Here is a 55400-nt window from a genome sequence, read left to right as displayed (position 1 = left end):
AAGGCTAGCGCCCGGAGGCGGCCTTAGCGAACGATAAACGAGTGTGATGCGATATACTGAGTGGAATCACCACGTCCAGAGCGCATGAGCAAAGCGACCGCCCCACAAATCGAGCTCGCCAGTGCCGATCCTGATATCGCGCGGGAGATGACGCGCTGGCTGTCGCATCTCGGTGCGGAGCGGCGGCTGTCGCCGAAGACGCTGGAAGCCTATGCCCGCGATTTGCGGCAGTGCCTGAATTTCCTCTGCGGCCATTGGGGCGAGCGGGTGACACTGAAGCGTTTCGCCGCGCTGGAGGCCACCGATATCAGGGCCTTCATGGCGATGCGCCGCGCCGACGACATTGCCGGCCGCTCGTTGATGCGCGCACTCGCGGGTCTGCGTTCGTTCGGCCGCTTCCTCGAGCGCGAAGGCAAGGGCAAGGTCGGGGCGCTCTCGGCGATCCGCGCGCCCAAAGTCGCAAAGAGCCTGCCAAAGCCGCTGCCGATGGCGTCGGCCAAACGTCTTGCGGACGCCGACGAGCGCGCCGGCGAGGACCGCGAGAGCTGGATTCTTGCGCGCGACGCCGCGGTGATGGCTCTCCTCTACGGCTCGGGCCTGCGCATCTCCGAAGCACTGGGGCTGACGCGCCGCGAGGTGCCGCGTCCCGGCGAAGGCGACGTGCTGATCGTAACAGGCAAAGGCAACAAGACCCGCATGGTGCCGGTGCTTCAGAACGTGCTCGCACTGGTGCAGGACTATGTCGCGATGTGCCCGTATCCGCTGCCGGCCGAGGGCCCGATCTTCGTCGGCGCACGCGGCGGGCCCTTGAGCCCGCGCATCATCCAGCTCGCGATGGAGCGGCTGCGCGGCGCGCTCGGTCTGCCCGACAGCGCCACGCCGCACGCACTCCGGCATTCCTTCGCCACGCATCTGTTGTCGCGCGGCGGCGATTTGCGCGCGATCCAGGAATTGCTCGGCCATGCCTCGCTCTCGACCACCCAGATCTATACCGGCATCGATGCCGAGCGGCTGCTGGAAGTCTATGCCAGCGCGCATCCGCGGCGGTGACGCTGACATGAAGTTGTCATAGCAAGCCCTCAGGCGCGCATGCCTCTTGCGCGGCGCCCGCGGTTCGGTCAATCGTTGCGGAACCGAGCCAGGAGGAATTTATGAGCGCACATGAAAGCATGGAGCATGCCGAGCACGCCGAACACGCGTCCGGCTCGAACAAGAAGATCGCGCTCCTCATCGCCGTCCTGGCGCTTTTCCTGGCGATCTCCGAGACGCTCGGCAAGGGCGCCCAGACCGAATCGATCAGCAAGAACGTCGAGGCTTCCAACCTCTGGGCCTTCTTCCAGGCCAAGAGCATCCGGCGCACCATGGTGCAGACCATGGCCGACCAGGGCAAGCTCATCCTCGGCGCGGCGAGCGACGAGGCCAACAAGGTGGCCGTGCAGAAGCAGATCGAGGACTGGCAGAAGACCGCGCAGCGCTACCGCTCCGAGCCCGAGACCGGCGAAGGCACCGAGCAGCTGGCCGAAAAGGCCAAGCACGCCGAGCATGAGCGCGACGAGGCGACTGCGAAGTATCATCACTTCGAGCTGGCGTCCGCCGCCTTCCAGATCGGCATCGTTCTGGCCTCAGCCACCATCATCACCGGCATGATGGCGCTTGCCTATGTCGCCGGCCTGCTGACGATCGGTGGGCTCATCATGACCGGGCTCGGTCTGTGGTTGCCGCATCTGGTGCATTTGCATTGAGGCGTTGACTGACGCTCCATCGCGCGACATGCGCGCTGTCATGCCCCGGCTTGACCGGGGCATCCAGTACGCCGCGGCTTCTCCGTATCCATTGCCGTCTCTGGAATACTGGATCGCCCGGCCAAGCCGGGCGATGACAGCGAGTGTGCGGTGAGGCTTCAGCGCGCTTCGTGCACGCTCTTGCGGAAACGCTGGATCAGGCGGAGCGTGCGGGAGGACCAGCCTTCGCCGTTGCCGGTGATCAGCTCGCGGATGCGTCGCTTGATCGGATCGACCAGCTCGGCGGCCTTGGCGCGCAGCTTCAGCACCAGATCATAGAGCCGCTCGAACCAGGCCATCTCCATCAGCTTGTCGCGCGTCACATCGAACACGAAGGCGGTGACGCCGACCCCGAGCAGCTTTGCGAACACGATGGTGAAGACCGCGCTGGTCCAGTATTCGTGCGTGAGCAGCCACAGGCCGACCAGCTTGAGCGGAAACAGCGGGATGATGGGCACGGCGAACACGATCAGCGTCATCGCCGGCGACAGCGCATCGACGCGGTCCGACAGCCATTGCTTGAACCGCGCGAGCGGGACAATAGCGACAACCCGCGCGACGATCGGTTCGAGATGATCCCACAGCCAGGCTTCGATCAGGAAGATGATCGCAAGCAGGACCCAGAGCGGTTGAAGCAGGCGGCGTAGCATGTGTTTCCCGCCCGATTCGGCGCTGGGCGCGACCTACATATGGATGGCCCGCTTCCCGACTGCAAGCGCGGCTTCCTTGACGGCCTCCGAGCGGGTCGGGTGCGCGTGACAGGTGCGCGCGAGATCCTCCGCGCTGCCGCCAAACTCCATGAGAACACAGGCTTCATGGATCATTTCGCCGGCTTCGCGGCCGATAATGTGCACGCCGAGCACGCGATCGGTCTTCGCATCTGCGAGAATCTTCACAAAGCCGTCGGTGGTCTGATTGACCTTGGAACGGCCGTTGGCGGTAAAGGGAAACTTTCCGACGGTATAAGCCACGCCCGCCTGCTTCAGCTCCTCCTCGGTCTTGCCGACGGAGGATACTTCCGGCGTGGTATACACGACGCCTGGGATAACATCGTAGTTCACGTGGCCGGCCTGCCCCGCAATGATCTCGGCAACTGCGACGCCTTCATCCTCGGCCTTGTGCGCGAGCATCGGGCCCGCGACGACGTCGCCGATGGCATAGACGCCCTTCACGCTGGTGGCGAAGTGCGGATCGATCTGCACGCGGCCGCGATTGTCGAGCGCAACGCCGGCTTCCTTCAGGCCCAGCCCCTCCGTGTACGGCACACGACCGATACAGACGAGAACGACATCGGCTTCCAGCGTCTCGGCAGCGCCGCCGGCGGCGGGCTCGATCGTGGCCTTCAGCGTCTTTCCGGAGGTGTCCACGCCCGTGACCTTGGCACCCAGCTTGAACGCAAAGCCCTGCTTCTCCAGGATGCGCTGGAATTGCTTGGCGATCTCGCCGTCCATGCCGGGCAGGATGCGGTCGAGGAATTCGACGACGACGACTTCGGCGCCGAGACGGTGCCAGACCGAGCCGAGCTCGAGACCGATCACGCCGGCGCCGACGATCAGCAGCTTGCCGGGGACCTTGTCCAGCGACAGCGCGCCGGTCGACGACACGATGCGCGTCTCGTCGATCTCGATGCCCTTGAGACGCGCGATGTCCGAGCCGGTGGCGATCACGATGCTCTTGGTTTCGATCACCTGCGACTTGCCGTCGGCGGAGACTTCGACCTTGCCGGTGCCGAGGATCTTGCCGGCGCCCTTTAGCACGTCGATCTTGTTCTTCTTCATCAGGAACTCGACGCCCTTGACGTTGCCGTCGATGCCCTGCTGCTTGAAGTTCATCATCGCAGGCAAATCCAGCTTCGGCGCGGAGACGCTGACGCCCATCTTGGCGAAGGAATGCCCGGCTTCCTCGAACATTTCGGAGGCGTGCAGCAGCGCCTTCGACGGCATGCAGCCGACATTGAGGCAGGTGCCGCCGAGCGTCGCGTTCTTTTCCACCACGGCCACTTTCATGCCGAGCTGCGCTGCACGCACCGCGCAGACATAACCGCCCGGACCGGTGCCGATGACGACGAGATCGTAGGTTGCCATGAGAGAAAGTCCCGTAAGTTTAGCGTTGAGTGATGTGTCAGCGTCCGCGCGGCGCGTCAGCGTCCGCCGGACACATCGAGAATGGCTGAGGTGACGTAGGAGGCATCGTCCGACATCAGCCAGACGATGGCATTGGCGACTTCATCGGCAGTACCGACGCGCTTCATCGGCACCATATGGGCCAGACGATGGGCGCGGTCGGGCTCACCGCCGGCAGCGTGGATTTCGGTGTCGATCAGGCCGGGGCGGATGCCCGCGACGCGAATGCCTTCGCCGGCAACCTCATAGCCGAGGCCGATGGTGAAGGAATCGATCGCGCCCTTGGACGCGGCATAGTCGACATAGGTGTTCGGCGCGCCGAGCTTGGCGGCAACCGACGACAGATTGACGATGACGCCGCCCTGGCCGCCGTGCTTGGTCGACATCCGCTTCACCGCTTCGCGCGCGCAGAGGATGGAGCCGGTGACGTTGACCGCCATCACGCGCTGGATGCGCTCGGCCGACATCTCGTCGACGCGCACGCCGCTGGTCCCGACAATACCGCCATTGTTGACGAGTGCGCCGAGCGTGCCGAACGCGTCCGCGGCCTTGAACAGCGCAAGAATGTCGCTTTCCTCGGCGACGTCGCATTTCACCGCGATGGCCTTGCCGTTGCTGGCCGCAATCTCCGCGACCACCTCGTCGGCAGCCGTCTTGTTGCTGGCATAGCCGACCACGACACGGAAGCCGCGCGCGGCCGCGGCAAGTGCAGTCGCGCGTCCAATGCCGCGGCTGCCGCCGGTGATGACAACGACTTTATCCGTCACGCGCGCCTCCATGGTTCGACACGCGCCGTCGCGAAAGGCGACGGCGCTCGCAGAGCATCAGGGATCAGAGATCGAGCACCAGGCGGGCCGGATCTTCCAGGCTCTCCTTGACGCGAACAAGGAAGGTCACGGCTTCCTTGCCGTCGATGACGCGGTGATCGTAGGACAGCGCCAGGTACATCATCGGGCGGACCTCGATCTTGCCGCCGACGACCATCGGCCGCTCCTGGATCTTGTGCATGCCCAAAATGCCGGACTGCGGCGCGTTCAGGATCGGGGTCGACATCAGCGAGCCGTAGATGCCGCCATTGGTGATGGTGAAGGTGCCGCCCTGCATCTCGTCGATCTTGAGCTGGCCGTCACGGGCGCGGCGACCGAAATCGGCGATGCCCTTCTCGATGTCGGCGATCGACTTGTTGTCGCAGTCGCGCACCACGGGCACCACGAGACCCTTGTCGGTGCCGACGGCGACGCCGATGTGATAGTAGTTCTTGTAGATCAGATCGGTGCCGTCGATCTCGGCGTTGACGGCCGGGATGTCCTTCAGGCCCTGCACGACGGCCTTGGTGAAGAAGCCCATGAAGCCGAGCTTGGAGCCGTGCTTCTTCTCGAACGCATCCTTGTAGTGCGCGCGCAACGCCATGACGTTGGTCATGTCGACCTCGTTGAAGGTCGTGAGCATCGCGGCGGTGTTCTGCACGTCCTTGAGGCGGCGCGCGATGGTCTGGCGCAGCCGGGTCATCTTGACGCGCTCTTCGCGGGCGGCGTCATCGGCCGGCGAGGGTGCGCGGACCTGAACTGCTGCGGCGGGCTGGTTGACCGGGGTCGGCGCGGACGCCGCACGCTCGATCGCGGCGAGCATGTCGCCCTTGGTGACACGGCCGTCCTTGCCGGAGCCGGGAACGGTCGAGGCGTCGACGCCGGTCTCGGCCGACAGCTTTCGCACGGAGGGGGCGAGCGGGGCGTCGGCCGGCGGCGCCTTCGCCGCGGCGGGAGCAGCCGCGGCGACGGCGGCAGGAGCGGCAGCCGCGGGCTTGGCGGGCGCAGCGGCCGGCTTGGCAGCGCCAGCGGCGCCTTCGGTAATCTGGCCGAGCAACGCACCGACTGCGACGGTGGCACCATCGGCGGCGATGATCTCGCTCAGCGTGCCGGCGGAGGGCGCCGGGACTTCGATGGTAACCTTGTCGGTCTCGAGCTCCACCAAGGGCTCGTCGACGGCGACGGGATCACCGGCCTTCTTGAACCAGCGGCCGATGGTGGCCTCGGTGACGGATTCGCCGAGAGTCGGCACACGAATTTCAGTCATGGTCTTTTCCTTAAGGAGATCGCCAATGCGGACATAAGTGCAGATGTCATCGCCCGCGGATGCGGGCGATCCAGTACGCCGTGACAGTCGCGATAAAGACGGACGGCGCGGAATACTGGATGCCCCGCCCCAGTGCGCAATTGCGCACAAGGCGGGGCATGACGAGGTGTAAAAACTTCTCAGCTCAATGCTTCGTCCAGGAACGCCTTCAACTGCGCCTGATGCTTCGACATCAGACCCGTGGCGGTCGCGGCGGAGGCGGCGCGGCCGACATAACGCGGACGCCGGCTCACACCGTTCACCTGGTTCAGCACCCATTCCAGATAGGGCTCGATGAAGTGCCAGGCACCCATGTTGCGTGGCTCTTCCTGGCACCACACCACTTCGGCCTTCTTGAAGCGCGACAGCTCGGCCACCAGCGCCTTCAGCGGCACCGGATAGAGCTGCTCGACGCGCATCAGGTAGATATCGTCCATGCCGCGCTTCTCGCGCTCCTCGTAGAGGTCGTAATAGACCTTGCCCGAGCAGAGCACGATGCGGCGGATCTTCTCGTCGGGAACGAGCTTGATCGGTTCGCTCGGCAGCATCTGGGCGTCATCATAGAGGATGCGGTGGAAGGTCGTTCCCTTCGCGAGCTCCTCGAGGCGCGACACCGCCCGCTTGTGACGCAGCAGCGACTTCGGCGTCATCACGATCAGCGGCTTGCGGATCTCGCGATGGAGCTGGCGGCGCAGCACGTGGAAATAGTTCGCCGGCGTGGTCGGGTAGACCACCTGCATGTTGTCTTCGGCGCACATCTGCAGGAAACGCTCCAGACGCGCCGAGGAGTGCTCCGGCCCCTGGCCCTCATAGCCATGCGGCAAGAGGCAGACGAGGCCGGACATGCGCAACCATTTGCGCTCGCCCGAGGAGATGAACTGGTCGAACACGACCTGCGCGCCGTTGGCGAAGTCGCCGAACTGGGCTTCCCACAATGTCAGCGTGTTCGGCTCGGCGAGCGAGTAGCCGTACTCGAAGCCGAGCACCGCTTCTTCCGACAGCAGCGAATTGATGACCTCGTAATGGCCCTGCTCGTGACCGAGATGGTTGTACGGCGTGTAGCGGCTCTCGTCCTCCTGGTCGATCAGGACGGAGTGGCGCTGCGAGAAGGTGCCGCGCTCGGAATCCTGGCCCGACAGGCGGACATGGTGGTTCTCGTTGAGCAGGGTGCAGAACGCCAATGCCTCGCCGGTCGCCCAATCGATGCCGGCGCCGGTGTCGATCGCCTTGGCGCGGTTGTCGAGGAAGCGCTGAATGGTGCGGTGGACGCGGAAACCATCCGGCACCTTGGTGATCTTGCGGCCGATATCCTTCAGTTCGGCGGTGTCGACGCCGGTGACGCCGCGCCGCGCATCTTCTTCCTGATCGGCGATCTTGAAGCCGGCCCATTTGCCGTCGAGCCAGTCGGCCTTGTTGGGCTTGTAGCCGGAGCCGGCTTCGAGCTCGGCATCGAGCCGCGCGCGCCAGTCCGCCTTGGCCTTCTCGACCTCGCCCTCTGTCAGTACGCCTTCGTTGATCAGGCGCCGGGCGTAGAGCTCGAGCGTCGACGGATGGGCCGCGATCTTCTTGTACATCACCGGCTGGGTGAAAGCCGGCTCGTCGCCCTCGTTATGGCCATGCCTGCGGTAGCAGAACATGTCGATGACGACGGGCTTGTGGAATTTCTGCCGGAACTCGGTCGCGACCTTGGCCGCGAACACGACGGCTTCCGGATCGTCGCCGTTGACGTGGAAGATCGGCGCGTCGATCATCTTCGCCACATCCGACGGATACGGTGAGGAACGGGAATAACGCGGATAGGTGGTGAAGCCGATCTGGTTGTTGACGATGAAGTGCACCGAGCCGCCGGTGCGGTAGCCCTTCAGGTCCGACAGGCCGAAGCATTCCGCGACCACGCCCTGGCCGGCAAACGCTGCGTCGCCATGCATCAGCAGCGGCATCACGGAGATGCGCTGGTCCGGCGGATCGCCGTGCTGATCCTGCTTGGCGCGGACTTTTCCGAGCACGACGGGATCGACGATCTCGAGATGCGAGGGGTTGGCGGTCAGCGACAGATGGATGCGGTTGCCGTCGAACTCGCGATCCGAGGACGCGCCGAGGTGATATTTGACGTCGCCCGAGCCTTCGACCGCATCAGGATTGGCCGAACCGCCCTTGAACTCGTGGAACAGCGCGCGATGCGGCTTGCCCATCACCTGGGTCAGCACGTTGAGGCGGCCGCGATGCGGCATGCCGAGCACGACCTCCTTCACGCCGAGATTGCCGCCGCGCTTGATGATCTGCTCGAGCGCGGGGATCAGCGATTCAGCACCGTCCAGGCCGAAGCGCTTGGTGCCGGTGAACTTGGTGTCGCAGAACTTCTCGAAGCCTTCGGCTTCGACCAGCTTCATCAGGATGGCGCGGCGGCCTTCGCGGGTGAACGAGATTTCCTTGTCCGGCCCCTCGATGCGCTCCTGGATCCACGCCTTCTGCGCCGCGTTGGTGATGTGCATGAACTCGACGCCGAGCGTCTGGCAGTAGGTGCGCTCACAGATCGCGGTGATTTCGCGCAAGCTGGCGTATTCGAGACCGAGCACATGGTCGAGGAAGATCTTGCGGTCGAAATCGGCTTCGCTGAAGCCGTAGGTACGGGGATCGAGCTCTTCGCGATTGCGCTGGGCTTCGATGCCGAGGGGATCGAGCTTGGCGTGGAAGTGGCCGCGCATGCGGTAGGAGCGGATCAGCATCAGGGCGCGGACCGAGTCGCGCGTGGCCTGGAGCAGGTCTGCGGAGGAGAGGCCGCCGCCCTTGTCGCCAGCCTTGTCGCCACCCTTGGCCTGCGCCTTGGCGGCGATCTTGGCACCGACCGTCTTCTCGACTTCCGCCCAATTGCCGTCGAGCGCGGAGGTCAGATCGTCCTGCGGGGTCAGCGGCCAGTTGGCACGCTCCCAGGAGGGGCCTTGGGCGTTCTTGCTCATGTCACCCGGCTGGTCGTTGAGGCTCTTGAAGAATTCCTGCCACTCGGCATCGACCGAGGACGGGTCCTTCTCGTAGCGGGCGTAGATTTCGTCGATGTAGGTGGCGTTGGTGCCCTGCAAAAAGGAGGAGAGGGCAAAGGCTGCGTTCGCGTCTTGGCGAGACATACTTGAGTTCCTGGCGATTTCGGTTCGCGCATAACAAACGGCGCTGGCGCTGGGCTCCCCGGCAGAGGACCAGCGCGACAGGCACCATTTACCCTATTTGCTGCGAAACTTCGCCCGGAAAATTACGAAGGTGTGAATCAGGCTTTCAATTTTTCGGCAAGCGTGTGGCCCAGGCGAGCGGGAGACGGGGACACTGTAATTCCAGCCGATTTCATCGCGTCGGTCTTGGAACCGGCGTCGCCCTTGCCGCCCGAAATGATCGCGCCGGCGTGGCCCATGCGGCGGCCGGGAGGGGCCGTGACACCGGCGATGAAACCGACCATCGGCTTCTTGCGGCCGCGCTTGGCCTCGTCCTTGAGGAACTGGGCGGCATCCTCCTCGGCGGAACCGCCGATCTCGCCGATCATGATGATCGACTCGGTCTTGGGGTCGCCGAGCAACATTTCCAGCACGTCAATGAACTCGGTTCCCTTGACCGGATCGCCGCCGATGCCGACCGCCGTGGTCTGGCCGAGGCCTTCCTGGGTAGTCTGGAACACGGCTTCGTAGGTCAGGGTGCCGGAGCGGGAAACGATGCCGACGCTGCCGGTCTTGAAGATGTTGGCCGGCATGATGCCGATCTTGCACTCGCCGGCGGTCATGACGCCCGGGCAGTTCGGTCCGATCAGGCGCGACTTGGAGCCGGCCAGCGAACGCTTCACCCGGACCATGTCGATGACCGGGATACCTTCCGTGATGCAGACGATCAGCGGGATCTCGGCGTCGATGGCTTCGCAGATCGCATCGGCCGCGCCCGGCGGCGGCACGTAGATCACCGATGCATCGGCGCCGGTCTTCTCACGCGCCTCGCGCACGGTGTCGAACACCGGCAGGCCCAGATGCGTCGCGCCGCCTTTGCCCGGCGAAGTGCCGCCGACCATCTTGGTGCCATAGGCAATCGCGGCCTCCGAATGGAACGTGCCGTTCTTGCCGGTAAAGCCCTGGCAGATGACCTTGGTGTTCTTGTCGATCAGGATGGACATGAGGTCTGCTTTCGCGAAACTAACGAGTGAGAGGTCAGTGGATGCGGCGGTAGACGCCGGTGAGCACGTCGGCCCAGCCTTCCGCGTCCGGCGAGAACTGGATCTTCAACGAATAGGAATCGTCGTCGATGATTTCGTAGACGTGGCGCGCATTGCCGCGGAGCGAGCCGCGCACCAGCGTCAGGGTTTTGCCGACCCACCCGCCGGAGGCGGGCGAGGGCGGCGTGTAGCCGAGCGAATCGTACCAGAACAATTTGTAGGTCCGGTCTTCGCGGTCGAAGGTGAAGATGCCGTGGGTGGCGAAGCTCTGCTTGCCGTCGCGGGTCTGGACCGAGTCCTGGATCAGATAGAAGCCGTTGAGATCCATGTGGGCCACGACGTGAGAGGTCGCCGTCCCGCCCTCCGTCCAGCGCGACGGAAAGACCACCTCTTCGCCATTCCATTCACCGGCGAACGCGGCAAGACGCGCGTGCTCCGGCAGCGGGGACGATGCAGCGAGATGGTCCTGGGTCATGGCCTCAGCCTCCCTTGACGGCCTTCACGATCTTCTGCGCGGCGTCGTCGAGATTGTCGGCCGGCACCACGTTCAGGCCGGATTCACGGATGATCTTCTTGCCCAGCTCGACATTGGTGCCTTCGAGGCGAACCACCAGCGGCACGCTGAGGCCGACTTCACGCACGGCGGCCGTGACGCCCTCGGCGATCACGTCGCACTTCATGATGCCGCCGAAGATGTTGACCAGGATGCCCTTCACGTTCGGGTCCGCGGTGATGATCTTGAAGGCGGCCGCGACCTTTTCCTTGCTGGCGCTGCCGCCGACGTCGAGGAAGTTCGCCGGCGCCATGCCGTAGAGCTTGATGATGTCCATCGTCGCCATCGCGAGACCGGCGCCGTTGACCATGCAGCCGATATTGCCGTCGAGGGTGACGTAGTTGAGGTCGTATTTCGACGCCTCGATTTCCTTGGCGTCTTCCTCGGTCTCGTCGCGCAGCGCGAGCACCTCGGGGTGACGGAACAGGGCGTTGTCGTCGAACGACACCTTGGCGTCGAGCACGCGGAGCTGACCCTGCTTGGTCACGACCAGCGGGTTGATCTCCAGCATCGACATGTCCTTGGCGACGAAGGCCGCATAGAGCTGCGCGGTGAGCTTCTCGGCCTGCTTGGCGAGATCGCCGGAGAGTTTTAGCGCGTTCGCGACGGTGCGGCCGTGATGGCCCATGATGCCGGTCGCGGGATCGATCGAGAAGGTCACGATCTTCTCAGGCGTGTTGTGCGCGACGTCCTCGATGTTGACGCCGCCCTCGGTCGACACCACGAAGGAGACGCGGGAGGTCTCGCGGTCGACCAGGATCGACAGGTAGAATTCCTTGTCGATGTCGGAGCCATCTTCGATGTAGAGGCGGTTGACCTGCTTGCCGGCGGGGCCGGTCTGGACGGTGACGAGCGTGGCGCCGAGCATCTGCTTGGCGAATTCGGAAACCTCCGCGGCCGACTTGGCGATGCGCACACCGCCCTTGTCGCCGGCCGAGGCCTCCTTGAACTTGCCCTTGCCGCGGCCGCCGGCGTGGATCTGGCTCTTCACGACCCAGACCGGGCCCGGGAGGGCCTTTGCCGCCGCATCCGCATCGGCCGCCTTCAGGACCGGAACGCCCTTGGAGATCGCGACGCCGAACTCGTTCAGCAGCGCTTTGGCCTGATATTCATGGATATTCATATGGTCGCTCCCTGAACCCGCGGGCGGTGACCTCGTAGGCCCACCTCAGTCTTGTGGCTGGCATACCATATACCACAGGAACTGCAACCCGGATTCTCTGACATCGATCTCTGGACTGCCGATCCGAGCCCGCCAAGCCTGCAACAAGAGCTGCAGCCGGGGCTCGGAAGTGAAACCGCCGAAGACCGGGTTTTCGATCTTCGGCGGGAATTGTTGGGTTTAGCGGCCCAGAAGATCGGGTGCGATCTTCTTGCAGGCGTCGACCAGACCCTGCACTGCGCCGACCGATTTGTCGAAGGCTTCGCGGTCCTTGCCGACGAGCTCGATCTCGACGACGCGCTCGACACCCTTGGAGCCGATCACGACGGGCACGCCGACATACATGTCCTTCACGCCGTATTCGCCGTTCAGGTAGGCGGCCGAGGCCAGCACGCGCTTCTTGTCACGCAGATAGCTCTCGGCCATCGCGATCGCGGAGGCCGCCGGCGCGTAGAAGGCCGAGCCGGTCTTGAGCAGATTGACGATCTCGGCACCGCCGTTGCGGGTGCGGTCGACGATCTCGTCGAGGCGCGCCTGCGAGGTCCAGCCCATCTTGACGAGATCGGGTAGCGGGATGCCGGCGACGGTGGAGTATTTTACCAGCGGCACCATGGTGTCGCCATGGCCGCCCAGCACGAAGGCGGTGACGTCTTCGACCGAAACGTTGAACTCGTCGGCCAGGAAGTAGCGAAAGCGCGACGAATCCAGCACGCCGGCCATGCCGACGACCTTCTTGTGCGGGAGGCCGCTAGCCTTCTGCAGCGCCCAGACCATCGCGTCGAGCGGGTTGGTGATGCAGATGACGAAGGCGTCGGGCGCATACTTCTTGATGCCGGCGCCGACCTGCTCCATGACCTTGAGGTTGATGGAGAGGAGGTCGTCGCGGCTCATGCCGGGCTTGCGCGGCACGCCTGCGGTGACGATGCAGACCTTTGCGTTGTCGAGCGCCTCGTAGGAGTTCGCGCCGGTGTAGTGCGCGTCAAAGCCGTCGACCGGCGAGGACTGCGCGATGTCGAGCGCCTTGCCCTGCGGCACGCCCTCGGCGATGTCGAACATCACCACATCGCCCAGCTCTTTCAGGCCGATGAGATGAGCCAGCGTTCCGCCGATCTGACCGGAGCCAATCAAAGCAATCTTGTCGCGCGCCATGTGAGCCTGTCCTTTAGACACGTAAGGAGGGGAAAACTGAGACGGGTGGTTATCCCTTTCGCCTCCCCCGTTCAAGTCGCGGGTTGCCCAATTGTCGGGCTTGCCGCGTATTCGGGCGCAACCTCGTCATTCCCGGGGCGTCGCGAGGCGCGAGCCCGGAATGACCGCGCTGGCAAATAGGACTTAAGTCTCGACCAAGCCCTTTAAGTCTCCACCAACCCCTTGGTCGAGCCGCTGGCGGTGGAATCCTTGCGGCCGTGGGGCAGCGCCAGATAGGATTCCGAACTCATTTCGATCAGGCGCGAGGCGGTGCGCTTGAACTCGTTGGCCTCGCTGCCTTCGTTGGCAAGATAGAGCGAGATCGGGTTGGCATCGGCCGAGGCCATCAGCTTCACGGCATTGTCATAGAGCGTGTCGATCAGCGTGATGAAACGCTTGGCGGCGTTGCGCTGAGAGATGTCCATCACTGGAATATGGTCGACCAGAATGGTGTGATAGTCGTGCGCCAGTCTGAGATAGTCGGATGCGCCGAGCGGCTGCTCGCAGAGATCGGCGAACGTGAAGCGCGCCACGCCGTGGGCCGAGCACGGCACGTGCAGGATGCGGCCCTTGATCGAAATATCGCGCGACTTGCATTTGGCGCCGCCCGACATCTTCGACCAGGCGCGATCGAGCGCGGTGTCCGCCTCGGTGTCTGCCGGCGTCAGCCACATCGGCACGCCCTGAAGTTTTTCCAGCCGGAAGTCGGTGCGCGCGTCGAGCCGCAGCACGTCCATGTGGTCGGTGATCTGCCGGATGAAGGGCAGGAACAGCGAACGGTTCAGACCGCCCTTGTAGAGGTCGTCAGGCGCGACGTTGGAGGTCGCGACCACCACGGTGCCGAGCTCCAGCAGCTTTGCGAACAGGCGGCCCAGGATCATCGCATCCGCGATGTCGGTGACGTGGAATTCGTCGAAACAGAGCAGCCAGCTCTCCTCGAAGATCGCATGCGCCGTCAGCGCGATGACGTCGCCGTCGCCAATCTCGCCGCGCGCGATGCCCTGGCGATAATCGTAGATGCGCTCGTGCACCTCGGCCATGAATTCGTGGAAATGCGCGCGCCGCTTGTGCTCGACGGTCGAGTGCTGGAAGAACAGATCCATCAGCATGGTCTTGCCGCGGCCGACCTCGCCATGGACGTAGAGCCCGTGCGGCGCCTCGTCCTTGTCGCTGCTGAACAGGCGGCTGAGCAGGCCCTGCTTGCGCTGCGGCTTGTAATCGGCGAGCCGCTGGTCGAGCGCCGCATAGGCGTCGGCGATTTCGGCCTGGGCGGCATCGGGCTCGATCGCGCCGGACGCGATCTGGGCCTGATAGGCGTCGCGGAATGAGGAACTGGGGGTCGAGAGCATGCTCTTTACCGCCAGAGATGAGCGGAAATTGCAACTCCGTATTGGCGCAAAGGCTTATGCGCTCGGCCCTTCGCGGACAGATCGCCTGCGTGCGTCGAAGCGCGAGGTATGGGCGCTAGGTCCGCCAAAAGGATCTATTCTTGCGTTCGGCCGGGCTAGAATATACCTATTGAGGAACCAAGGAACCTCAGTATGGCGCTTAGCATCAAGGACCCCGAAACGGAGCAATTGGCGCGGAGTCTGGCGCAATTGACCGGCGAAAACATCACGACAGCAACCAAGCGCGCCATTGAGGAGCGATTACGCCGGCTCGGCGGACAAGCTCACAAAGACGCGCTGCTTCAAGACATGGCCGAGATCAGGCGGCGCTGGAGCGAAATGCGCGTCTTGGATAACCGCACGCCTGAGGAAATTCTCGGATACGACGCGCATGGATTGCCGCGCTGATGGTGATCGACACATCGGCGATCGTGGCAATCGCGCTCAACGAAGTCGATGCGGCGGACATCGAGCGACTGATCGTGGACGATCCGATCCGCCTGATCTCCGCGGCAACGGTGCTCGAAGCAACGATGGTGATCGAGACACGGCTAGGTGACGGGGGCGGGCGCGAGTTCGATCTCTGGCTCGTCAAGATCGGCGCCGAGATCGTGCCGGTCGATGCCCGACAAGCCGATGCGGCACGGCGCGCCTGGCGTCGCTACGGCAAGGGACGTCACGCCGCGTCGCTGAACTATGGCGACTGCTTTTCCTACGCGCTAGCGACGACTCGCAGTGAGCCGCTGCTGTTCAAGGGCGAGGACTTCGCGAAGACCGACGTCGCCAGACCCGGCGTGGCCCCGCCGCGATAGCGCGACGCAACGAGCCCGACGAAGACTCACTCACATAGCTCGTACGCGTCCTCGACCACATAGGGGCCGCCGCCAGTGGAGGCGCGAGACGAGAACAGCACGAAACGTTCGGCCGTGAACGCCTTGCTGGGAAAATAGCCGCGCAGCGAGAGATAGTCGGCGACGTCACGGTCGGTGGCGTCGTGCAGCCGGGCCAGCGTGACATGCGGGATGAACTTGCGGCCCTCAGGGTCAAGGCCGATCCGCTGCATCAGGCGCTCGAGCTCGGCCTGCAATTCCATCAGTGGCTTGCTCGGCACGATGGTGGCGACCACCGCGCGCGGCTTGCGTCCGCCGAAGCTCTGCAAACCCTGCACCTTCACCTCGAACGGCTTGCGGTCGACGCGAAACAGCATTGAGGCGATTTCGTTGGCGGACATGCCGTCGATATTGCCGATGAAGCGCAGGGTGACGTGGTAATTTTCGGGATCGATCCAGCGGGCGCCGGGAAGGCCGCCCCGCAAATTGGAAAGCGACTGGCCAATCTCGGCCGGAATTTCCAGACCAGTGAACAAACGCGGCATCGTTTCGCACTCCCGATGCTTGGACATGACCTTTGGGAAAGACCATGTCCAAATTTTAGAGCCGGCGACGAATCACCGGTACCCTAATTCCTATCGCAGTTGTGTGACCCTGCGAAGCATCGCGCGCCTTACCCCGGTAAAACCCTGGGAATTACGGTTAGCGTTGCCTGCTTTTCAACGCCGCTGCTCAGCTATCGTGCCAAGGAATGCCTCAACCGTGGGCAAGATATTCCTGACGATGATGTCGACGCCGGGCGCCGTCGGATGAATGCCGTCGGCCTGGTTGAGCTTGGCGTCGGCCGCGACACCGTCGAGAAAAAACGGATAGAGCGGCACGCCGAATTTTTTCGCCAGGTCCGGATAAATCGAATTGAAGCGCGCGGCATAATCCGCGCCGTAATTCGGCGGCGCCAGCATGCCGCACAGCATCACCGCGATCTTGCGCACCTTGAGGCGCTGGACGATCTCGGTCAGCGCGGCGCGCGTCAAATCGGGATCGATGCCGCGCAGCGCATCGTTGGCGCCGAGTTCGATGATCACACCGTCGGTTCCGTCGGAGACGGACCAGTCGAGCCGGTCACGGCCACCCGAGGAGGTGTCGCCGGACACCCCGGCATTGGTCATGTCGACCTCTATGCCTTTGTCTTGTAAGGCTTTTTGGAGCCTTGTGGGGAACGCTTGCTGGGCCGGGAGGCCGAGGCCGGCGCTCAAGGAATCGCCGAGAACCACCAGCTTGATCGGTTTCGCCGCCTCGGCCCATGCCGGATTTGCGACCGTCATCAAGGCGAACATCAACACGGCTATGTGCATGAACAATCCGTAACGCCTCTCGACCGCGTGTGCGGAGTTGCCATATGACCGGACCATGGACACTCGTATCTCTTCCTCTTCGCTCGCCGACAGCTCGGCGGACACCATCGCCATCTCCAACGTCAATCTGTCATTGGGTACGGGCGCGGCACGCGTTCACATCCTCAAGGATATCAGCTTGCGCGTGGGCCGGAGCGAGACGATCGGCCTGATCGGCCCGTCAGGCTCGGGCAAATCCACGCTGCTGATGGTAATGGCGGGGCTGGAGCGTCCTGATAGCGGAGAGGTGGTGGTCAGCGGCACGCCTTTCAATGCCCTCGACGAGGACGCGCTGGCCCGCTTCCGCGGCCGCCAGGTCGGCATCGTCTTCCAGTCCTTCCATTTGATTCCGACCATGACCGCGCTGGAGAACGTCGCGGTGCCGCTCGAGCTCGCCGGCAATCCCGACGCCGCAAAGCGCGCGGCGCAGGAGCTGCAATCGGTCGGGCTCGGCGACCGTCTGCATCATTATCCGACGCAGCTCTCCGGCGGCGAGCAGCAGCGCGTCGCGCTGGCCCGCGCGCTGGCGCCCGATCCCGCGATCCTCGTTGCCGACGAGCCCACCGGAAATCTCGACGAAGCCACGGGACAACAGATCGTCGACCTCCTGTTCAGCAAGCATGCCGAGCGCGGCATGACGCTGGTGCTGGTCACGCATGATTCCTCGCTCGCGCATCGCTGCGATCGCGTGATCCGCCTGCGCTCCGGGCGCATCGACACGCAGTCGGCGCCCGCATGAGCGCTGTCGCCGAACCGTTCACGAGGCCCAACGGCGTCGCGCTGTCGCTGCGCTACGCGCTGCGCGAATTGCGCGGCGGCCTGCGCGGCTTCTACGTCTTCATTGCCTGCATCGCGCTCGGCGTGATGGCCATCGCCGGCGTCGGCTCGGTCTCCGCGAGCCTGAGCGACGGCCTCGCCCGCGAGGGCCGTACCCTGCTCGGCGGCGACGTATCGTTCGTCCTGTTTCAGCGCGAGGCGAAGCCGGAGGAAGTCGCCTTCCTGCGTTCGCGCGGCACCGTCTCGAGCGCCGCCACACTGCGCGGCATGGCGCGCTCGGCCGAGGGCAAGCTGGCGCTGGTCGAGATGAAGGCGGTCGACGACACCTATCCGATGCTGGGCCAGTTGACGCTGGCGCCACCGCTGCCGATGTCCGACCTGCTCGCGGAGCGCGACGGCGCGTTCGGCGCGGCCGCCGATCCGACCCTGCTGGCGCGTTTGTCGCTCAAGACCGGCGATCGCGTCACCGTCGGGGCCGCGACGTTCCAGATCCGCAGCGCCGTCGAAGCCGAGCCCGACAAGCTCGCCGGCGGCATCGGCTTCGGCCCGCGCTTCCTGATCAGCGAGGCGGGCCTGCGCGCCACAGGGCTGGTCCAGCCCGGCAGCCTGGTGCGCTGGGTCTACCGTGTGAAGCTGCCGGAGATCGCCAATAGCGAGCGCGCCACCGACGCCTTCATCGCGGACGCCCGCAACGCCGCGCCGCAGGCCGGCTGGGAGGTCCGCAGCCGCTCCAATGCCTCGCCGCAGCTCGAGCGCAACATCAACCGCTTCACGCAGTTTTTGACGCTGGTCGGCCTCGCCGCACTGCTGGTCGGCGGTGTCGGCGTCGCCAATGCCGTCAAGGCCCATATCGACCACAAGCTGGAGGTGATCGCGGCCTTCAAGGCTGTCGGCGCCACCGGGCGCGACGTGTTCGGCATCTATCTCGCCCAGGTTCTCCTGCTCGCCGCGATCGGCTCGGTGATCGGACTCGCGCTCGGCGCCGCCATGCCGTTCGCGATCGTCGGCCTGTTCGGCAAGCTGCTGCCGCTGCCGGTGGTGCCGGCGGTGCATGCCGACGAGCTCGCGCTGTCGTTCGTCTACGGGCTGCTCACGGCGCTTGCCTTCGGCCTGTGGCCGCTCGGGCGCGTGCACGACGTGCCGGTGGCCGCGCTGTTTCGCGACACCATCAGCTCCGAATGGCATCGGCCACGCTGGAGCTATCTCGTCTTCATGGCCGTCGTGATCGCGCTGCTCATCGCGGTGGTGATCGGCCTGTCCTTCGACAAGCGCATCGCCGCGGTGTTCGTGGCCTCCTCCGTGGTCGTGTTCGCGCTGCTGCGCGGCATTGCCGCCCTGCTGATGACGATCGCCCGGCGGCTGCCGCGCACGCGGTGGCCGATGCTGCGACTTGCGATTGCCAACATCCACCGGCCGGGCGCGCTGACGCCCTCGGTCGTGCTGTCGCTGGGCCTCGGGCTCGCCGTGCTCGTCACCATCACCCAGATCGACGGCAATCTGCGCCGGCAGTTCCTGGCGGCGCTGCCCGAGCACGCGCCATCGTTCTTCTTCATCGACATTCCGAGCACGCAGGCCGAGCAGTTCGACTCATATCTGCGCCAGATCGCCCCTGGCGCGACGGTCGACGACGTGCCGATGCTGCGCGGGCGGATCGTCGGAGCCCGTGGCGTCCGCGCCGAGGAGCTCAAGCCCAGCACCGATTCCGAGTGGGTTCTGCAGAGCGACCGTGGCCTGACCTATACCGCCGATCTGCCGAAGGGCTCCAAGGTGGTCGAGGGCGAGTGGTGGAGCGCCGATTATGCCGGCCCGCCACTCGTTTCGATGGAGAAGAAGATCGCGGACGGACTCGGCCTCAAGCTCGGCGACGAGGTCGTGGTCAACATCCTCGGCCGCGACATCCCCGCGAAGATCAGCAATCTGCGCACCATCGACTGGCAGGGCCTCGGCATCAATTTCGTCCTCGTGTTCTCCCCCAACGCATTCAAGGGCGCGCCGCACACCCACATCGCGACGCTGACGGAAGCCGGCGGCGATCCTGCCGGCGACGGCAAGATCATCAGGGAGGTCGCCGACGCCTATCCGATGGTGACGAGCGTGCGCGTGCGCGAGGTGATGGAGACGGTCGGCTCGGTCGTGACCAATCTGGCGCTGGCAATCCGCGGCGCCAGCGCTGTGACCCTGATCTCGGCAATCCTGGTGTTGGGCGGCGCGCTCGCCGCCGGCCATCGTCACAGGGTCTACGATGCGGTGATCCTCAAGACCCTGGGCGCGACCCGGCTGCGGCTGCTCGGCGCCTATGCGCTCGAATACCTCCTGATCGGACTTGCCACCGCCGTGTTCGGCGTTTTCGCCGGCAGCGTCGCGGCCTGGATGATCGTGACCCGGCTGATGACCCTCACTTTCGTCTGGCAGGGCGGCAGCGCAGCCGGCGTGGTCGCGGCTGCCTTGGTCGTCACGGTCGGGCTGGGGCTCGCGGGCACGCTCCTAGCGTTGAACAAAAAGCCCGCCACGGTGTTGCGGAATTTGTGACAAATGGTAGCGGGCGGCTGCGCGGGAGCCAAATCGCACGATTCCAGCGATTAACCACGTCTGCTCGCCAGGATTGCGCGCGAGGGCGACATTCAGCCGCGCGTGGAAGGTTGCAGCGGATGTGTTAGTTTCCCACATATCGAGTGGGTTCGGAGTCCCGATTGTTAGCCAAAATTTAGTCGGCAGACGTCGGTATCCGAGATAGAATTTGACGAACCGGCGGCATGGCGACCCTCATGCCGGACCGGACCAACCAACGGGAATTCGACCATGTCGGACCTAGACCGTAACTACGCTTCTCCTTTCGGCAGGGCCGCCGGGCGTGTTGACGCCGCGACGGTCGATGCCGGCCTGCGCGCCTATATGCTGCGCATCTACAACTACATGAGCATCGGCCTGGCCATCACCGGCTTGGCCGCGCTCGGCGTCTACATGGCCGCCGTGACGGATGTTCCGACCCCGGAAGCCGTCCGCGTCGGCAAGCTGTTCCTGACGCCCTTCGGCTACGCGATGTTCGTCAGCCCCCTGAAGTGGCTGTTCATGCTCGCGCCGCTCGCCATGGTGTTCGTGATCTCGGCAGGCATCAACCGTCTCGCTCCCTCGACCGCCCAGATCCTGTTCTGGGTGTTCGCGGCGCTGATGGGCATCTCGCTGTCCTCGATCTTCCTGGTGTTCACACACACCTCGATCGTGCGGGTGTTCTTCATCACCGCGGCGACCTTCGGCGCGCTCAGCCTCTACGGCTACACCACCAAGCGTGACATGAGCGGAATGGGCTCGTTCCTGTTCATGGGCCTGATCGGCATCGTGATCGCGAGCCTGGTGAACCTGTTCCTGGCGAGCTCGGTGCTGCAGTTCGTGGTGTCAGTGGTCGGCGTGCTGGTGTTCGCGGGCCTCACCGCCTGGGACACCCAGCGGCTGAAGAACGACTACATCTACGGCTACGCCTCGGCCGGCGGTGACATCGCAGAGCGTGCGGCCATCACCGGCGCGCTGTCGCTGTACCTGAACTTCATCAACCTGTTCACGCTGCTGCTGCAGCTCCTCGGCCAGCGCGACTAAGCGCCAGCCCAGAGTGGACGACACCAACCCCGGCCGAAAGGCCGGGGTTTTTGTTTGCGGCGGGGAGCACCGCTCCCGTAGCCCGGATGGAGCGAAGCGCAATCCGGGAACGTCGTATCGGCGGACGCGCCTGCCCCGGATTTCGCTGCGCTCCATCCGGGCTACAAGGGCTGCCTCGCTTCGGAGCTCTTGCGACGAAGCAATCCAGAGTCCCTCCACAGATGCATTTCTGGATTGCCTCGCTACGCTCGCAATGACGATGCGGAGGCTCTTCCGGGCGTCCCGGGAAGGCTCTAATCTGGCCCCATGTCAGCACCCGAAATCAGGCCCGCCACCGAGGCCGACCTTCCCGCCATCACCGCCATTTACCAGCAGGCCGTCCGCGAGGGCACCGCGACGTTCGAGCTGGCACCGCCCGACCTCGCCGAGATGATGCGGCGCTACCGCGCGCTGGTCGACGGCGGCTATCCCTATTTCGTCGCCATCCTCGACGGGCGCGTCGCCGGCTACGCCTATGCCGGCGCCTACCGGCCGCGGCCGGCCTACCGCTTCACGGTCGAGAACTCGATCTATCTCGATCCGTCCTTCCACCGCCGCGGCATCGGGGCGCTTCTGCTGGAGCGGCTGATCGTCGAATGCGAGGCGCGCGGCTTCCGCCAGATGATCGCCGTGATCGGCGATTCCGCCAATGCCGGCTCGATCGGCGTGCACACCAAGGCCGGTTTCAAGATGATCGGCACGCATCCCAGCGTCGGGTTGAAATTCGGCCGCTGGCTGGACACCGTGATGATGCAGCGGGAGCTTGGTGAGGGCGCGAGTACCGTGCCGGGGAAGTAGGGGCTACCGTCATTCCGGGACGCGCGCAGCGCGAACCCGGAATCCAGAAGTTGTGGGCGAACAATATCGAGATTCCGGGTTCGCGACTTCGTCGCGCCCCGGAATGACGGGGGTGCTCACACCACCGCCAGCTTGCGATCGATCACCAGGAGCACGCGCTCGAGCTCGTGGCCGCGGCGCAGGATCAAGCCCGTCGCCGAGATCACGCTGTACATGCCCTGTTTGCGCGCGAGGCGCGGATCCTTCTCGATGCGATAGATCGGCACTTCAGAGGCGCGGCGAAAGACCGAGAACACGGCGCGATCCCTGAGGAAGTCGATGGCATAGTCGCGCCACTCGCCGTCGGCGACCATCCGGCCGTAGAGATTGAGAATACGGTGCAGCTCGAGCCGGTTGAACGTCACGCGGCTCAGTTGCGCATTCGAAGCGGTGGGGCGCACCGCCGCGCGCTGTTCGCTCGGATCGGCATCCTCCGACAGACTCATAGAGCGCCTCCTGTCGCATCAGCATGACCGCGTCCGCGAAGACCGTCCCCGGAACCGCGGATCATGACAGTTGCATGATTGCGCCAACTGTTCCCCACTGCAAGGGCCCTTGAAAGGACTTTGGAATCCGGAGCAAACCGCCCACACGCAGCGGTGGAACTCTGTCGCGGCAAACCGTCACGGGATCGTTAGCAGGAATCATAGTGTCGCCGCTTTTCCGCCAAGCGACTGCCGCCCTGCATTGCGAAAAGACCTATGTGCGTTGACCCGGTCCTTTCGGTTCCGGATTCCTCAGCCCCCAGCCCCCCGGGGCCGTTAGGATCGGGTCTGTTCGCACGACAAGGAGGGCCAACGCGAGTTGGTCCTTTTTTGTTTGTGTCGGGATGTTGCTGTCTCGACCTCTTTTCCATCACCGCACACTCTCTCCCCTCATCCTGAGGAGCCGCGCTCTTCGCGCGGCGTCTCGAAGGATCGAGGCCGAGCTGCATCAGCGGGGCCTGCATGGTTCGAGACGGCGCTGACGCGCCTCCTCACCATGAGGATTGAGAGTGTGCTTGAGTCGGAAGATTCGAAGTGTGCGAATCAGTGCAGCGACGTGTACGCCGCGCCCAGCATCGGCCCCGGCTTTTCCCGGCTGCCGTCCTGGACATAGACCACGGCACCGTCGACGCCGTCGCGCGTGAGGTTCTCGATCGGCACCGTCCAGCTTTCCGGACGGCCGGTCCAGTCGCCGACCTTGAGCAGGTTGCGCACCACGTTGTGATAGATGACCTGCTGTCCGCGGTTTTCGCCACGGCTGATCGCGATCGGCACCGACTTCGCAATCGAGCAGATCCAGACTTCGCCGTGGGACGCCGTCGGCTCCTTGCTCGCGGCCACCGAGACGTTGATCTGCTTGCCCGCGAGCGACATCGTCACCGGCACGCTCATCACGCCCGTGCCCCTGTCGGTGCTGCCGATCGCGCTTTCGATTCCGGTGCGGTCGCTGCCGACGACATGCGTGGAGCCGTTGACCACGACCTGCGGCGTGTAGACCTCGCGGTCGCCGCGCATGCGCGAATAGGCACGCTGCCGTGCGGAGAAGCGCGAATCGGCCAATGTGTCCTTCCAGCCGAGATAGTCCCAATAATCGATCGGCATGCTCAGCGCGATGATCGAGGGATCGCGGGAGAGATCGCCGATGATCTTGTCGGCCGGCGGGCAGGAGGAGCAGCCCTGCGAGGTAAACAATTCGACAACGGCGCGGGGATCAGCCTCGGCAGGACGAATGACGGCGACGATCGCACAGAGACCAAGAGCTCCCGACCAGAGGGCACCGGACCAGCGTGAAACCAGATGAGAAGCCGTCATTGTTGTCATGTCGAACGCCGCACACCATTGCACGTGAGAGGGGAAATCTTACCGCCGGATGGTCACCGTAGTCTTACGGGCCTCACACTTTCGTCCGCCAAAGTAACCGTCCAACGCGAGAGGTTCTCCGCCGGGCGGGCCCATCTGAAGCCTGCCGCAAACGCGTGAAGGCGGCCTTGTGATAGGCCGCCTTCGTGTAACCTACTACTCACTTCGCAGTGAGCCACCGTTCACAAATCCGCGCTTACGCCGCGAGCTTGCGCAGCACGTAGTGCAGGATGCCGCCGTTGCGGTAGTATTCGAGCTCGTCCAGCGTATCGATGCGGCAGAGCAGCGAAACGCGCTGCAGCGAACCGTCGCCGGAGACGATCTCCGCGGTCAACTTCTGGCGCGGCTTGAGGTCGCCGACGAGGCCGCGCAGCGTGACCTTCTCGTCGCCCTTCAGACCGAGCGACGACCAGGAGGTGCCGTCCTCGAAGGTCAGCGGCAGCACTCCCATGCCGACCAGGTTGGAGCGGTGGATGCGCTCGAAGCTCTGGCAGATCACGGCGCGCACGCCGAGCAGACGCGTGCCCTTCGCGGCCCAGTCGCGTGAGGAGCCGTTGCCGTATTCGGCGCCGGCGAACACCACCAGCGGCACCTGCTCCTGCTGGTACTTCATCGCGGCGTCGTAGATCGACATCTGCTCGCCGTCGGGCCAGTGCTTGGTGAGACCGCCTTCCGGAATGTTGCCGTCGGCGCCCTTCAGCATGAAGTTCTTGATGCGGATATTGGCGAAAGTGCCGCGCATCATGACTTCGTGGTTGCCGCGCCGCGTGCCGTACTGGTTGAAGTCGGCCGGACGCACCTGGTGCTCGCTGAGATATTTGCCGGCGGGCGAGGTGAGCTTGATCGAACCGGCCGGCGAGATGTGGTCGGTGGTGATCTTGTCGCCGAACATGGCGAGGATGCGGGCCTCGACGATGTCAGTGACCGGCTCCGGCTCCTTCTTCATGCCTTCGAAATAGGGCGGGTTCTGCACATAGGTCGAGCTCATGTTCCAGCGATAGGTCTCGCTCTCGACCGTCTTGATCTTGCGCCAGTTGGTGTCGCCCTTGAACACGTCGGCATACTTCTTCTTGAAGATCGCCGCGGTCACGAACTTCTTCATGAAGGCGTTGATCTCCTTCGTCGTCGGCCAGATGTCCTTCAGGTAGACCGGCTTGCCGTCCTTGCCTACACCGAGCGGCTCGACGGCGAGATTCTTGGTGACGCTGCCCGCGAGCGCGTGGGCGACCACGAGCGGCGGCGAGGCCAGATAGTTCGCCTGCACGTCCGGCGAGACACGGCCTTCGAAGTTGCGGTTACCGGAGAGCACGGCAGCCGCGACGATGCCGTTGTCGTTGATCGACTTCGAGATCTCCTCGGGCAGCGGACCGGAATTACCGATGCAGGTGGTGCAGCCGAAGCCGACCAGGTTGAAGCCGACCTTGTCGAGATCGGCCTGGAGACCGGAATCGGCGAGATAGGCCGCCACCACCTGGCTGCCGGGGGCGAGCGAGGTCTTCACCCACGGCTTTGCCTTGAGGCCCTTTGCGGCGGCGTTACGCGCCAAAAGCCCGGCGCCGATCAGCACGCTCGGGTTCGAGGTGTTGGTGCAGGAGGTGATCGCGGCGATCACGACGTCGCCATGGCCGATGTCGAAGTTCTTGCCGTCGACGGCAAAGCGCTTCCCCGGCTCGTCGGCCTTCTTGTATTCGGTGGCGAGCGCAAGCGAGAAGCCCTCGGCCACGGACGGCAGCGCGATGCGGCCTTCGGGACGCTTCGGGCCGGCCATCGAGGGCACGACGTCGCCGAGGTCGAGCGTCAGCGTCTCCGTGAACACCGGATCGGGCGACTTGGCGGTGCGGAACAGTCCTTGCGCCTTCGCATAGGCCTGCACCAGCGCGACGCGCGCCGGGGCGCGGCCGGAGGTCTTGAGATAATCGAGCGCGGCGGCATCGACCGGGAAGAAGCCGCAGGTCGCGCCATATTCGGGCGCCATGTTGGCGATGGTCGCCTTGTCGGCGACCGAGAGATGGTCGAGGCCGGGGCCGAAGAATTCGACAAACTTGCCGACGACGCCGAGCTTGCGCAGCATCTGCGTGACTGTCAGCACGAGGTCGGTCGCGGTGACGCCTTCCTTCATCGCACCCTTCAGCTTGAAGCCGACGACGGTCGGCAGCAGCATCGACAGCGGCTGGCCGAGCATGCAGGCTTCCGCCTCGATGCCGCCGACGCCCCAACCGAGCACGGCGAGACCGTTGACCATGGTGGTGTGGGAATCGGTGCCGACCAGCGAGTCGGGATAGGCGACCTCGAAGGTGCCGGTCTTCTTGCCGACCGTCATCTTCTCCTTCTTGGTCCAGACCGTCTGGGAGAGATATTCGAGATTGACCTGATGGCAGATACCGGTGCCGGGCGGCACGACGGAGAAGTTCGAGAACGCCTTCTGGCCCCATTTCAGGAACTCGTAGCGCTCCTGGTTCTGCTTGTATTCCTCGGTGACGTTCTTGCCGAAGGCCTTGTTGTCACCGAAGAAGTTCACGATCACGGAGTGGTCGATGACGAGGTCGACCGGCACCAGCGGATTGATCTTCTCGGCATCGCCGCCAAGCTTCTGCATCGCGTTGCGCATCGCGGCGAGATCGACCACGGCGGGCACCCCGGTGAAATCCTGCATCAGCACGCGCGCCGGGCGGAATGCGATCTCATGCTCCAGCGACTTCTTGCGCAGCCATTTCGACACCGCGACGATGTCTTCCTTCTTGACCGTGCGGCCATCCTCGTTGCGGAGCAGGTTCTCGAGCAGAACCTTCATCGAATAGGGAAGCTTGGAAATTCCCTTCAGACCATTCTTCTCCGCCGTGGGCAGGCTGTAATAGACATAGGTCTTGGCGCCGACCTTGAGGGTCTTTTTGCATTTGAAGCTGTCGAGCGAGGTCATGTAGGAAAATCCCAATTGTTAGTTATACCCGGCAAGGGGTATTTTAACACCGTCAGCGGAGCAGGCTGGGCCGCTTGCAGGGGCAGGTTGAGTTGCTGCATCAAGTAGTTCCGGGCTTATAGAAGCTTTCTAACCGCGCCGCCACAGCCACAATCGCGCCGCGGCAATCCGCGAGCCAAAAATTCCCATACGCTACCCCAAGATTTCCTGAGGCCTGGCTTTGAGCGGATCGATACGAGGCAAGATGCAGCTTTCCGGACGCGGGGTCATTTGCGTGCGGGGCGGGCGCGAGGTGTTTTCCGGGCTCGATTTCGAGGCCGGCTCCGGCGAAGCCGTGGCGGTCGTGGGCCGCAACGGATCGGGCAAGACGTCGCTGCTGCGGCTGATCGCGGGCCTGCTCGTTCCGGCGGGCGGCACGATCGCGCTGGACGGAGGGGATGCCGAGCTGACGCTGCCGGAGCAATGCCACTATCTCGGTCATCGCGACGCCCTGAAGCCGGCCCTGAGCGTGATGGAGAATCTGACATTCTGGGCCGATTTTCTCGGCGGCGAGCGTTTTGACGCCGGCGAGAGCCTAGCCACCGTCGGGCTCGACCACGCCGCCGATCTGCCCGCCGCCTTCCTGTCCGCCGGCCAGCGCCGGCGGCTCTCGCTGGCCCGCCTGCTGACCGTCCGCCGACCGGTCTGGCTGCTGGACGAGCCGACCACGGCGCTGGATGTCGGCGGCCAGGACATGTTTTCCGGATTGATGCGCGAGCACCTCAGCCGCGGCGGCCTGATCATCGCCGCCACCCACGCCCCGCTCGGGATCGATTCGCGAGAGCTGCGGATCGGGGGTGCGGCATGATTTCGATCAACCCTCAGCTTTCCGAGCGGCTGGGTGCCGCTCTCGCACCCGAGACGCAGTCGTCGCCGCGGGCTCCCCCGCCTCTCCCGCTTGCGGGAGAGGTCGGCGCGCAGCGCCGGGTGAGGGTTCTCTCCTCTGGGGGAATCTTCGTTGTCGAGACACCCTCTCCCCAACCCTCCCCCGCAAGCGGGGGAGGGAGCGCACCGTGCCTGAGGCACGATGGGAGCCCCCCATGACCGCCCTATCTGCCCTCATTCGCCGGGACATCCGGATCGCGCTCCGCGTCGGCGGCGGAGCGTTGATTGGCGTGCTGTTCTTCCTGACCGTGGTGGTGCTGATGCCGTTTGCAGTCGGGCCGGATCTGGCACTGCTGTCGCGGCTCGGGCCGGCGATCCTGTGGCTGGGGGCGCTGCTGGCGAGCCTTCTGACGCTGGACCGGCTGTTCATGGCTGACCACGAGGACGGCTCGCTCGACCTGATCACGATGAGCCGGACCCCGCTGGAACTCGCCTGCGCGGCGAAAGCGCTGGCGCATTGGCTGGCCGCCGGCCTGCCGCTGATCGTCGCAACCCCGGTGCTCGGGCTGCTGCTCAACCTCGACATGGTCGCAACCGGCGCTGTGGCGCTGACGCTGCTCGCCGGCACCCCGGCGCTGACGTTTACCGGGATGATCGGTGCGGCGCTGGCGGTGACGCTGCATCGTGGCGGCTTGCTGATGGCCGTCCTGGTGCTGCCGCTGTCGATTCCGGTGCTGATCTTCGGCGTTGCGGCCTCGCAGGCGGCGATCGTCGGTCCCATGACGTTCGGCGCGCCGTTCTCGATCCTGTGCGCGCTGTCACTGGTCAGCCTCGTGATCGGCCCCTTCGCGGCCGCGGCGAGCCTGAAGCACGGACTCGACTGAGATGGACTGGACTGACCTTGACCCCGATCAACTTTCGCTACGGACATTCGTGCTGATTGCGTGAGCGCTTACCTGTGATTATCAGGATACCATGACGCTGATCGACCTCGCCAACCCCACACGGTTCCTCGCGCTGACGGCGCGGCTGCTGCCGTGGCTCGCGGCCGCGACCATCATCCTGCTGGCGATCGGGCTCTATCAATCCGCCACCGCGCCCGACGACTACCAGCAGGGCGCGACGGTGAAGATCATGTTCATCCACGTGCCCAATGCCTGGCTGTCGATGTTCGTGTGGGGCGTGATGAGCATCGCCTCGCTGGGCACGCTGGTGTGGCGGCATCCGCTCGCCGACGTCGCCGCCAAGGCGGCCGCTCCGATCGGCGCCGCCTTCACCTTCCTTGCGCTGCTGACGGGATCGCTGTGGGGCCGGCCGATGTGGGGCACCTATTGGGAATGGGACGCGCGGCTGACCTCGGTGCTGATCCTGTTCCTGATGTATCTCGGCCTGATGGCGCTGTGGCGCGCGGTCGACGAGCCCTCCCGCGCGGCGCGCGCCGCCGCCGTGCTGACGCTGGTCGGCGCGATCAACCTGCCCATCATCAAGTTCTCGGTCGACTGGTGGAACACGCTGCACCAGCCGGCCTCGGTGATGCGGATGGGCGGCTCGTCGCTCGACAGATCGTTCCTGATTCCGCTGCTGGTGATGGCGATCGCGTTCACCCTGCTGTTCGTCACGCTGCATATCGCGGCGATGCGCAACGAAATTTTGCGCCGGCGCGTCCGCTCGTTGCAGATGATGCAGGCGAGCCGTGTGGCGTTTTCAGAAGTCGGCACCGGCTCGCGTGAAGGCAGCACTTCAAAAGAAGTCGGGGCTGCATGATCATGTCGCTCGGTCCCTACGCGTCCTTCATCGTGACGTCCTATGCCGCGGCCGCCCTCGTGGTCGTGATCCTGATCGGCTGGATCGTGCTCGATTATCGTAGCCAGACACAGCGCCTGCGCGAGCTCGAGCGCAGCGGCGTGACCCGCCGCTCCGGCCGTAGCGCGACGGATCGGCCATGAGAGATCAAGCATGAGAGATCAATCGTGAGCGATCAATCGACGTCCGCTCCGCCGCAGCGCCGCACCTTCCTGATGGTGCTGCCGCTGATTGCCTTCATCGGCTTGGCACTGCTGTTCTGGTTCCGGCTTGGCAGCGGCGACCCCTCGCGGATTCCTTCCGCGCTGATCGGACGGCCCGCGCCGCAAACCATGCTGCCGCCGCTCGAGGGATTGCAGGCCGCCAACGCGCAGATCCCTGGTCTTGATCCCGCGGCGTTCAAGGGCAAGGTCAGCCTCGTCAATGTCTGGGCGTCCTGGTGCGTGCCGTGCCACGACGAGGCGCCGCTCCTGACCGAATTGGCAAAAGACAAGCGCTTCCAGCTCGTCGGCATCAACTACAAGGATGCCGCCGACAACGCGCGGCGCTTCCTGGGGCGCTACGGCAACCCGTTCGGCCGCGTCGGCGTCGACGCCAACGGCCGCGCCTCGATCGAATGGGGCGTCTATGGCGTGCCGGAGACCTTTGTCGTCGGTCGCGAAGGCACCATCGTCTACAAGCTGGTCGGGCCGATCACGCCGGAGAATTTGCGGACGGTGTTGTTGCCGCAGATGGAGAAGGCGTTGAAGGCGGGAAGCTAGCGCCACTCTCGTGCGAGCGCAGGGGCCAGCCCACACGCCGCTGTCATGCCCCGGCTTGACCGGGGCATCCAGTACGCCGCGGCCTCACCGCATCTCACGACTGTCTCTGGAATACTGGATCGCCCGGTCAAGCCGGGCGATGACAGTTGAGTGTGTGGCTGCGCCTCAGTTCGCAAAGGCGAGTTAAGAGATTCACCCCTTCCTCACATCCCCCGCCTCGGCCTCGCTGGCTTCCAGCGACGCCGGCTCGAGGTGATAGCGCTTGGTCAGCGGCATCTGGGCGATGGCGAAGATCATGGTGATCGGCGTGACGCCGAACACCTTGAAGTTGACCCAGAAGTCCGTGCTCTGGGTGCGCCAGACGATCTCGTTCAACACCGCCATGCCGGCGAAGAACAGCGCCCAGCGCAGCGTGAGGATGCGCCAGCCCTGCGGCGTCAAATTGAACATCTGGTCGAACATGACGGCGATGAAGGAGCGGCCGAACAACAGGCCGCCGCCGAGGATCGCGGCAAACAAGGCGTAGATGATGGTCGGCTTGAGCTTGATGAAGGTCTCGTCGTGGAGCACCAGGGTCAGCGTGCCGAACACCAGCACGATGACGCCTGTCACGATCGCCATGATCGGGATGTGGCGCGTCACCACATAGGAGGCGATCATCGCCGCGACGATCGCGACCATGAAGGCGCCGGTCGCGGCGAACAGATTGAACTTCGCATTGACGAAGAAGAACACGAGCAGCGGGCCGAGCTCGGTCGCAAGCTTGAACAGCGGGTGCGGCTGGGTCTTGTCCATTCTTCAGCTTTCGATTCCGGCGATCGCGCGGGCGAAATCACGCGCGGTGAACGGCGCGAGATCGTCGACGCCTTCGCCGACGCCGATGAAATGCACCGGCAGTTTGAATTTTTCCGCGAGCGCCACCAGAATGCCGCCGCGGGCGGTGCCGTCGAGCTTCGTCATCACGAGACCGGTGACCCCGGCGGTGCGATGGAAGGCCTCGACCTGCGACAGTGCGTTCTGGCCGACGGTGGCGTCCAGCACAAGCAGCACCGCATGCGGTGCAGTCGCGTCCACCTTGCGAATGACGCGCACGACCTTTTCGAGCTCGTTCATCAGCTCGGCCTTGTTCTGAAGCCGCCCGGCGGTGTCGATCAGGAGCACGTCGATGGCCTGCTCCTTCGCCGCCGTCAGCGCGTTGAAGGCGAGGCTCGCCGAATCCGAGCCTTGCGCACCTGATATGACGGGCGTCTTGGTGCGTTCGCCCCAGACCTTGAGCTGCTCGATCGCCGCTGCGCGAAACGTGTCGCCGGCGGCCAGCATCACCTTGCGGCCTTCGGACGCGAATTTTTGCGAGAGTTTTCCGATGGTGGTGGTCTTGCCGGAGCCGTTGACGCCGACCACGAGGATGACGAACGGCTTCCTGCCGGCGTCGATCTCGAGCGGCTTGGCCACCGCCGCCAGCACCTTCTCGACTTCGGTCGCGACGACGTCCTTGACCTCGTCCGCCGAGATCGCCTTGTCGTAGCGCCCCGTGCCGACCGCATCCGCGATCCGCACCGCGACCGAGGTGCCGAGGTCGGCGCGCAGCAGCACGTCCTCGATGTCGTCGAGCATGGCGCGGTCGAGCTTGCGCTTGGTGACGAGGTCGGCGACCGCGGTCCCGAGCGAGGACGAGGTGCGCTTCAGCCCGTCGGACAGGCGGCGCCACCAACTCAGCTTGGGGGTCTCGGGAGTGGTATCGTTCATGGTGCCGGTGTGTTAGCCGTTCCGGCTCCCAAACGAAAGTCTTGACCGAAAGTCCTGCAATTGCTCGATGTTCCCGAATTGACCGCCGAGGAAATCCTGGGCCGCGTGCTCCATCGCGACGGATTGATGCTGGTCATCGACAAGCCGGCCGGCCTCCCGGTGCATCGCGGACCCAAGGGCGGTGCCAATCTGGAAACCTCCTTCGACGCGCTCCGTTTCGGCCTGCCGCGGCCGCCCGTGCTGGCCCACCGGCTGGACAAGGACACCTCCGGTTGCCTCGTGCTCGGCCGCCATCGCAAGGCGACGGCCTCGCTCGGCCTGCTGTTCAAGCATGGCAAGATCGGCAAGACCTATTGGACCATCGTCGAGGGCGGCCCCACTGAGGACGAAGGCACCATCGACATGCCGCTGGGGCGGCTGAACGCCGAACGCGGCTGGTGGCAGAAGCCCGATCCCGAGGGCCAGAAGGCCATCACCAACTGGAAGGTGATGGGCCGGAGCGATGGCCTGACCTGGCTCGCCATGGAACCGGTGACCGGGCGGACCCATCAATTGCGGGTGCATTCGTCCGCAACCGGCTGGCCGATCTTCGGCGATAACATTTACGGCAACGGCCCGCGCTTCGGCGAGCCGAAGCTGCACCTGCATTCCCGCGAGATCGTGGTGCCGATCTCCCGCAACAAGGAGCCGGTCCGCGTGGTGGCGCCGGCGCCGCCCCACATGCACGAGCGGCTCCGCGCCTGCGGGTGGAACGGGGAGTAGCCCAACTGCTCGCCCTTCATGGTGAGGAAGCCGCGCAGCGGCCAGGATGAGGGTCATCGCGCGTTGGTTTACGAAACGTTCAGTGCTCGTCTCTAATGATAGCGGTTGCTTAGAACAAGCTTCCGTCAATCTGCTCAGGACGAGCTGCGCGTCATGTCCACGGCCGAGTTATCGATCATCGACGAGGTCGAGTCCGCGCTTCGGACCGGCTCGGCGGAAAAGGGCCTGGCAACAGCCCGCCGCGTCACCGACCTGTTCCTTTCATCCGCCGGCAGTTTCGACGACGAGCAGATCGCGCTGTTCGACGACGTGCTCGATCGCCTGATCGGCACCATCGAGCTCCGCGCCATCGCCGACATGGGCGCGCGCGTCGCGCTCGCCGAGATCAGCGCGCAACTCGCGCCGATCGCGCAGGCGCCGCCATCGGTCATTCGCCGCCTCGCCAACAATGACGAAATCCGCATCGCCGGTCCCGTGCTGCAGGAATCCGCGCGCCTCGACGATGGCGCGCTGGTGCAGATCGCATCATCCAAGGGCGAGCCGCATCTGCTCGCGGTCGCCGGACGCTGGTGGCTGAAGGAGATCGTCACCGATGCATTGCTGGCGCGGCGCTATCCCAGCGTCAGCCGGCGGCTCGCCGCCAATCCCGGCGCGCGCGTGTCCGGAAGCGGATTTGCCGTCATCGTCGGACAGGCCGAGGCCGATCCCGAACTTGCGGTCAGCGTCGGCGTCCGCATCGATTTGCCGTCAGAGCTGCGCCGCCAGTTACTGCGCTCGGCGAGCGATGCCGTGCGGACGCGCCTGCTGTCGCGCGCACCGCCGCATCTGTTCGAGGAGATCCAGACCGCAATCGCCGCCGTCACCGTCGGTGTCGAGCACGAGATGTCGGGTGTCCGTGATTTCGAAGGTGCCAAGCGCGCCGTCGCAGGCCTCAAGGCGACCGGCCAGCTCAGCGAAGCGACCCTGCTCGGCTTCGCCACGCAGCGGCGTTATGAAGAAGCGGTGGCCGCATTGGCCGCACTGTCCGGATCGACCGTCGAAGTGATACGCCCGCTGATGCAAAGCCTGCGCGAGGACGGCCTGCTGGTGCCGTGCAAGGCGGCGCAGCTCAGCTGGGAAACCACGGCCGCCGTGCTCCAAAGCCGCTTTGCGACCGGCGCAATGAAGCCGGCCGATATCGCAAGGGCTCAAAGCCATTACGCGCGCATGACCCCGGAGAATGCGCGGCGGACACTGCGGTTTTGGCAGGTGCGGGCGTCGTAGGCGCTTGCTGCGCACCACACGCACCGATGTCATCACCCGCGAAAGCGGGTGATCCAGTATTCCAGAGACGTTAGTGGGATACGGAGAAGCCGCGGCGTACTGGGTCGCCCGGTCAAGGCGGGCGACGACACTGGTTATGTGGTCAGCCGCGCGCCATCACGACCGGCCATCCGCAGTGGCACGATGCTGCCGATACGCTCGCCCGCAATCGCCACCGGCAGATAATGCTCCGTGCGCCCCTGGCCTTCGCTCTCGATCAGCACCTCGCGCGTGGCGCCGATCTCGGCTTGCAGCCGCTGCAGAAGCGCGGCCTCACCGGCTAAGCGCAGCCGTTTCGCCCGCTCCTTGATCGCGCCGCCCGCCACCTGCGGCATCCGCGCGGCCGGCGTGCCGGGACGCGGCGAATAGGGGAAGACGTGGAGGAACGTCAGGCCGCATTGCTCGACCAGATCGAGCGAGCGCGAGAACATCGCCTCGGTCTCGGTCGGAAAGCCCGCGATGATGTCGGCGCCCAGCGCGATATCCGGGCGCAGGCGGCGGACCTGGTCGCAGAACGCGATGGCGTCGCCGCGCGTATGCCGCCGCTTCATGCGCTTCAGGATCATGTCGTCGCCGGACTGCAGCGACAGATGCAGATGCGGCATCAGCCGCGAATCCTCGGCGATGGCATCCAACAGATCGCTGTCCGCCTCGATCGAGTCGATCGAGGAGATGCGCAGGCGCCTTAGCTCCGGCACGTGCCGCAGGATCTGCTTCGTCAGCAGGCCTAGCTTCGGGGAGCCCGGCAGGTCCGCGCCGTAACTGGTGAGGTCGACGCCGGTCAGCACGATCTCGGCATGGCCGCGCTCGACCAATGCCCGCACCTGATCGACGACAGCGCCCATCGGCACCGAGCGCGAATTGCCGCGCCCGAACGGAATGATGCAGAAGGTGCAGCGATGGTCGCAGCCATTCTGCACCTGCACGAACACGCGCGGCAGGCCGCTTGCAAAGCCGTCGATGAGATGCGGCGCCATCTCCTTCACCGCCATGATGTCGCTGACGGCGATTTTTTCGCTCGCACCGAGATCAAACGCCGCACGCGCCTCGCGCCATGCGGTCGACCGCATCTTGTCGTCATTGCCGACGACGCGATCGACCTCGGCCATCCCGGCGAACATATCGCTTTGCGTCTGCGCCGCACAACCGGTGACGACGATGCGCGCTCCGGGCCGCTCGCGCTTCAGCTTGCGGATCGATTGCCGCGCCTGCGCCACCGCTTCGTTGGTGACGGCGCAGCTGTTGATGACGATGGTATCTGAAAGGCCTGCGCCCTCGGCCTCGCGGCGGATCACCTCGGCCTCGAAGGCATTGAGGCGGCAGCCGAAGGTGACGATGTCGACGCTCATCACCCGACCGGCGCGAACAGCGCCGGATCGAAACTGCCTTCATATTCGAAGGTGGCCGTGCCCGTCATCAGCACGTGATCGTCGCGCTCGCGCCATTCAATACCGAGCTTGCCGCCCTGCAGCGTGATCTCGACATTGCGCTCGGCGCGCTTCAGCCGCGCCGCCGCAACCGCCGTGGCACATGCGGCCGAGCCGCAGGCCCTGGTCAGGCCGGCGCCGCGCTCCCAGGTGCGGATCGTGATGTGCTGGGGATCGACGATATGGGCGAGCGTGATGTTGGCGCGCTCGGGGAAGATCGGATGGTTTTCCAGCAGCGGGCCGAAGCGCTCGAGATCGTAGGCGTTGACGTCATCGACCCAGAAGATCGCATGCGGATTGCCCATGCTGACCACCGAGGGCGAATGCAGGATCGGATTGTCGATCGGGCCGATCTGCAATTCGATGTAGCGGGTGTCGCGGAATTCCTGGTCGAGCGGAATGTCCTGCCAGCCGAATTTCGGCGCGCCCATGTCCACCGTATAAAGATCCGGCGCCGGACCCTGCCAGGCATTGAGCAGGCCCGCGGCCGTCTCGAACGTGGCCGTGGTCTGGCCGGTCTTCTCGAAGACGCGCCGCACCACGCAGCGCATGCCGTTGCCGCAGGCGCCTGCCTCGGAGCCGTCACTGTTGTAGATGCTGATGAACGCTTCGGCGCCGTCGAAGCGCGGCTTCTGCAGCACCATGAGCTGATCATAGGGCACGCCGCCTCGCGCCGATGCCACCGCGCGGGCATCGTCCGGGGTGACCTTTGAGGTGGAATCGCGCATGTCGACAACGACGATCTCGTTGCCGATGCCGTTCATCTTGGCAAATGCGTGGTTGGCCAGCGCGCTCATGAAAATTCCCGAATTTCGCCTGCCTTATATGGCGATCCTTGGCCGGCTTGGCCAGTGATTTGCCGACAAGAGCCAGGACGCTGCCATGACGCATCTGTCATGGGACGAATTCGGCGCTCGCGTGTTAGAACGGCGCAATTCGCGCAAACCGGGATGTGCAGCCGGGTTAAGACCTTGGTGGGTTCAGGGCGCGGGTGAGTTAAGGCCTTGGTGCGCAAGGTCTTGGGGAGAATAAAAATGTTCAGGTTTCGTCGTCTCGCTTTGGCCGCGCTGATCCCGGCAGCAGCCTTGTCGTTTGGTCTGTCCGCCACGCTGGCCCAGACGCCGAGCCCGGCGCCGGCCGCATCAGCGAGCCCCGCGCCGGCCCCGTCAGCTTCGTCCTCCCCGGCCGCGAGCGCTGCACCCGCGGCCACGCCGGCGCCGGCGGCCAGCGCCGCGCCAAGCCCTGCAACATCGCCTGCAACGTCCCCTGCAACGTCGCCCTCGCCCGCAGCCAGTGCCTCACCGAGCCCCGCCGCCCCGCCGCCCGCTGCCGCCGCGACGCCGGCTCCCGTGCAGACGGCCGATCCCTTTGGCCAGGAGGCCACGCTCGAGCCCAGGAAGGTCGTGATGGTCAAGGGCACCGCCAATTGGGACTCGGCCTTCGACACGCTGATCGACGCCTTCAAGGCGCTGAACACGCTGCTGGACAAGCAGGGCATCAAGCCGGCCGGCAATTCGATGATCGTCTACACCTCGACCGACGACACCGGCTTCACCTTTCTCGCCGAGATCCCGGTCGAGCAGGACCCGAAGAACCTGCCCAAGGACATGAGCGTCGGCAAATCGCCGGAGGGCAAGGCCCTGAAATTCGTGCATCGCGGCTCCTACGACAACATGGACAACACCTACGAGGCGATAACCAATCACCTCGACGACAAGAAGCTGGAAGCCAAGGACACCTTCATCGAGGAGTACCTCACCGATCCCCTGAAGACGGCGGAGGACAAGCTCGTGATCAATGTATTCGTGCCCCTGAAGTGAGACCGATGAAAAAGCCCGCCATCCTTTTGACCTCCCTTGCTACGACCTTTGCCGCCGCGCTGCTGGCAGCGCCCGCGCTCGCCGACGATTTTCCGTCCGCGATTTCGGTGAGCGGCGAAGCCACGATCTCCGCCGCGCCTGATCTGGCGCAGATCGACGCCGGCGTCGCCAACGACGCCAAGTCGGCGAAGGAAGCCTCCGACGCCAACAACGCCGCAATGGGCAAGGTGCTGCTGGCGCTGAAGGGCGCAGGCATTGACGAGAAGGATTACCAGACCTCGCGGCTGTCGCTGCAGCCGCAATACGGCCAGAACAAATCCACCGGCGCCTCGCCCGTTGTCGGCTTCCGCGCCTCCAACCGCGTCACCGTGAAGATCCGCGACGTGACCAAGGTCGCCGCCATCATCGACACGCTGGTCGGCGCCGGCGCCAACGATATCGGCAACATCTCCTTTGAGGTGACGCAGGCCTCGAAACTGCTCGACGATGCCCGCGAGAAGGCCGTCGCAGACGCCCGCCGCAAAGCGGAGATCTACGCCAAGGCCACCGGCGTCACGCTCGGAGCGCCGCTCAGCGTGTCCGAAGGCGGCGCCCCGATGCCGCTGTTCAAGGGACGCATGGCCGCAGCTCCCATGGCCGCACCGCAGGCCGCGGTCGCGCCGGGCGAGGAAACGCTGGCGGTGACGGTGAATGTGAGCTGGGCGATCAAGGCCAAGGAGTAGCAGGGGCAGCTGCCGCTACAGACTCCATTGTCGTCCCGGCGAAGGCCGGGACCCATACTCCTCAGAAGAAGTTATGGCGCGAGATGGCAATGACCAATCTTCGCCAAATCGCGTTCGGTGGTTATGGGTCCCGGCCCCCGTGCGCAATTGCGCACTAGGCCGGGACGATAGCGGTGTTAGCAGCGACGACGAACCTAAATCTCCACCACCTGCCCCGGCTTCATCGCCACGAACCGCTGCTGCGGAACCTTCGCGGCATCGAGCGCCTCGACCAGCGCATTCGCCGGCGCATCGATTGCTTCATCGGTCAGCTGAAACGTGCCGTGGTGATGCCCGAGTGCTTCCTGCGCGCCGCAATCCGCCAGCGCCTTCACGGCATCTTCCGGATTCATATGCTGATCGCGCATGAACCAGCGCGGCTCGTAGGCGCCGATCGGGAGGATCGCCAGGCGCAACGGTCCGTGCTTTTCGGCGACGCGGCGGAAGTGCTTGCCATCGCCATAGCCGGAATCGCAGACGACGTAGATTTTTCCCGCAGGCGTCTCCAGCACGAAACTCGCCCACAGCGCCTTGTTGCGGTCGAACATGCCGCGCGCCGACCAGTGCCGGGTCGGCACCAGGGTCACGGCGATGCCGCCGCCGAGCTCGACGCGATCGTGCCAGTCGAACGCGTCCACCTTGATTGTCGGATCGGTGCTGCGCATCGTGACGTCATTGCCGAGCGGGGTCACCACACGCGGCGCAAAATTCTTGGCGAGCCGCGACAGCGTCGCGATGTCGAGATGATCGTAATGGCCGTGCGAAACCAGCACGACATCGATCTTCGGTAACTTCTCGAACGCAATGCCGGGATCGTTGTGCCGCTTCGGCCCGGCGAAGCTGACGGGCGAGACCCGCATCGACCAGACGGGATCGATGAGGATGTTGAGGCCGCCGGTCTGGATCAGCCAGCTGGCGTGGCCGACGAAAGAGAGCCGCACCTTGTCGCCATCGACGCGGTCCGGCGGGGTGTCGGCATGGGGGCTCGGCGCCCAATCCGGCCAGGTCGCGCGCTGCCGCTTGCCGCCGAATTGCCAGCGCAGGACCTCACGAAGCGATTTCGGCGGCACGCCGTCCGGATCGAAGAAGTTCAGGCCGTCAAAATGGTCGGAGACCGGGCCGTCATAGGTTTTCATGCGGGACATCCAAAGGGAGGGCACACCGACCAATGCGCTGGCCCCGGCGAGCAGTCCGAAAAGGCGGCGGCGGGTGATCGGCACGGATCTGGCTTCAGGGATGGTCGGAGCGGTAGGACATCACCGCTATATGGGCGAGGTCCGCGGAAAAGGAACCCGCCGTCGGAAAGTTCATCTTTTCAAGGCTTTGCCTTCCAAAGCGGCCCCGGCCACCCTAACTTTCCTTGACTTTCGGGCGGCAGCGGCGTTTAACCCGGCCACTTTCTCGGAAAGGCTTTCTTTTCGACCCGCCCACTGGTCCCAGAGGCCAGAGGCCAACGCCCGACAGCGCTGTGCGCCCTCGGGCGTAAAGGTGTTTGGAAGATTGCTTGCCCAGGTGAGGGGTCATCCCCCGCGAAGGCGGAGGATCCAGTATCCCAGAGGCGGCTCGGCTAGAACCGGAAAGCCACGGCGTACTGGATGCCCCGGTCAAGCCGGGGCATGACGACGGTGAATACGGCAACCCTGCGTAGGCAGGACAAGGGACAACGGCATTGTTCGACAATCTGTCGGAACGGCTTGGCGGCATTCTCGATCGTCTGACGGGGCGCGGTGCGCTGACCGAAAAGGACGTCGACGCCGCGATGCGCGAGGTGCGCCGCGCGCTGCTGGAAGCCGACGTCGCGCTCGAAGTGGTGCGCAGCTTCACCGAGCGGGTCCGCGAGCAGGCGATCGGCGCCACCGTCGTCAAGTCGGTGACGCCAGGCCAGATGGTGGTCAAGATCGTCCATGACGAGCTGATCAATACGCTCGGCGCCGAAAGCCAGACCATCGACATCAATTCCGTGCCGCCGGTGCCGATCATGATGGTCGGCCTGCAAGGCTCCGGCAAGACCACCACCACCGCAAAGCTCGCCCGTCGCATGGTCCAGCGCGACAAGCGCAAGGTGCTGATGGCGTCGCTCGACATCTACCGTCCCGCGGCGATGGAGCAGCTGGCCGTCCTGGGCCGCGACCTCGACATTCCGACGCTGCCGATCGTCGCCGGCCAGCTACCGGCGCAGATCGCGAAGCGCGCGCTGGAGGCCGGCAAGCTCGGCGGCTACGACGTCGTGCTGCTCGACACCGCCGGCCGCACCACGCTCGACGAAGAGATGATGGCGGAAGCCGCAGCGATCAAAGCCGCCGCCAATCCGCATGAAGTGCTGCTGGTGGCAGACAGCCTCACCGGCCAGGACGCCGTCAACCTCGCCCGCGCCTTCGACGAGCGCGTCGGCCTCACCGGCATCGTGCTGACACGAGTAGACGGCGACGGCCGCGGCGGCGCCGCGCTGTCGATGCGCGCGGTGACCGGCAAGCCGATCAAGCTGCTCGGCACCGGTGAAAAGACCGACGCGCTGGAGGATTTCCATCCCGACCGTATTGCCGGCCGCATCCTCGGCATGGGCGACGTGGTGTCGCTGGTCGAACGCGCTGCCGCCAACATCGATGCCGAAAAGGCCGCGCGCACCGCCGAGCGGATGCGCAAGGGTCAGTTCGACCTCAACGACATGCGCGAGCAGCTGTCGCAGATGGCCAATATGGGCGGCATCAGCGGGCTGATGGGCATGATGCCCGGCATCGCCAAGATGAAGAACCAGATCGCGGCCGCGGGCATCGACGACAAGATCTTGAAGCGCCAGGTCGCGGTGATCGATTCCATGACGCGCGACGAGCGCCGTCATCCCGATCTGCTCAAGGCCAGCCGCAAGAAGCGCATCGCCGCAGGTTCCGGCCAGAGTGTCGAGCAGGTCAACAAGCTGCTGAAGATGCACCGGAACATGGCCGATATGATGAAGGCCATGGGCTCGGGCAAGCGCGGTCCGCTCGCTGGCATCGCGCAGGCGATGGGCTTTGGCGGCGGCATGAAGCCGCCTTCGCCGGAAGAGATGAAGGCGCTGCAGGAGAAGATGCAGGGCGGCGGCGGACAAGGTCTGCCCAGCCTGCCCAAGGATTTGCCTGCCGGGCTGCGCCAGGGTCTGCCGAACGTTCCGGGCCTGACCGGGCTGAGCGGCAAGCCGATGCTGCCGGGCCTCGGCGGTTTCCCCGGCAAGAAGAAATGAGGAATTCGTCGCGGGAGATCGCAACGGTCTCGCGCAACGCGGAATACCAATCAACCGAACAAAACGTACTTTGAAGGAGAACTAAGATGTCCGTCGTTATCCGTCTCGCCCGCGCCGGCACCAAGAAGCGCCCCGTCTATCACGTCGTCGTCGCCGATTCGCGCTTTCCCCGCGATGGCCGCTTCATCGAGCGTCTCGGCTATTTCAACCCGCTGCTGCCGAAGGACAACGAGACCCGGCTGAAGCTCGACATGGACAAGGTGAAGGCCTGGCTCGCCAAGGGCGCGCAGCCGTCGGACCGCGTGTCGCGCTTCCTCGACGCCGCCGGCGTCAAGAAGCGCGAAGTGCGCAACAATCCGGAGAAGGCCGTGCCGCGCAAGGAGCGCAAGGCGCAGGCCGAAGCCGCCGCGAAGGGTTAAGGCCAGATCATGCCGGCGCTGGTCTGCGTCGCGCGGATCGGCGCCGCGCATGGTGTGCGCGGCGCGGTCAAACTGTGGACCTTTACCGAAGATCCCTTTGCAGTGCGCAGCTACGGTCTGCTCGCGTCCAAGGACGGCAAGCGCCAGTTCGAGGTCGCAACGGCGCGCGCGGCCAAGGATCATCTGGTTGCGACGTTCAAGGGCGTCACGACTCGCGATGAGGCCGAGCGCCTCAACGGCATCGAGCTCTACGTCGCGCGCGACAAGCTGCCCGCGACGGACGAGGGCGAATATTACCACACCGATCTGATCGGGCTCGCTGCCGTCACCACGGATGGCGATGCGCTCGGCCGCGTGCTCGCGATCCATAATTTCGGCGCCGGCGACATCATCGAGATCGCTCCGCCCCAAGGCAGCACGATGCTGCTGCCGTTCACGGACGCGGTAGTGCCGGAGGTCGATCTCACCGGCGGCCGCGTCGTGATCGCGCGGCCGCAGGAGATCGCGGGCGATGACGAAGGCGAAGAGCGCTAACCGCGCTCAACCGTCCGACGCCCCTGCTGTTCGAGCCAGTCGCAGAACACCGCGCGATGCGGATCGTCGTCGCGTCCTTCGGGGAAGTAAGCAAAGTAGCTGCGGGCCGGCAGGCGGATGTTCGGGAACGGCGTCACCAGACGGCCCGCCGCAAGATCGTCGGCGATCAGGGCCGTCGGCCCCATCGCGACGCCGAGGCCGTCGAGCGCGGCCTGAAGTGTCAGATAGAAATGATCGAAGGTCAGCGACGCCGCAGGCTCCAGCGCGGACTCGCCTGCATCGGCTAGCCAGTCGCGCCACAGCCGCGGCATCGACGTGACGTGCAGCAGCGTATGCCGGCCGAGATCCGCAACCTCCGTCAGCGGCAGGTTCGCGAGCAATGCGGGACTGCACACCGGCAGTCGCTGCTCCGACAACAGGAAGCGCGACGCAAAGCCGTGAAACGTGTCCGGGCCGCCGCGGATCACAACGTCGAACAGCTCGGGCAAGGCATCCACCTGATCATTCGACGTCGACAGCCGCACCTCGATATCGGGATGCTCGGCACGAAACCTTGCCATGCGCGGCAACAGCCAGCGCAGGCTGAATGTCGCGAGCGCGTTGACGCGCAGCACCGCGGCCGGCGCCGCGCCGCGGCGCTTGCGATGCTGCTGCACGGCGGCCGAGACGCGATCGAGCGCAGGCGCGAACTCCGCGAGCAGCGCAGCTCCAGCCGGCGTCAGCACCACCCGCCGCACCGACCGCCGGAACAGCGCCGGCGGCCCGAGCCAGGTCTCCAGCAGGCGGATCTGCTGGCTGACTGCACCGTGCGTCACGCCGAGCTCGACGGCGGCTTCCTTGAAGCTGCCGAGCCGGGCCGCCGCCTCGAAGGCACGGATAGCGTTCAGGGGTGGCAGGCTGCGGCGAGGAACGAACATGGGCTACACAATAGAATTTCTATCACATGATCCGATTATTACTGGTTTGTGACAGTTTCTTGAAGACCGCATAGTGGAGGCCAAGACAATCACATAGCTTCATCTTTCGACTGACCCGGGTTTGAGGTCTTGGCAATTCTTCCCTCAAGTTTTCTATCGCAATCGCGAACGACCGCTCCCGATGAGGAGACCCTGAACAAGCCGCGCCGTACGCTGGCGGCGACCGGCATCAACCACGCCCTCCACGATGGCTACACCGATCTGATCTATGTGCTGCTGCCGGTCTGGCAGGCCGAATTCGCCCTCGGCTACGGGTTGCTGGCGGTGATGCGCGGGCTCTATTCCGGCGCCATGGCCGGGCTGCAAATCCCGGTCGGGCGCCTCGCCGAACGGATCGACGGAAAGACCCTGCTTGCGCTCGGAACGATGCTCGCCGCGCTCGGCTATGTCCTGGCCGGGCTGTCCGGTAGCGTCGCGGGACTGAGCCTGGCGCTCCTCATATCAGGCGCGGGCTCGAGCACGCAGCATCCGCTCGCCTCGGCCGCAGTGTCACGCGCCTATGGCAAGGCGGCACGCGGACCGCTCGGCATCTACAATTTCAGCGGCGATCTCGGCAAGGCAACGCTCCCCGCGCTGATGGCGATGCTGCTGGTGATCATGTCCTGGCGGCACGCGCTGCTTCTGGTCGCACTGGTGGGCCTGCTCGTCGCGCTCTGCCTCGCGCTGCTGATGCCAGCCGTCGGCAAGGGCTTTGCGCACAAATCAACGGTGACGACGCAAGGTGCGCAGGCCGGCCGCGGCGGATTCTCCTGGCTGCTCGCGATCGGAATTCTCGACAGCGCGGTGCGGATGGGTTTTCTCACCTTCCTGCCCTTCCTGCTGCGCGACAAGGGCGCGTCATTGCCGACGAGCGGCGTTGCGCTCGCGATGCTGTTCATCGGCGGCGCCGCCGGCAAATTCGCCTGCGGCTGGCTCGGCGCGCGGGCCGGCACGATCCGCACCGTGCTTCTGACCGAAGGCGGCGCGGCCGCGCTGATCGTCGCGGTGCTGGCGTTGCCGCTGGTCCCGGCCATCATCGTGCTGCCGCTGCTCGGCGTGATGCTCAACGGCACATCCTCCGTCCTCTATGGGACGGTCCCCGAGCTCACATCGCCCCATCGCACCGAGCGCGCCTTTGCGCTGTTCTACACCGGCACGATCGGATCAGGCGCAATCGCGCCGGTGCTCTACGGCCTGCTCGGCGACGCCCTTGGTCCAACGCTGGCCACGGCGGCGACTGCCGTCACGGCGCTTGCGATATGCCCGCTCGCGCTGCTGCTGGCACCGCATCTGTCGGATGGTCGGCGCGCCTGACGAATCCGAGGCCTCGACCCGCTGCCCGCAATGCCCTAACCAGCGGCCATGACGACTTCCTCACCCTGGCGCGCGACCGTGCTGACGCTGTTTCCGGAGATGTTTCCGGGGCCGCTGGGCGTGAGCCTGGCCGGCCGGGCGCTGGCTGGCGGGCTCTGGGAGCTGGAGGCGCGGGACATCCGGGCCTCGGCCACCGACCGCCACCGCAGCGTCGATGACACCCCGGCCGGCGGCGGGCCGGGCATGGTGCTTCGGGCCGATGTGCTGGCGGCCGCGATCGATGTCGTCGGGATTGGCCCGGACCGGCCGAAACTGCTGATGAGCCCGAGGGGTCGGCCATTGACCCAGGCGCGCGTCACGGAGCTGGCCAAGGGGCCGGGTCCCCTGATCGTCTGCGGGCGGTTCGAGGGGGTGGACCAGCGCGTGATCGACGGGCGGGGACTGGAGGAGGTCTCGATCGGCGATTACGTGCTCTCCGGCGGCGAAATCGCAGCGATGGCCCTGATCGACGCCTGTGTTCGGCTGCTGCCGGGCGTGATGGGCAAGGACGCCTCGGGAACCGAGGAAAGCTTTTCGGACGGTCTGCTCGAATACCCCCAGTACACCCGCCCGCAGCTGTTCGAGGGAACCCCGATTCCGGAGATCCTGACCTCCGGCGACCATGCCAAGGTCGCGAGCTGGCGGCGGGCGGAATCCGAAGCCCTGACGGTGGCCCGGCGACCGGATTTATGGGCCCAGATCCCGAGCAAAGTCCCGAATCGGGCCGGACGCCAAAAAACGCCAAAAAACAAGACAGACGGGTGACAAACGCTCCGGCTTGCCTTATAGCAGCGGCCACATCCGCAATGGCTGGATAAACGAATTTCGCGCAGCCCCCGTTTTCCAAGGCTGGGCGCGCCGATGGAGATTTACCCATGAACCTGATCCAACAGCTCGAAAAAGAGCAATTCGACAAGCTCTCCGCCAACAAGGAGATTCCGGAATTCGGCCCCGGCGACACCGTGATCGTCAACGTGAAGGTCGTCGAAGGCGACCGCACCCGCGTGCAGGCCTATGAAGGCGTTTGCATCGGCCGTTCCGGCGGCGGTCTCAACGAGAGCTTCACGGTGCGCAAGATTTCGTACGGCGAAGGCGTGGAGCGCGTGTTCCCGGTGATGTCGCCGATGATCGACTCGATCAAGGTGGTGCGCCGCGGCAAGGTGCGTCGCGCCAAGCTCTATTATCTCCGCAACCTTCGCGGCAAGTCGGCCCGCATCGTCGAGAAGAAGCAGGACCGCCCGGCTGCTGCCGTCAACGAGTAAGCTCCGCTTACAGGCGAGTTTTAGAGAGCGCGGGGCCAAACCCCGCGCTTTTTTGTTGCGTCAGCCGTGCGCGTCAAAGCCCTCGCGATTCCAGTTCGGCCTGCTATATATTCTTGGAATGTTTCCAGATTTGACCAGCCTCTCGCCCGTCAAGCGCGTCGTCATCGACGATCGCTCGCGGCTGCCCGGCCGGTTCTTCGGACGCTTCGCGACCTCGGCAACGTCAGAGCTTACGCGCGCAGCCTAAAAGCTGCGCTGACGATTTTGTTGCCCCGCGCGCCACCGGCGCAACCCGCTCTACACAACAGTCCTGGAGCTGACGCTCATGTCCAAGCCGACCACATTGTACGACAAGATCTGGAACGACCATCTGGTGCACGAAGCCGAGGACGGCACCTGCCTGCTCTATATCGATCGCCATCTGGTGCACGAGGTCACTTCACCGCAGGCGTTCGAAGGCCTGCGCGCCACCGGGCGCAAGGTGCATTCGCCGGAAAAGACGCTCGCCGTCGTCGACCATAACGTGCCGACCACCGACCGCACCAAGCCGAACCCCGACCCTGAAAGCATCGAGCAGATCAAGGCACTGGCCGACAACGCCAGGGAATTCGGCATCGAATATTACGACGAGTTCGACAAGCGTCAGGGCGTCGTCCACGTCATCGGCCCCGAGCAGGGCTTTACGCTGCCCGGCACCACCATCGTCTGCGGAGACAGCCACACCTCGACGCATGGTGCGTTCGGCGCGCTCGCGCACGGCATCGGCACGTCGGAAGTCGAGCATGTGCTGGCGACGCAGACGCTGATCCAGAAGAAGGCGAAGAACATGCGCGTCACCGTCGACGGCAAATTGCCGGATGGCGTGACGGGCAAGGACATCATCCTGGCCATCATCGGCGAGATCGGCACCGCGGGCGGCACCGGCTACGTGCTCGAATACGCCGGCGATGCGATCCGTGCGCTCAGCATGGAAGGCCGCATGACGGTCTGCAACATGTCGATCGAAGGTGGCGCGCGCGCCGGCCTGGTCGCGCCGGACCAGAAGGCGTTCGACTTCCTGCGCGGTCGTCCGAAGGCGCCGAAGGGCGCCGACTGGGATGCCGCGATGCGTTACTGGGACAAGTTGCGCTCGGACGAGGGCGCGCATTTCGACCACGAGCTGCGGCTCGATGCCGCGAAGCTGCCGCCGATCGTGACCTGGGGCACGAGCCCCGAGGACGTGATCTCGGTCACCGGCATCGTGCCCGATCCCGACAAGATCGCGGACGAGGCCAAGCGTCTCTCCAAGCACCGTGCCTTGAAGTACATGGGCCTGACCGCGGGCACGAAGATCACCGACATCAAGCTCGACCGTATCTTCATCGGCTCCTGCACCAACGGCCGGATCGAGGATCTGCGCGCCGCCGCCAAGATCGCGGAAGGCAAGCAGGTCGCAGGCGGCGTCAACGCCATGGTCGTGCCGGGCTCCGGCCTCGTGAAGGAGCAGGCCGAGGCTGAGGGTCTGGACAAGATCTTCATCAAGGCCGGCTTCGAATGGCGCGAGCCCGGTTGCTCGATGTGCCTCGCGATGAACCCCGACAAGCTGGCTCCGGAAGAGCGCTGCGCCTCGACCTCGAACCGCAACTTCGAGGGCCGCCAGGGCTTCAAGGGCCGCACCCATCTGGTGTCACCGGCCATGGCCGCAGCCGCGGCGATCGCGGGTCACTTCGTCGACATCAGGGAGTGGCGGTAAGCCGCTCCCTGCAATTTGAGCGATCGCGGCAAACCGCCGTTAATCGGCAGCGCCGACACTGCGTCCTCGCGAGGGTTTCGCGAGGACACGAGCTCATGGCCAGCAAGCCTGAATATGTCGATCTGATCAGCGCGGCGACGCCCCAGCACCGGCGGCGCGCGGCACCGCTGCGCATGATGGCCAAGCCCGAGGTCGAGGAGGCCTCGAAGCTCAGCCGCTGGCCGCCGGCGATGTTCAAGCAATGGAAGCTTGAGAACCTCACACGCTGGACGTCGGCGACGTGGAAACTGAAGGATTGGCTCTAAGCCACCGGATGAACAAAGGGCGCCGTTGAGGCGCCCTTTTCATTTCCGTCGTGCTCACCAGTAGCGGTACGGATGGTGCCAGCGATGCGGGCGGCAGACGCGGCGCGGGCCGTAATAGGTCCAGATGACCCGGCAGCGACGCGGATAGCTGTAATAGGGATAGTAGCCGCCATAGTAGCGCCGGTGGAAATGGCGATGGCCGTAATAGGCGGGGCGATAGCCGCCATAGCGGTGATAGCCGCCGTAATGGTGAATTCCACCGTAGCGATAGCCGCCGCCATGAAAGGCGGGCGCGGCGCGGAAGCCACCACCGTGGAAACCACCGCTGCGGACGCCACCAAAATGTCCTCCGCCGCCGTGGAAGCCGCCCCCGCCATGGAAGCCGCCGCCATGACCACCACCGCCATGCCCACCGCCACCACCGCCGTGGCGAACCTGGATCATGTCGTCGCTTGCGGCCTTCGCCGCCGGCAACGCCGTCGGATTGATTGGAGTCATCGCTTCGGCAGGACGCGTGGTCCCGGCCGACAGCATCAGCGTCGCGGCGGCCGCAATCCCGAGCAAGCGCATCGGGCGTGCCCCGAGACCGAATATTCTCAGCATGGACTTCTCCCTGAATCTGGACTGCGGAGTTGCGACGCTCGTTCGCGTCGCGCGTCAGCGCTGTTCATTGACGGTCGCTCCCAAGATTAAATTAGGGACAGCGACGTGAATGCCTCATGAATGAACAACGTGCCGGCGTCGCGCTGCGACGTCACCACCACGGTCCGAAGCCAAGCACGAACGGTGCGGGCACGCCGTAAGGATAAGGACGGTAGTAGACAGGCCGCGCGTAGTAATGCGGCTCGCGAGGTGCGAATTGGCGCACAGCGTCATGATGGCGCGCATGACGCCGCGCACCGATGGCTGTTCCGAACACTGCCGCCTTCGACTTTGCGGCATCCTGTGCCGCGGCGATGGAGACGCCGGGCGAAGCGACCATCAGCCCGAGGGCAACCGTGACTGTGATCCATCTCGTCATGATCGACCTCCGCTGCGTCCGGACGTGTCGAACTCAGCCCCGGCGCCAGTAGCAGCTCATATGCGGCACGATCACCGTGCCGCTGGGGCGATATTCCTGCACATAGGTGGCATTGCACTCGCGGACCGCATCGGGACCGGGATTGTAACGCGGATAGACCCCATCCGGACTGTAATAGGGCGTGACGCGCAGGCGCGCCGGGGGCCGCTTGCGCGGCGGCGGGAGATCGTCTCGCGAGGCCGCCTGGGCGAGCCTGATCCCGGGAGCCGCGGTCTGGGCCTCCGCGCCAAGGCAAAACTGCGAAAACAACCCCATGCACAGTAGCGTCAGCGCTGTTTTCGCTCGCATTTTCCCGCCCACCTGAACGTCCACTTCGAGGCCCTACGCTCCCCGTTTTGACGGCGCCCGTCAACCTCGCCGCGCTTATAAAGCCGGATGCATCGCCGCGAAACCCACGCTATGAGAAGCCCATGTGGACGGAATTGAAAGCACCCTCGCTGGCCGAGATGGAAGCGATGGCGCACGACGTGTTCGAACGCCTGCCGGCGACGTTTCGCGGCCTCTGCGAGGGCGTGATCATCCGCGTCGACGACTTCCCCACCGAGGAAGTCCTGGACGAGATGGCATGCGAGAGCGAGTTCGACCTGCTCGGCCTGTTCCAGGGCGTCGGCCTGCCGCAGCAGAGTTTTGGCGACGTGGCGCGGCTGCCCAACATGGTCTGGCTCTACCGCCGGCCGATCCTGGATTACTGGGCCGAGCACGACGAAAGCCTCGGCCATATCGTCCGCCACGTCCTGATCCACGAGATCGGCCATCATTTCGGCCTCTCGGACGACGATATGACCGCGATCGAGGCTCAAGAGCCGGGTTGAGCAGAGAGCCCGGTTAGGCAGACGAGATCTGCCGAATTCGGCCTAGGATTTCCGCCCCGATCGCGATAAATACCGGTTCCCTAGACCACCCCGGGAAAGCGCAACCATGGACAAGTTCACCACGCTGGAAGGCGTCGCGGCGCCGCTGAAGATCATCAATGTCGACACCGACATGATCATTCCGAAGCAGTACCTCAAGACCATCAAGCGCACCGGCCTTGGCAAGGGGCTCTTCTCCGAGCAGCGCTACAAGGACGACGGCAGCGAGAATCCTGATTTCGTCCTCAACCAGCCCGCCTATCGCACGTCGAAGGTGCTGGTCGCCGGCGACAATTTCGGCTGCGGCTCGAGCCGCGAGCACGCGCCCTGGGCGCTGCTCGACTTCGGCATCCGCTGCGTGATCTCGACCTCGTTCGGCGACATCTTCTACAACAACTGCTTCAAGAACGGCATTCTGCCGATCCGCGTCTCGCAGGAAGACCTCGACAAGCTGTTCGACGACGCCGAGCGCGGCGCCAACGCGACGCTGACGATCGACCTGCCGAACCAGGAGATCCGCGGTCCCGACGGCGGCAAGGTCAAGTTCGAGATCGATCCGTTCCGCAAGCACTGCCTGATCAACGGCCTCGACGACATCGGCCTGACGATGGAGAAGAAGGCCTCGATCGACACCTATGAGGAGAAGCTCAAGCGCGAACGCGCCTGGGCCTGAAATTGATCTGAGTTTCGAGCCCCGGTGCTGACAGCGCCGGGGCTTTTTCTTTGCCCCGATTATCGCTTATAGCTCCGCCCATGCTGCCTGACATCGTCACCTTCTGGCACGGCCCGATGGACGCCCTGCGCCAGACCTGTCTGCGCTCGCAGCTGGCTGCCGGCCACAAGGTCACGGTCTACAGTTTTGACACCATTCCCGGCTTGCCCTCAGGCGTCGGCAATGCGGACGCCGAGGCGATCCTGCCGCATGCGTTCTCCGAGCGATTGCGGCCGCCGCAGCCGGACGGCAGCTGGCGCGACTGGACCACGCTTCAGTTCAGCGACTTCTTCCGCATGAAGCTGATGGCGAAGGGTTTTGGCCTCTGGCTCGACGCCGACGTGCTGCTGCTGAGGCCCGTCGAGATCGATCCGGCAAAGCCCTACTTCGCGTGGGAGCGACCGCGCCAGCTCGGCAACTCCGTTATCTACCTTCCGCCCGAACACGGCATCGTTGCCGCCTTCGAAGAGCTGATGGAGCAGGAGGAGCTGACGCCGAACTGGCTGTCGCTGCGCCATCGCGTCACGTTTGCGATGCGCCGCCTGCGCGGCGGCTCGAACCGCCTCTCCGACATCCGCGTCGCGATCTTCGGGCCGGCGGCACTCACCGCGCTCGCGCGCCGCACCGGCGAGTTGCACGGCGCCTTGCCGAAGCAATCGTTCTACGCCGTTCACGCCGAGCCAAAGCTGTTCTTCGACCCGTCGAGCTATCTCGGCCTCGTCACCGACCGCGACATCATCGGCCTGCACATCTCGCCCAAGGGTCGCGGCGGCGAGAAGCCGATCCCGGGCAGCCTGTATGCGTGGGCGGCGGAGCGGTTCGGGTAACTGCCGCGCAAGAGGTGCGCTCCCTCTCCCGCTTGCGGGAGAGGGTTGGGGAGAGGGTGTCTCCACAACGGGATAATCCCCCAGAGGAGAGAACCCTCACCCGGCGCGCGAGACGATGCTTCGCATCGCCCGGGCGCGCCGACCTCTCCCGCAAGCGGGAGAGGTGCACCGGAGGCCGCGGCCCCATGATCGCTATTTGATCCAGCGCAACGCGCACCTGCACCATTGTGCCTAACCTTGCTCCAATTCCGCCGTTCGAATGGAGCTTCGCATGAGCACCGCAACCAGGCCTTATCCCATTGTCCAAGACCTCATCGAGTCCTTTGCAAGCTGGCTGAAGCATCGCCGCGAGCTGAACGAGATCCGGCAGCTCGACCGCGCCGATTTCGATCGGATCGCGCAAGACCTGCGGATCGCGCCTGACGATCTGGAGGAGCTGGTCCGCCACGGCAAGCACTCCGCCGACGAACTGCCGAAGATGCTGGAGCAGCTCGGCATCAGCGCCGAAGGGCTCGGCCGCGCGCAGCCGCTGCTGCTGCGCGACATGGAGCGGGTGTGCGCACTTTGCAGCCACAAGGGCCAGTGCGATCGCGAGCTGGCCGACGGCACCGCCGCGGAGAACTATCACGGCTTCTGCGCCAATGCCTCGACACTGGAGTCGCTCGACCGCGCGGACGTCGCGCCGCGGTAACGCGCCCGCTTACACGATCCATTCTGGCGCGTGAGGCAGCTTGTCGCTCTGTGTCGTATCGTGATTGATCCAGATTTCGGCATTCTCGGAGCGAAGCAGCTCGACAACTTTGGTCATGGACGCGACCGTTGCCTGCGGATCGGCATTGAAGGACGGCACGCGCATGTGCCGGAGGTTCTCGCGATTGTGCGCGACGTCGCCGCTCAGCAGCACGGCGCCGCGCCGCGGCAGCCTCACCATCAGCGAGCAATGCCCGAGGGTGTGGCCCGGCGTGAAGATCATGCGCACGGCGCCGTCGCCAAATACGTCGTGGTCGCCATCGACGATCTCGTAAGGCCGCTCCTTCAACGCCTTGTAGTGCTGTAGCGAATAGCCGAATTCTTCAGGCTCCGGTCCGAACATGGCCTCGAATTCAGCCCGCTGAGCGATCCATCTTGCATTTTCGAACAGATCGACATTCCCGATATGATCGAAATGCGCATGGGAAAGCAGGATCGTGCTGATGTCGCGGGGCCGCACTCCGATCTCATCCAGTTGGTCCGCGATGGGACGACGCACGATGCCGCGTATGCCATGCGCGATGATGCGTCCTTGCGGGTGCTTCGATAGCTCATCCTCGATTCCCGTATCCCAGATCAGCCATTCGCCACGATGACTGACGAGATAGGCATTGCAGCTCAACGTCATGGGGACGCCGACATTGATGCCGGGAGAATAGATCGAGCCGTCCGAGACCTGCGCGATGCCGCCGTCGAGGATGTAGATTCTGTCAACGGTCGCCATTAACAACTCTTCAAGCCGCCGATTCCATACGCCGCTTCGCCTCGCGCATGTCGCGCCCAGGCGGCATACCGAACAACCGGGAATATTCCCGCGTGAACTGTGTGACGCTTTCGTAGCCGACTTGATGAGCTGCGGTCGCGATCTGCGTACCGTCGGCCAGCAGCGCGCGGCGGGCTTCGATCAGGCGAAGTTGTTTCTGAAACTGTAGCGGGGTCAGCGAAGTGACGCTCCGGAAGTGCGCGTGAAATGCCGACGGGCTCATCGCCGCGGCCTTGGCCAATCGATCGACGCGCAACGGCCCGGCATAGCCGGCACGGATGATCGCAACCGCGCGGCCAATCCGCTGTGCATGGCTATCGGCAATTCCGAGCGCCCTGATGGCCCCGCCGTGGCGGCCGGCCAGCAGCCAATAATGCAGCTCTCGCAGCAGCTGGCCGCGCAAGATCGGCAAGGCCGAGGGACGGTCGATCAGGCGCAACAGCCGGAGCGCTGCGTCCGCGAGTTCCTGCTCCGTCGGCTCGACCCGTAGCGGCCGGGACGGAATGAACGGGAGCGAACCCGTCTCGACCACCAGCCCCTCGATGATTGTGGGGTCGAGCTCGACGACGAGCGAAAGATAGGGCGCAGCCGCCGTCGCGCGCGTGATCTGGCTGACCGTCGGCACATCACTCGCAATCAACAAGGAATCGCCTGCACCGAAGTCGAAAGACGTCCGGCCGGTCGCCACACGTTTGGCGCCTTGCAAGACGATTGCGACCAGAGGCCTGGAGATCGCGTACAGGAGCGCACTCGGCGCGGTCTCGCGGATGATCGAGACGCCGGCGAAGGGCGTGGAGGCGATGCCCTTGTCGTCGGCGTGAGCCGCGGAATAACGACTGGCGATCTGGAGCAGCGTTTCGGTCACGCGCCAATTTTAGGCCGGGCCCGGCGCGCAAGCAATCGGCACCGACCGTTCAGGCAGAAAATCAGGAGTTTTGGGCAAGTCTGCCGTCGCCGCATTCCGGAATGTTGGGCAAGACACTCCGAGGATCCGGCAACACCGGACGATCGATCGCGGGCAAACGGAGATCACCGCAACGCTTCGAGGAATTTTCGATGCCCACCATTTCTCTCGTCACCGGCGCCAGCCGCGGCCTTGGCCGCAACACCGCCATCGCCATCGCACGTCACGGCGGCGATGTGATCGTGACTTATCGCAGCGGTGCCGCCGCTGCCCGCGACGTCGTCGCCGAGATCGAAGCGCTCGGCCGCAAGGCCGTCGCGCTGGAGCTTGACGTCACCGCCGTGTCGAGCTTTCCCGACTTCGTCGCCAAGGTCCGGTCGGCGCTGACGAACCATTGGGGCGCCGAGACGTTCGATCACCTCGTCAACAATGCGGGCCAGGGAGAAATGGCTGCCTTCGCCGAGACGACAGAGCAGCAGTTCGACGCCCTCTTCGACACCCATGTCAAAGGGCCGTTCTTCCTGACGCAGACCTTGTTGCCGCTGTTGGCCGACAAGGGCCGGATCATCAATTTCTCAAGCGGGCTGACGCGCGTCTCCTTCCCCGGCTTCTCCGCCTATGCCGCCGCAAAGGGCGCCGTCGAGGTTCTGACGGTATATATGGCCAAGGAATTCGGTGGACGCGGCATCACGGCCAACGTCGTCGCGCCGGGTGCGATCGAAACCGACTTTCTCGGCGGAGCCGTCCGGGACATGCCCGATCTGAACAAGCAGTTTGCGCAAATGACCGCACTGGGCCGCGTCGGTCTGCCCGACGACATCGGGCCGATGGTTGCGAGCCTGCTCGATTCCGACAACCGCTGGGTCACGGCTCAGCGCATCGAGGTGTCCGGCGGCCAGACGATCTGAGCGAGGCGCGATTGGGTTACGAAGCGGGCGCGTCCCCGGCGCGCCCGCTGCATCGCCTTTTGATTCCCGCGCGGCTACTGCGCAATGCGTCAACGCTGGAGTCGCTCGATCGCGCGGACCATGCGCATCGCTGAGGCGCGCGGATTTCTGCGACAGCGGGCGAAACGGACAGCTCTCCAGGTCCGCGCAAAGATCAGGCACTAGCGGCCATCGCGGCGGCTTCCGCTGCGGCGCGCTGCATGCTGGTCGACATCTCGTTGGTCACGGTGCTTTGCTCTTCGATTGCCGCGGCCGTCGACGTCACATATTCGCTGACGTTGTTGATGGCCGTCTTGATCGAAGCCAGGGCGGTGACGACGTCGCCGGAGATGCCGTTGAGGCTGCCGATCTCAGCACCGATCTTGTCAGTGGCCTGCTTGGCCTGGTTGGCGAGGCTCTTGACCTCCGAGGCCACCACCGCAAAGCCCCGACCGGCTTCGCCGGCGCGGGCCGATTCGATGGTGGCGTTAAGGGCCAGGAGGTTGATCTGGCCGGTGATGTTGTTGATGAGCTCGACGATCCCGCTCATCGCCAGTGCCGCTTCGGTGAGGCGCTGGGCCTGGGCGTCGGCGGCGGCGACCTGATCCACCGCGCTCATCGCGGTATCGCGGGATTTGGTCATGGCTTCCGAAATTTCGCGCACTGAGGCGTTCAGCTCCTCGGAGCCTGCGGCAACAGACTCCATCATGCCGCGGACTCGCTCGTTGCCCATGCGGACCAGCACCTGCTTGGTGACGTCGGTCGCATATTTCACGACCTTGAACGGCTTGCCGTTGAGATCCATGATCGGGTTGTAGGAGGCCTGGATATAGACCTCCCTGC

At 64.9% G+C, this 55400-nt stretch carries 57 protein-coding genes; 30 read left to right on the top strand and 27 right to left on the bottom strand.

Annotated elements, in window-relative coordinates:
• Positions 1 to 84 precede the first annotated feature (84 nt).
• Together C7G41_RS28105 and C7G41_RS28100 are read left to right on the top strand one after the other, a co-directional pair.
• On the top strand, positions 85 to 1050 hold the full coding sequence (locus C7G41_RS28105; RefSeq protein ID WP_106945572.1) for a tyrosine recombinase XerC: 966 nt from the start codon (positions 85 to 87) through the stop codon (positions 1048 to 1050).
• A 101-nt stretch (positions 1051 to 1151) separates the two neighbouring features.
• Positions 1152 to 1742, top strand: coding sequence for a DUF4337 domain-containing protein (locus C7G41_RS28100; RefSeq protein WP_106945571.1), 591 nt, complete (start codon positions 1152 to 1154; stop codon positions 1740 to 1742).
• 158 nt (positions 1743 to 1900) lie between these two features.
• Here C7G41_RS28100 and C7G41_RS28095 read toward each other — a convergent pair whose 3' ends face one another.
• The 10 genes from C7G41_RS28095 to zapE form a co-directional block, all read right to left on the bottom strand.
• Complete coding sequence (locus C7G41_RS28095) at positions 1901 to 2431, bottom strand: hypothetical protein (protein WP_106945570.1); 531 nt, start codon at positions 2429 to 2431, stop codon at positions 1901 to 1903.
• Between the two features lie 33 nt (positions 2432 to 2464).
• Positions 2465 to 3865 carry a dihydrolipoyl dehydrogenase gene (lpdA, locus tag C7G41_RS28090; protein ID WP_106945569.1) on the bottom strand — a complete coding sequence of 467 codons (1401 nt, stop codon included), beginning with the start codon at positions 3863 to 3865 and terminating at the stop codon, positions 2465 to 2467.
• A gap of 56 nt (positions 3866 to 3921) precedes the next feature.
• Positions 3922 to 4683, bottom strand: coding sequence for an SDR family oxidoreductase (locus C7G41_RS28085; protein WP_106945568.1), 762 nt, complete (start codon positions 4681 to 4683; stop codon positions 3922 to 3924).
• Positions 4684 to 4735: 52 nt separating this feature from the next.
• Entirely contained in the window at positions 4736 to 5977 is a 1242-nt protein-coding gene (odhB, locus tag C7G41_RS28080; protein ID WP_106945567.1) for a 2-oxoglutarate dehydrogenase complex dihydrolipoyllysine-residue succinyltransferase, read from the bottom strand.
• A 179-nt stretch (positions 5978 to 6156) separates the two neighbouring features.
• Entirely contained in the window at positions 6157 to 9138 is a 2982-nt protein-coding gene (locus C7G41_RS28075; RefSeq protein WP_106945566.1) for a 2-oxoglutarate dehydrogenase E1 component, read from the bottom strand.
• Positions 9139 to 9275: 137 nt separating this feature from the next.
• Entirely contained in the window at positions 9276 to 10160 is an 885-nt protein-coding gene (sucD, locus tag C7G41_RS28070; protein WP_007604325.1) for a succinate--CoA ligase subunit alpha, read from the bottom strand.
• Positions 10161 to 10194: 34 nt separating this feature from the next.
• Positions 10195 to 10674, bottom strand: coding sequence for a DUF1579 family protein (locus tag C7G41_RS28065; protein WP_007598873.1), 480 nt, complete (start codon positions 10672 to 10674; stop codon positions 10195 to 10197).
• Between the two features lie 4 nt (positions 10675 to 10678).
• The gene (gene sucC, locus C7G41_RS28060; RefSeq protein WP_106945565.1) at positions 10679 to 11875 is read right to left on the bottom strand and encodes an ADP-forming succinate--CoA ligase subunit beta; all 1197 of its coding nucleotides are present in this window, start codon (positions 11873 to 11875) and stop codon (positions 10679 to 10681) included.
• Between the two features lie 219 nt (positions 11876 to 12094).
• Positions 12095 to 13063 carry a malate dehydrogenase gene (gene mdh, locus C7G41_RS28055; RefSeq protein WP_007598869.1) on the bottom strand — a complete coding sequence of 323 codons (969 nt, stop codon included), beginning with the start codon at positions 13061 to 13063 and terminating at the stop codon, positions 12095 to 12097.
• Positions 13064 to 13266: 203 nt separating this feature from the next.
• Positions 13267 to 14451 (bottom strand): cell division protein ZapE, encoded by a 1185-nt coding sequence (gene zapE, locus C7G41_RS28050; RefSeq protein ID WP_106945564.1) that lies wholly within the window; start codon positions 14449 to 14451, stop codon positions 13267 to 13269.
• Positions 14452 to 14643: 192 nt separating this feature from the next.
• Here zapE and C7G41_RS28045 point away from each other — a divergent pair, with 192 nt between their 5' ends.
• Together C7G41_RS28045 and C7G41_RS28040 are read left to right on the top strand one after the other, a co-directional pair.
• Complete coding sequence (locus C7G41_RS28045; RefSeq protein ID WP_106945563.1) at positions 14644 to 14898, top strand: type II toxin-antitoxin system VapB family antitoxin; 255 nt, start codon at positions 14644 to 14646, stop codon at positions 14896 to 14898.
• Positions 14898 to 15302 (top strand): type II toxin-antitoxin system VapC family toxin, encoded by a 405-nt coding sequence (locus tag C7G41_RS28040; RefSeq protein ID WP_106945562.1) that lies wholly within the window; start codon positions 14898 to 14900, stop codon positions 15300 to 15302. The genes C7G41_RS28045 and C7G41_RS28040 overlap by 1 nt, the downstream gene beginning before the upstream one ends.
• Positions 15303 to 15328: 26 nt before the next feature.
• Here C7G41_RS28040 and thpR read toward each other — a convergent pair whose 3' ends face one another.
• Together thpR and C7G41_RS28030 are read right to left on the bottom strand one after the other, a co-directional pair.
• On the bottom strand, positions 15329 to 15865 hold the full coding sequence (thpR, locus tag C7G41_RS28035; protein ID WP_007598862.1) for an RNA 2',3'-cyclic phosphodiesterase: 537 nt from the start codon (positions 15863 to 15865) through the stop codon (positions 15329 to 15331).
• A 174-nt stretch (positions 15866 to 16039) separates the two neighbouring features.
• Positions 16040 to 16675 (bottom strand): arylesterase, encoded by a 636-nt coding sequence (locus C7G41_RS28030; RefSeq protein ID WP_199198658.1) that lies wholly within the window; start codon positions 16673 to 16675, stop codon positions 16040 to 16042.
• Between the two features lie 55 nt (positions 16676 to 16730).
• On the opposite strand from C7G41_RS28030, the gene C7G41_RS28025 reads away from it, so the two are divergent.
• The 4 genes from C7G41_RS28025 (at position 16731) to C7G41_RS28010 (ending at position 21919) form a co-directional block, all read left to right on the top strand.
• Positions 16731 to 17453, top strand: a complete 723-nt coding sequence (locus C7G41_RS28025; RefSeq protein WP_007604314.1) for an ABC transporter ATP-binding protein — start codon at positions 16731 to 16733, stop codon at positions 17451 to 17453.
• Positions 17450 to 20020 carry an ABC transporter permease gene (locus C7G41_RS28020; RefSeq protein ID WP_106945560.1) on the top strand — a complete coding sequence of 857 codons (2571 nt, stop codon included), beginning with the start codon at positions 17450 to 17452 and terminating at the stop codon, positions 20018 to 20020. Before C7G41_RS28025 ends, C7G41_RS28020 begins: the two co-directional genes overlap by 4 nt.
• Before the next feature lie 270 nt (positions 20021 to 20290).
• Positions 20291 to 21082, top strand: a complete 792-nt coding sequence (locus tag C7G41_RS28015) for a Bax inhibitor-1/YccA family protein (protein WP_007604312.1) — start codon at positions 20291 to 20293, stop codon at positions 21080 to 21082.
• Between the two features lie 306 nt (positions 21083 to 21388).
• Complete coding sequence (locus C7G41_RS28010) at positions 21389 to 21919, top strand: GNAT family N-acetyltransferase (RefSeq protein WP_106945559.1); 531 nt, start codon at positions 21389 to 21391, stop codon at positions 21917 to 21919.
• Between the two features lie 116 nt (positions 21920 to 22035).
• Here the strand turns inward: C7G41_RS28010 and C7G41_RS28005 are convergent, their stop codons facing one another.
• The 3 genes from C7G41_RS28005 to acnA form a co-directional block, all read right to left on the bottom strand.
• Positions 22036 to 22404, bottom strand: coding sequence for a DUF2794 domain-containing protein (locus tag C7G41_RS28005; RefSeq protein ID WP_106945558.1), 369 nt, complete (start codon positions 22402 to 22404; stop codon positions 22036 to 22038).
• Positions 22405 to 22986: 582 nt separating this feature from the next.
• On the bottom strand, positions 22987 to 23763 hold the full coding sequence (locus C7G41_RS28000) for a thioredoxin family protein (protein WP_106945557.1): 777 nt from the start codon (positions 23761 to 23763) through the stop codon (positions 22987 to 22989).
• A gap of 235 nt (positions 23764 to 23998) precedes the next feature.
• Entirely contained in the window at positions 23999 to 26719 is a 2721-nt protein-coding gene (gene acnA, locus C7G41_RS27995; RefSeq protein WP_106945556.1) for an aconitate hydratase AcnA, read from the bottom strand.
• Positions 26720 to 26963: 244 nt separating this feature from the next.
• On the opposite strand from acnA, the gene ccmA reads away from it, so the two are divergent.
• The 5 genes from ccmA to C7G41_RS27970 all read left to right on the top strand — a co-directional run bounded on the left by ccmA (position 26964) and on the right by C7G41_RS27970 (position 30147).
• The gene (ccmA, locus tag C7G41_RS27990) at positions 26964 to 27566 is read left to right on the top strand and encodes a heme ABC exporter ATP-binding protein CcmA (RefSeq protein WP_106945555.1); all 603 of its coding nucleotides are present in this window, start codon (positions 26964 to 26966) and stop codon (positions 27564 to 27566) included.
• A gap of 232 nt (positions 27567 to 27798) precedes the next feature.
• Entirely contained in the window at positions 27799 to 28467 is a 669-nt protein-coding gene (gene ccmB, locus C7G41_RS27985) for a heme exporter protein CcmB (RefSeq protein WP_106945554.1), read from the top strand.
• Positions 28468 to 28558: 91 nt separating this feature from the next.
• On the top strand, positions 28559 to 29347 hold the full coding sequence (locus tag C7G41_RS27980) for a heme ABC transporter permease (RefSeq protein WP_106945553.1): 789 nt from the start codon (positions 28559 to 28561) through the stop codon (positions 29345 to 29347).
• Positions 29344 to 29529 (top strand): heme exporter protein CcmD, encoded by a 186-nt coding sequence (gene ccmD, locus C7G41_RS27975; protein ID WP_106945552.1) that lies wholly within the window; start codon positions 29344 to 29346, stop codon positions 29527 to 29529. Before C7G41_RS27980 ends, ccmD begins: the two co-directional genes overlap by 4 nt.
• Positions 29530 to 29553: 24 nt before the next feature.
• Positions 29554 to 30147 (top strand): DsbE family thiol:disulfide interchange protein, encoded by a 594-nt coding sequence (locus C7G41_RS27970; protein ID WP_106945551.1) that lies wholly within the window; start codon positions 29554 to 29556, stop codon positions 30145 to 30147.
• 192 nt (positions 30148 to 30339) lie between these two features.
• Here the strand turns inward: C7G41_RS27970 and C7G41_RS27965 are convergent, their stop codons facing one another.
• Both C7G41_RS27965 and ftsY read right to left on the bottom strand, forming a co-directional pair.
• A complete protein-coding gene (locus C7G41_RS27965) occupies positions 30340 to 30942 on the bottom strand; it encodes a septation protein A (protein ID WP_007598838.1) in 603 nt (200 codons plus the stop codon).
• 3 nt (positions 30943 to 30945) lie between these two features.
• Complete coding sequence (gene ftsY / locus C7G41_RS27960) at positions 30946 to 31893, bottom strand: signal recognition particle-docking protein FtsY (protein WP_027566386.1); 948 nt, start codon at positions 31891 to 31893, stop codon at positions 30946 to 30948.
• A 60-nt stretch (positions 31894 to 31953) separates the two neighbouring features.
• Between ftsY and C7G41_RS27955 the strand changes: the two genes are divergently transcribed.
• Together C7G41_RS27955 and C7G41_RS27950 are read left to right on the top strand one after the other, a co-directional pair.
• Positions 31954 to 32655 carry an RluA family pseudouridine synthase gene (locus tag C7G41_RS27955; protein WP_199198651.1) on the top strand — a complete coding sequence of 234 codons (702 nt, stop codon included), beginning with the start codon at positions 31954 to 31956 and terminating at the stop codon, positions 32653 to 32655.
• Between the two features lie 153 nt (positions 32656 to 32808).
• Positions 32809 to 33918: a DUF2336 domain-containing protein gene (locus tag C7G41_RS27950; RefSeq protein WP_106945550.1), complete on the top strand. Its 1110-nt coding sequence runs from the start codon at positions 32809 to 32811 to the stop codon at positions 33916 to 33918.
• A 134-nt stretch (positions 33919 to 34052) separates the two neighbouring features.
• Here C7G41_RS27950 and mtaB read toward each other — a convergent pair whose 3' ends face one another.
• Together mtaB and dapF are read right to left on the bottom strand one after the other, a co-directional pair.
• On the bottom strand, positions 34053 to 35306 hold the full coding sequence (gene mtaB / locus C7G41_RS27945; protein ID WP_106945549.1) for a tRNA (N(6)-L-threonylcarbamoyladenosine(37)-C(2))-methylthiotransferase MtaB: 1254 nt from the start codon (positions 35304 to 35306) through the stop codon (positions 34053 to 34055).
• Complete coding sequence (dapF, locus tag C7G41_RS27940; protein ID WP_106945548.1) at positions 35306 to 36181, bottom strand: diaminopimelate epimerase; 876 nt, start codon at positions 36179 to 36181, stop codon at positions 35306 to 35308. The genes mtaB and dapF overlap by 1 nt, the downstream gene beginning before the upstream one ends.
• Positions 36182 to 36418: 237 nt before the next feature.
• On the opposite strand from dapF, the gene C7G41_RS27935 reads away from it, so the two are divergent.
• Positions 36419 to 37204: a GyrI-like domain-containing protein gene (locus C7G41_RS27935; protein ID WP_106945547.1), complete on the top strand. Its 786-nt coding sequence runs from the start codon at positions 36419 to 36421 to the stop codon at positions 37202 to 37204.
• 5 nt (positions 37205 to 37209) lie between these two features.
• Positions 37210 to 37926, top strand: a complete 717-nt coding sequence (locus C7G41_RS27930) for an SIMPL domain-containing protein (protein WP_199198650.1) — start codon at positions 37210 to 37212, stop codon at positions 37924 to 37926.
• Positions 37927 to 38120: 194 nt separating this feature from the next.
• Here the strand turns inward: C7G41_RS27930 and C7G41_RS27925 are convergent, their stop codons facing one another.
• Positions 38121 to 39185: an MBL fold metallo-hydrolase gene (locus tag C7G41_RS27925; RefSeq protein WP_199198649.1), complete on the bottom strand. Its 1065-nt coding sequence runs from the start codon at positions 39183 to 39185 to the stop codon at positions 38121 to 38123.
• A gap of 449 nt (positions 39186 to 39634) precedes the next feature.
• On the opposite strand from C7G41_RS27925, the gene ffh reads away from it, so the two are divergent.
• From ffh to rimM, 3 genes are all read left to right on the top strand, one after another.
• Positions 39635 to 41182 (top strand): signal recognition particle protein, encoded by a 1548-nt coding sequence (gene ffh, locus C7G41_RS27920; protein WP_106945545.1) that lies wholly within the window; start codon positions 39635 to 39637, stop codon positions 41180 to 41182.
• An 86-nt stretch (positions 41183 to 41268) separates the two neighbouring features.
• Positions 41269 to 41601 carry a 30S ribosomal protein S16 gene (gene rpsP / locus C7G41_RS27915; protein WP_007598827.1) on the top strand — a complete coding sequence of 111 codons (333 nt, stop codon included), beginning with the start codon at positions 41269 to 41271 and terminating at the stop codon, positions 41599 to 41601.
• A gap of 9 nt (positions 41602 to 41610) precedes the next feature.
• Positions 41611 to 42135 carry a ribosome maturation factor RimM gene (gene rimM, locus C7G41_RS27910; protein WP_106945544.1) on the top strand — a complete coding sequence of 175 codons (525 nt, stop codon included), beginning with the start codon at positions 41611 to 41613 and terminating at the stop codon, positions 42133 to 42135.
• On the opposite strand, the gene C7G41_RS27905 is transcribed toward rimM, so the two are convergent.
• Positions 42132 to 43052 (bottom strand): LysR substrate-binding domain-containing protein, encoded by a 921-nt coding sequence (locus C7G41_RS27905; RefSeq protein ID WP_106945543.1) that lies wholly within the window; start codon positions 43050 to 43052, stop codon positions 42132 to 42134. The two genes, rimM and C7G41_RS27905, sit on opposite strands and share 4 nt — an antisense overlap.
• Positions 43053 to 43181: 129 nt before the next feature.
• Between C7G41_RS27905 and C7G41_RS27900 the strand changes: the two genes are divergently transcribed.
• The 5 genes from C7G41_RS27900 (at position 43182) to C7G41_RS27880 (ending at position 47743) form a co-directional block, all read left to right on the top strand.
• Positions 43182 to 44405, top strand: coding sequence for an MFS transporter (locus C7G41_RS27900; protein WP_106945542.1), 1224 nt, complete (start codon positions 43182 to 43184; stop codon positions 44403 to 44405).
• A 48-nt stretch (positions 44406 to 44453) separates the two neighbouring features.
• Positions 44454 to 45209 carry a tRNA (guanosine(37)-N1)-methyltransferase TrmD gene (trmD, locus tag C7G41_RS27895; RefSeq protein WP_106945541.1) on the top strand — a complete coding sequence of 252 codons (756 nt, stop codon included), beginning with the start codon at positions 44454 to 44456 and terminating at the stop codon, positions 45207 to 45209.
• A gap of 110 nt (positions 45210 to 45319) precedes the next feature.
• Positions 45320 to 45706, top strand: a complete 387-nt coding sequence (gene rplS, locus C7G41_RS27890; protein ID WP_007598824.1) for a 50S ribosomal protein L19 — start codon at positions 45320 to 45322, stop codon at positions 45704 to 45706.
• A 325-nt stretch (positions 45707 to 46031) separates the two neighbouring features.
• Positions 46032 to 47438 (top strand): 3-isopropylmalate dehydratase large subunit, encoded by a 1407-nt coding sequence (gene leuC, locus C7G41_RS27885; RefSeq protein WP_106945540.1) that lies wholly within the window; start codon positions 46032 to 46034, stop codon positions 47436 to 47438.
• Between the two features lie 95 nt (positions 47439 to 47533).
• Positions 47534 to 47743 carry a hypothetical protein gene (locus tag C7G41_RS27880; protein ID WP_106945539.1) on the top strand — a complete coding sequence of 70 codons (210 nt, stop codon included), beginning with the start codon at positions 47534 to 47536 and terminating at the stop codon, positions 47741 to 47743.
• Positions 47744 to 47797: 54 nt separating this feature from the next.
• On the opposite strand, the gene C7G41_RS27875 is transcribed toward C7G41_RS27880, so the two are convergent.
• From C7G41_RS27875 to C7G41_RS27865, 3 genes are all read right to left on the bottom strand, one after another.
• On the bottom strand, positions 47798 to 48346 hold the full coding sequence (locus C7G41_RS27875) for a hypothetical protein (protein WP_106945538.1): 549 nt from the start codon (positions 48344 to 48346) through the stop codon (positions 47798 to 47800).
• 151 nt (positions 48347 to 48497) lie between these two features.
• Entirely contained in the window at positions 48498 to 48764 is a 267-nt protein-coding gene (locus C7G41_RS27870) for a hypothetical protein (protein WP_106945537.1), read from the bottom strand.
• A 33-nt stretch (positions 48765 to 48797) separates the two neighbouring features.
• On the bottom strand, positions 48798 to 49079 hold the full coding sequence (locus tag C7G41_RS27865; RefSeq protein ID WP_199198657.1) for a hypothetical protein: 282 nt from the start codon (positions 49077 to 49079) through the stop codon (positions 48798 to 48800).
• 155 nt (positions 49080 to 49234) lie between these two features.
• On the opposite strand from C7G41_RS27865, the gene C7G41_RS27860 reads away from it, so the two are divergent.
• The 4 genes from C7G41_RS27860 (at position 49235) to C7G41_RS27840 (ending at position 51905) form a co-directional block, all read left to right on the top strand.
• Positions 49235 to 49636 carry a metallopeptidase family protein gene (locus tag C7G41_RS27860; RefSeq protein ID WP_106945536.1) on the top strand — a complete coding sequence of 134 codons (402 nt, stop codon included), beginning with the start codon at positions 49235 to 49237 and terminating at the stop codon, positions 49634 to 49636.
• Between the two features lie 106 nt (positions 49637 to 49742).
• Positions 49743 to 50348, top strand: a complete 606-nt coding sequence (gene leuD, locus C7G41_RS27855; protein ID WP_106945535.1) for a 3-isopropylmalate dehydratase small subunit — start codon at positions 49743 to 49745, stop codon at positions 50346 to 50348.
• Positions 50349 to 50428: 80 nt separating this feature from the next.
• Positions 50429 to 51214 (top strand): hypothetical protein, encoded by a 786-nt coding sequence (locus tag C7G41_RS27850; RefSeq protein WP_106945534.1) that lies wholly within the window; start codon positions 50429 to 50431, stop codon positions 51212 to 51214.
• 271 nt (positions 51215 to 51485) lie between these two features.
• The gene (locus C7G41_RS27840; RefSeq protein ID WP_106945643.1) at positions 51486 to 51905 is read left to right on the top strand and encodes a hypothetical protein; all 420 of its coding nucleotides are present in this window, start codon (positions 51486 to 51488) and stop codon (positions 51903 to 51905) included.
• Positions 51906 to 51914: 9 nt separating this feature from the next.
• Here C7G41_RS27840 and C7G41_RS27835 read toward each other — a convergent pair whose 3' ends face one another.
• Positions 51915 to 52688, bottom strand: a complete 774-nt coding sequence (locus tag C7G41_RS27835; RefSeq protein ID WP_106945533.1) for an N-acyl homoserine lactonase family protein — start codon at positions 52686 to 52688, stop codon at positions 51915 to 51917.
• 10 nt (positions 52689 to 52698) lie between these two features.
• Positions 52699 to 53592 (bottom strand): AraC family transcriptional regulator, encoded by an 894-nt coding sequence (locus tag C7G41_RS27830; RefSeq protein ID WP_106945532.1) that lies wholly within the window; start codon positions 53590 to 53592, stop codon positions 52699 to 52701.
• Between the two features lie 191 nt (positions 53593 to 53783).
• Here C7G41_RS27830 and C7G41_RS27825 point away from each other — a divergent pair, with 191 nt between their 5' ends.
• A complete protein-coding gene (locus C7G41_RS27825; RefSeq protein WP_106945531.1) occupies positions 53784 to 54539 on the top strand; it encodes an SDR family NAD(P)-dependent oxidoreductase in 756 nt (251 codons plus the stop codon).
• 193 nt (positions 54540 to 54732) lie between these two features.
• Here the strand turns inward: C7G41_RS27825 and C7G41_RS27820 are convergent.
• Positions 54733 to 55400, bottom strand: a 668-nt coding sequence (locus tag C7G41_RS27820; RefSeq protein WP_245446721.1) for a methyl-accepting chemotaxis protein, incomplete at its 5' end; no start/stop codon positions are given.

Origin of the sequence: Bradyrhizobium sp. MOS002 (assembly GCF_003020115.1) — a bacterium.
Classification (GTDB): domain Bacteria; phylum Pseudomonadota; class Alphaproteobacteria; order Rhizobiales; family Xanthobacteraceae; genus Bradyrhizobium.
Note: the sequence above shows the minus strand (reverse complement) of the source record. Positions and strands in the feature narration are given on the sequence as shown.

Excerpts from the sequence above, each read along its gene's own strand:
- C7G41_RS27875 (WP_106945538.1), bottom strand. The coding sequence starts at position 48,346 with ATGCTGAGAATATTCGGTCTCGGGGCACGCCCGATGCGCTTGCTCGGG.
- C7G41_RS28020 (WP_106945560.1), top strand. The coding sequence starts at position 17,450 with ATGAGCGCTGTCGCCGAACCGTTCACGAGGCCCAACGGCGTCGCGCTG.
- C7G41_RS27980 (WP_106945553.1), top strand. The coding sequence starts at position 28,559 with ATGACGCTGATCGACCTCGCCAACCCCACACGGTTCCTCGCGCTGACG.
- C7G41_RS27880 (WP_106945539.1), top strand. The coding sequence starts at position 47,534 with ATGGCCAGCAAGCCTGAATATGTCGATCTGATCAGCGCGGCGACGCCC.
- ccmA (WP_106945555.1), top strand. The coding sequence starts at position 26,964 with ATGCAGCTTTCCGGACGCGGGGTCATTTGCGTGCGGGGCGGGCGCGAG.
- rpsP (WP_007598827.1), top strand. The coding sequence starts at position 41,269 with ATGTCCGTCGTTATCCGTCTCGCCCGCGCCGGCACCAAGAAGCGCCCC.
- thpR (WP_007598862.1), bottom strand. The coding sequence starts at position 15,865 with ATGCCGCGTTTGTTCACTGGTCTGGAAATTCCGGCCGAGATTGGCCAG.
- C7G41_RS27860 (WP_106945536.1), top strand. The coding sequence starts at position 49,235 with ATGTGGACGGAATTGAAAGCACCCTCGCTGGCCGAGATGGAAGCGATG.
- sucD (WP_007604325.1), bottom strand. The coding sequence starts at position 10,160 with ATGTCCATCCTGATCGACAAGAACACCAAGGTCATCTGCCAGGGCTTT.
- C7G41_RS28100 (WP_106945571.1), top strand. The coding sequence starts at position 1,152 with ATGAGCGCACATGAAAGCATGGAGCATGCCGAGCACGCCGAACACGCG.
- C7G41_RS28085 (WP_106945568.1), bottom strand. The coding sequence starts at position 4,683 with ATGGAGGCGCGCGTGACGGATAAAGTCGTTGTCATCACCGGCGGCAGC.
- C7G41_RS27950 (WP_106945550.1), top strand. The coding sequence starts at position 32,809 with ATGTCCACGGCCGAGTTATCGATCATCGACGAGGTCGAGTCCGCGCTT.
- C7G41_RS27865 (WP_199198657.1), bottom strand. The coding sequence starts at position 49,079 with ATGGGGTTGTTTTCGCAGTTTTGCCTTGGCGCGGAGGCCCAGACCGCG.
- C7G41_RS28045 (WP_106945563.1), top strand. The coding sequence starts at position 14,644 with ATGGCGCTTAGCATCAAGGACCCCGAAACGGAGCAATTGGCGCGGAGT.
- C7G41_RS28095 (WP_106945570.1), bottom strand. The coding sequence starts at position 2,431 with ATGCTACGCCGCCTGCTTCAACCGCTCTGGGTCCTGCTTGCGATCATC.
- C7G41_RS27835 (WP_106945533.1), bottom strand. The coding sequence starts at position 52,688 with ATGGCGACCGTTGACAGAATCTACATCCTCGACGGCGGCATCGCGCAG.
- mtaB (WP_106945549.1), bottom strand. The coding sequence starts at position 35,306 with ATGAGCGTCGACATCGTCACCTTCGGCTGCCGCCTCAATGCCTTCGAG.
- C7G41_RS28030 (WP_199198658.1), bottom strand. The coding sequence starts at position 16,675 with ATGCACATAGCCGTGTTGATGTTCGCCTTGATGACGGTCGCAAATCCG.
- C7G41_RS27935 (WP_106945547.1), top strand. The coding sequence starts at position 36,419 with ATGTTCAGGTTTCGTCGTCTCGCTTTGGCCGCGCTGATCCCGGCAGCA.
- ccmD (WP_106945552.1), top strand. The coding sequence starts at position 29,344 with ATGATCATGTCGCTCGGTCCCTACGCGTCCTTCATCGTGACGTCCTAT.
- C7G41_RS28065 (WP_007598873.1), bottom strand. The coding sequence starts at position 10,674 with ATGACCCAGGACCATCTCGCTGCATCGTCCCCGCTGCCGGAGCACGCG.
- C7G41_RS27850 (WP_106945534.1), top strand. The coding sequence starts at position 50,429 with ATGCTGCCTGACATCGTCACCTTCTGGCACGGCCCGATGGACGCCCTG.
- leuC (WP_106945540.1), top strand. The coding sequence starts at position 46,032 with ATGTCCAAGCCGACCACATTGTACGACAAGATCTGGAACGACCATCTG.
- C7G41_RS28105 (WP_106945572.1), top strand. The coding sequence starts at position 85 with ATGAGCAAAGCGACCGCCCCACAAATCGAGCTCGCCAGTGCCGATCCT.
- C7G41_RS28010 (WP_106945559.1), top strand. The coding sequence starts at position 21,389 with ATGTCAGCACCCGAAATCAGGCCCGCCACCGAGGCCGACCTTCCCGCC.
- odhB (WP_106945567.1), bottom strand. The coding sequence starts at position 5,977 with ATGACTGAAATTCGTGTGCCGACTCTCGGCGAATCCGTCACCGAGGCC.
- C7G41_RS28025 (WP_007604314.1), top strand. The coding sequence starts at position 16,731 with ATGGACACTCGTATCTCTTCCTCTTCGCTCGCCGACAGCTCGGCGGAC.
- C7G41_RS27825 (WP_106945531.1), top strand. The coding sequence starts at position 53,784 with ATGCCCACCATTTCTCTCGTCACCGGCGCCAGCCGCGGCCTTGGCCGC.
- sucC (WP_106945565.1), bottom strand. The coding sequence starts at position 11,875 with ATGAATATCCATGAATATCAGGCCAAAGCGCTGCTGAACGAGTTCGGC.
- C7G41_RS28000 (WP_106945557.1), bottom strand. The coding sequence starts at position 23,763 with ATGACAACAATGACGGCTTCTCATCTGGTTTCACGCTGGTCCGGTGCC.
- leuD (WP_106945535.1), top strand. The coding sequence starts at position 49,743 with ATGGACAAGTTCACCACGCTGGAAGGCGTCGCGGCGCCGCTGAAGATC.
- rimM (WP_106945544.1), top strand. The coding sequence starts at position 41,611 with ATGCCGGCGCTGGTCTGCGTCGCGCGGATCGGCGCCGCGCATGGTGTG.
- acnA (WP_106945556.1), bottom strand. The coding sequence starts at position 26,719 with ATGACCTCGCTCGACAGCTTCAAATGCAAAAAGACCCTCAAGGTCGGC.
- C7G41_RS27870 (WP_106945537.1), bottom strand. The coding sequence starts at position 48,764 with ATGACGAGATGGATCACAGTCACGGTTGCCCTCGGGCTGATGGTCGCT.
- trmD (WP_106945541.1), top strand. The coding sequence starts at position 44,454 with ATGACGACTTCCTCACCCTGGCGCGCGACCGTGCTGACGCTGTTTCCG.
- C7G41_RS28005 (WP_106945558.1), bottom strand. The coding sequence starts at position 22,404 with ATGAGTCTGTCGGAGGATGCCGATCCGAGCGAACAGCGCGCGGCGGTG.
- C7G41_RS27965 (WP_007598838.1), bottom strand. The coding sequence starts at position 30,942 with ATGGACAAGACCCAGCCGCACCCGCTGTTCAAGCTTGCGACCGAGCTC.
- C7G41_RS27905 (WP_106945543.1), bottom strand. The coding sequence starts at position 43,052 with ATGTTCGTTCCTCGCCGCAGCCTGCCACCCCTGAACGCTATCCGTGCC.
- mdh (WP_007598869.1), bottom strand. The coding sequence starts at position 13,063 with ATGGCGCGCGACAAGATTGCTTTGATTGGCTCCGGTCAGATCGGCGGA.
- lpdA (WP_106945569.1), bottom strand. The coding sequence starts at position 3,865 with ATGGCAACCTACGATCTCGTCGTCATCGGCACCGGTCCGGGCGGTTAT.
- C7G41_RS28075 (WP_106945566.1), bottom strand. The coding sequence starts at position 9,138 with ATGTCTCGCCAAGACGCGAACGCAGCCTTTGCCCTCTCCTCCTTTTTG.
- dapF (WP_106945548.1), bottom strand. The coding sequence starts at position 36,181 with ATGAGCGCGCTGGCCAACCACGCATTTGCCAAGATGAACGGCATCGGC.
- C7G41_RS27840 (WP_106945643.1), top strand. The coding sequence starts at position 51,486 with ATGAGCACCGCAACCAGGCCTTATCCCATTGTCCAAGACCTCATCGAG.
- ccmB (WP_106945554.1), top strand. The coding sequence starts at position 27,799 with ATGACCGCCCTATCTGCCCTCATTCGCCGGGACATCCGGATCGCGCTC.
- C7G41_RS27930 (WP_199198650.1), top strand. The coding sequence starts at position 37,210 with ATGAAAAAGCCCGCCATCCTTTTGACCTCCCTTGCTACGACCTTTGCC.
- ftsY (WP_027566386.1), bottom strand. The coding sequence starts at position 31,893 with ATGAACGATACCACTCCCGAGACCCCCAAGCTGAGTTGGTGGCGCCGC.
- C7G41_RS28040 (WP_106945562.1), top strand. The coding sequence starts at position 14,898 with ATGGTGATCGACACATCGGCGATCGTGGCAATCGCGCTCAACGAAGTC.
- zapE (WP_106945564.1), bottom strand. The coding sequence starts at position 14,451 with ATGCTCTCGACCCCCAGTTCCTCATTCCGCGACGCCTATCAGGCCCAG.
- rplS (WP_007598824.1), top strand. The coding sequence starts at position 45,320 with ATGAACCTGATCCAACAGCTCGAAAAAGAGCAATTCGACAAGCTCTCC.
- C7G41_RS28015 (WP_007604312.1), top strand. The coding sequence starts at position 20,291 with ATGTCGGACCTAGACCGTAACTACGCTTCTCCTTTCGGCAGGGCCGCC.